This window comes from Coleofasciculus sp. (assembly GCF_046565525.1).
GTDB lineage: Bacteria > Cyanobacteriota > Cyanobacteriia > Cyanobacteriales > Coleofasciculaceae > Coleofasciculus.
Window position 1 is genome coordinate 1 of the sequence record NZ_JBKHUP010000039.1, and the last position, 57,671, is coordinate 57,671.

The following is a 57,671-nucleotide window of genomic DNA, read 5'->3' on the forward strand; positions in this document are numbered from 1 at the left end:
ACCAAAAGTTACACCGTGGACTTATACCAAGGCAGAATTACTTATGGGTAGGTTTGTCTAGGTTTTTAGAAGCGGTACGGTGATAGAAGGTCCCAACCAAGTGGCTTGTAGGTGAGAATGCCCGTTACCATCGTGCCAGGTTTGCTCATGTCCGTAGTCCCGACTGGGTGGAATCAGTTTATTTAACAGTTCCGGTAAATCCCGTTCCAATCCCGGTTCAAACTCGATTGTGCCAATGGCGGCGGTACTACCAATATTAAAGACATGAACCATTCCCGTTTCGATACCAGAGTTTTTGACAATGGTATTGACTTTATCGGTTAAGTCATGCATATCGCCATTCTTGTCGGTGGCAAGTTGAATATAGTCTTGATGAACAGCCATGATGTTGATGGGGATAACTCTTTTCCATTTAAGCAGGAGGGGTGAGGATCGTCATTGGTCATTGGTCATTGGTCATTGGTAAGCCTATGGTTGGTGTAAAAACGGTAAAAGAAAACCCGGAAAACTCAAGACTTAACGGAGTTAGACCATGTTATTAGAACTGAATCGGATCACTGTACCACCAGGACAACGGATATTGCTCTCAAATGTAAGCTGGCAGGAATTTGAGACAATTTTAGAGGATTTAGGCGAGCATCGTGCCGCTAGAGTGGCGTATGACAATGGAACCCTGGAAATCATGACCCCTTTACCTGAAAATGAAAGCGGAAAAGAACTCGTTAGTGATTTACTCAAAGCACTTCTTGAAGAATTAGATATTGAATTTTGCACCTTGGGTTCGACGACATTCAAAAATGAGGTAATGAGTAAGGGAATAGAACCTGATAATTGTTTCTATATTCAAAATGAGGCAGCCATTCGAGAAAAAGACCGCATTGACTTAACTCTAGATCCGCCTCCGGATTTAGCATTAGAGATTGATGTCACGTCTCGCACTCATCCGAGTATCTATGAAGCATTGGGAGTGCATGAATTGTGGCGGTTTGAAAAGGGAGGATTACAAATTAATCTGCTGCGAGATGGCAAGTATAGCCCGTCTAATTTTAGCCCTAATTTTCCTAAATTTTCACTCATTGAAGCAATTCCCAAATATCTTGGTCAATGTCGGCGTTTAGGCAGAAACAAAACCATGAAGGCGTTTCGGGTTTGGGTACAAGAGCAACTGTCGATATTTAATGTTTAAATTCCATTTATACTTTCTGTAGAGACGTAGCACTCTACATCTCTACATAGTTACACCTATTGATTGTCGGTTTGAATCCATAAGGTTAAACGCACAGTATCCATCAGCCATTGTGGCACTCGCCAACTTAAGAGCGATCGCTTAATTAAATCAATGACAACGGCTTCGGTGAGAGTAGAAGCCTCCTCATCCCATAATACCCGCACCACACGCCCCTTACGCACAGGAACCTCAAAGACAAGTTCACCAGAGTATCCCGGTGGTAAAATGATTTGTTGCAGGTGTTTTAGGAGTAGAGCAGCGACAGAGTTTTCTAATCCAGTAACGCTGAGGAGTTGCACTGTGGCAATAGTTTCATCCTGAACCAAGGAAGAATCGGCGGAGGTGATATTAACGTTATCCGTACAGGTAAGTAGTATTTGATCCGAGGTAGAATTACCTGCAAGACTAGAGGATGCTCCATTAGCTGTGATTGAGGGAGAAATGCCAGAATCGCCTCGCGATCGCCTGAATTTGAGTCCCAAAAAACGCAGGGGAGATTGATCAAAAATCCCTTCATAAGATACCCCTTCTGGCATTTCAACGGGTACACAGACACAGATTCCCTTACCTTGCGGATCACTTCGGACTTGTTCACTGACGGCAACAAACGCCGTATAGGGTGCTAAAATCTGATAAGTCAAAGCTGTCTGTATAATTGCCTCAACCTGTTTCTTCTTTTCACAGTGCCACATTTGATTCATCAGATCTTTGATTCGCGCCCGCCCCCACAACTGCGCGATCGCACAATTCCCTTCTGAATCAAATCTCAGGTGAAATTCCTTTTGATAACGCTTACCCCCTGTAGCTGTGCCGGTAATTGTGAGAATACCCGCCTGTTCCTGATTAATCGGAGAAATGCGCCCAAATAAAACTAAGGGTTGCTGGGTAAACAAATCTGGGGGAGTTGTCGGATAGATCATCGCTTCTCCCATTCCTTCCCACTCAACATTTATATTCGTGAGAACTGGATTATTGATGTGGCACAAGAATTCTTCGGTTACCTCCTGAGTTGATTCATCCTGACGCACAATCCGCGATGTTCCTCGCCCTAATTCAGCAATGCGATTTAAAAGAAACCGATTGGGTGAACTGCCAACCCCAAAACTATACAACCGATTTCCCGGTTTGAGATACTGTTGCACTTCTGCCAGAATTTCTGCTTCATTGCCAATATAACCATCGGTAAGTAATACAATACTGCGTAAACGTCCTTCGGGTGCGGCGGGGAAATTCAAGACAGCGCGAATTCCATTGAGTAAATATGTGCCGCCATTTGCCTGTAATTGATTGATGTAAGTAAGGGCTTTGATCCGATTTTGCGGCGTATTAGCTAAGGGTTTGGCAGACAATTGCGTCGTGATATCGGAAAAATCAATAATCGTAAACGTATCATTAGGATTCAAGCCCTGGATCAAGCGGCGCATGAGTTCCTGAGATTTGCGGAAGGGATCACCTTTTTGAGACCCTGAAGTATCAATGAGAAAAACGACATCTTTGGGTACAATTTCATGGTGGGAATAATCCAAAGCCGGAATCAAATATAAGGCAAAATGACCGCCGCGTGTATCCGATTGAGTCAGTACCGTCGCCTGAGTGCGATCGCCTGCCACTTGATAGCGTAAAATCAGATCTTTGTTGGGAATAGTGTCCTCTTCCCCTAGGAGTACGCGCACAAATGTCCCCTCATGTTCCACTCTAATCTGGTGCGAGGGAGAATTGATGTGGGAAATGGGAACCCCGGCGTCAATTTCCACCGTGATCCGAATATCATGTCCAGATCGGGTGCTAGGTGGGATAATCGTAGGCATAATCCGTGACGCATCCGCCACGCGATCGCTATCCCCACTCTCATCAATGGGAATTCCTGGACAAAAGCGGGGTGCTACCACCATCGGAAAGACAAATTCGCACTCACCGCCGCTAAATTTTAGGGTATCGGTATAGCGAATCGTTACGTCAATCCGTTCTCCGGGTTTAATATTTGCCAAGGATTGGGTAAAAATATTATCCCGTTCTTGTTCTAATAATCCTGCGGTTCGTCCTTCTTGGCGTGCTTGTTCATAAATCAGTTGTGCCTCTTCCCGTTTTTTAATCCCCCCTTTAATCACGCGATCGCCCAGTTTTATTTCCATCTCATCGACAACCGCCGCATCTGGCAAAGGGAAGATATAGATGGCTTCTAAGGGTTCCGCGAAGGAATTTTCAAAGGTTTGCGTCACCTCGACGCGGGATAAATTACCCGCCACCTTAGCCAGCACTTGCGTATGCTTCAATGGGAAAACCAAAGCATGTTCCCCAGTTTTGGTGTAAAGTCCACCTAGGGGTTTATGAGAACGGAGTGTTGTATTGATAACCATAAGCACATCCTTCACCAATGAGGGGCATCTGTAATCAATGCTACTGTTGAATTTTGGCGTTTCAGGAGCAGTTGACTCCTTATGCTAGCGTTAGCGGTTTTCGTACATCCAGGGAAAATCAACAAATATAAAGGATGAGGGGTGCGGTTTGACGCCTTCAAGGGCAGGATAGGAGCCGTTACAGCCGTTCTGAAATTCCCCGCGTGTGGTATCTTGATTGTGATAACCGCCCCGCAGCCGGACAAATTTTGTCGGGCAGTTCTTTGGAAACTGACTCGGAGTTCTATAATTTTGGGGGATTGGGATGTGCTAGGTTGCCATCTCTGATGCTTCGCAGATGGGGTGTGGGGTTGGGGTGAGTCGGACTGGAAGGTATGGACAAGGTTTTGGGTCAGGAGGGCAGTCCCGCAAAGATTACAATAAATCAATATGAAAATTAAAAAACTAGAGTATTACGATAACGAATACCAATGGAAGCTTGAACCAGTAGATTTTTTGCAGAATCTTAATCTTCTGGTCGGTGTATCTGGTGTTGGTAAGACAAGAATATTAAGATCTATAAGCAACTTGAAAAAGATAGCCAATGGTGCGTCTCTGAATGGAGTGCGCTGGAATGTTTGTTTTTTGACCAGTGATGATTTGGAATATCATTGGAGTGGAGAATTTGAGACAAAAAAAAGCACAACCCCTATTGATAGTGATTCATCGGAAGAAGAACAGTTTAAAATTATTTGTGAAACCTTAAAGCGTAATCAAGAAACTATTGTCGAAAGAACACAAGAAAAAATTATATTTCATGGAGAAAAAACCCCAAAATTATCTCCTTCTGAGAGTATTATTGAGTTACTAAAACAAGAAGATAGTATTATTCCCATCAAAGAAGAACTAGATAAAATCATACTAGCTGATTCAGGACGTAGTTTTGATAAAACAATGCTGCTACCAGTATCCATATTTAAGAAATATGAAAAATCTTCATTGCTGTCTTTAAAGGAAAGTAATTTGCCTATCCTAATTAAATTAGCTATTCTTTATAGAATACTTCCTGAAGAATTTGAAAAAATCAAGAAAACTTTCACAATAATTTTTCCCAATGTGGCAGATATAAAAATAGAATCTCTAAAAGACGAGGATATTCCTATTGCATTATCCCAGTTATTGAAGGAAGCGACTACTGTGAGCATTAAAGAAAAAGGAGTCCAAAACTGGATTAAAAATATTTCATCAGGAATGTTTAAAACTTTAATGTACATCAGCCAATTATATTTATCTCCTGATAATTGTGTTATTCTGATTGATGAATTTGAAAATAGCCTAGGTGTTAATTGTCTTGATAGCGTTACTGATCTGATTTTGAACAATCAAGGATCACAATTTATGGTTACCAGTCATCACCCTTATGTCATTAACAATATTAGTCCTGCTTATTGGAAAATAGTGACTCGTCAAGGAAGTTTGGTAACTGTAAAAAATGCAGAAGATTTTCATATTTCCGAATCTAGGCAAAAAGCTTTTATTGATTTAATTAATGTCCTTGAGGATGATGAATATTGAGAATATTAATAATGAATATTTACTTTTTAGTGGAGGGTAATAGTACAGAAAAAAAGATTTATCCCAAATGGCTTGGGTATCTTCTTCCTGAATTAATACGAGTTAAATATCATGATCAAGTTCAAAAAAATAATTATTATCTTATAAGCGGAAAAGGTTATCCTGCTATTTTACATGATGGACTTGATAATGCAATTGACAAAATCAAAGAAACAAACAATTATGATTATTTAGTTCTTTGTCTGGATGCTGATGAAGAGACAGTAAATGAAAGAGAAAATTATATTGAAAACCTTATCCAGGGGAAGAATACAGATTTAGGCGACACTAAAATTAAAATCATTATACAAAATCGCTGTATAGAGACTTGGTTATTAGGCAATAGAAAAATTTTTGATTCAAGACAACCACTAGAATCACCATTATCAGATTATGTAAACTATTATGATGTTTCTCAGTATGATCCTGAAAAAATGGGTAAGTATAATATGAGAAATCACGCCGATTTTCATTTGAAATATGTACAAAAAATTTTTGAGGCAAGAAACATATCTTATACTAAAAAATTTCCCGGTGATGCCATAAAAAGATATTATTTAGAGCAATTACAGAAAAGAGTACAAGGTGACTCGACACACCTCGAAACGTTTCACAATTTCTTGAGTTTTTGTGAAACTCTTAAAAAGAGTATGCTGACAAATAGTGATGCTCAAGAGCAAAGCTAACAAACCCAAACAGATTTTAGACTGCTCCAGCATCAAAGAAATTAACCAAAGCGCCAGTTAACTTTCCACGTCCGTATCAATTTCCACGTCGAGGGTTTCTTCATCAATCCGGACATATAAAATATTCGGCTGACAGCACACCTGGCAATCCTCAACGTAAGATTGCTGAGAGCCAGCACTAATGTCAATAAATGTGACGTTGGATTCGCCACAGTAGGCGCAAATATATTCTGCTGTGTTTTCCATTATAAATGATGACTAATGACTTATAAATAAGGGCGGGTTTTATTCCTCAGTTATTGGTAACCAGCAAGACGAAAGTGGCTAAACCCGCCCCTAACATTGACTCATGACTTATGATTACGTTCCCAGAGTTGATGGAGAATTTGGACATGAACCTCACGAGTAATCGGATAAAAATAGGTGAAAACCAAACCGCAAATTAATATCAGCGTGGGTAAAAGACCAATAATCATCCGGATGGCGAACAAAGCCGACTCCGGTTGCACAGGATTGGGTTCTCCCGCCACACTGGGAATAAACCCTGCCCAGTCGAGTATTTTCCCCACTAAAAAGAGTGCGATCGCAAAACCCATTTTCTGAAACAATACCATGAAGCCATAGAAAATTCCCTCCCGCCGTTGTCCGCTGTTGAGTTCATCGAGATCAACCACATCAGGTAACATTGACCAAGGAATCAGATAAGCTGTGGCAATGCCAAACCCAGCCAGTACAGCCAGACCATATAATAAACCAACTTGACCGGGTTGGAGGAAAAATAATCCAGATTCCGCCAAAATTAACAACGGCATCCCGATTAAATAAACCGCTTTTTTACCCACTCGTTTACTCACGAAACTCCACATAAACATCATCGTCAGTGCCGTTCCTTGCACCGCGATCGCGACTTGGGTAAAATGGTGATCAGGTAATCCCATCCAGTTAATCACAAAGTAAGGCAAAATCGCGGCAGTTATCTGTACACCTAACCAGGAGCAAAGATAAATGCCCATGACACACAAGAAGGGGCGATTGGTGAAGATATAGCCAATCTGCGATCGCCAGGATAAGGATGGAGGGACAGGCGCATTCAATGTCTCTGGTTCTTGAGCCTTGAGAACAATCTTACGAGTTCCTAAAACACTGACGTAGACGGACACAACAGCGCAAGTGGCACAAACAATTCCTAACACTAAATATTTTTGGCTAGGGTGTTCAACCATGGAAAAGATAACTTGAGCTAAGACTAATGCAAAAATCGCGCCGCCAACAGAAAATGCCGATTTAAAACTGATCAAGCTAGTGCGTTCGTGATAATCTTGAGTCAGTTCTGGGACTAGGGCAGATAGGGGCAGTAGCACTGATGTAAACGCAGCATAAAATAGCACCCCCACAATGCCGTAGTAACCTAATAAGGCTTGCTGATTCAACGTTCCATCGTTACTAAACGTTGGCACAATCCACAGCAACACAAAAAATACTCCCAAAGGAACTGCCCCACAAACAATCCATGGATATCGTCGTCCCCAAGGTGAACGGGTGTGATCACTAAGCCAGCCAATCATCGGATCATTAATCCCATCCCAGGCTTTGCTAATCAGCAGGACACTACCTGCTGTACTGGCATTAAGTCCAGCGACATTGGTAAGAAAAAATAAGAAGAAAAATGATAAAATGTTGCCGGGAATTGCTGCTGATAACTCACCTAAGCCATAGGTGAACTTGGTGGTAAAACTCAGCTTTTTCGCTTCTGGCTTCGGTAAGGCGGATGGGAGAGGGTATTCCATAGAGTCGCGATCGCACAATTAAAGTGGATAGTTGGGGTAAGCATATCAGACTCTCCATCCATCGCTGTGATCCAGGTTTACCAACGTGCTAATGGCAAAAATAGCACTGACTACGAACGGTGCGATCGCGTGAATCAATCAAGTCTGACAATTTTGGCTTCCCTGACATCCCACAGGATAAGCTGAGTTGTAGGTACTTGATCGCTTGCCAAACCAACTATACCGATTATCACGAATCTGTTCATAGCTGCGATCGCCCAGCCATTTCATTCCAGGCATTGCCCGATACGCTGAGACGAACACCTCTCCCATGGGCAACAGACGCCCAATTTCCTCCGCCGCCTCACTCCCTTGCCACCGACGTTCTGGGGACGCCCCATCGATGAGAATCATGCCCAGTTCACAGTCTTGGGGAGTAATGCCAAAGGTTTGACAGGCGGCTTCATCCTGCATGGGAATGTAGTCAAACTGCTGTCCTTGATCGAGATTTTCCAGAAGCTGCACTAACGTGACACAAAGATTGCAGTTGCCGTCGTAAATAACGTGATATCGCATAAAACAGGTTAATAGCACTAAATCTGAGTCATCTTTACTTACTATAACTATTTTTATCTATTCCTATAGGGGGATTAAAAAAATAACTGATAATGTTAAGTTGCGATTATTTAGCTATTCATTAGGTCAAACTCTCTATACTAAAGGAATAGTGTTAATTTTAAGAACTTTGGCTAGAATAAAGTCTGGAAATCAGCGCAAATATTCTAAATCAAAGGAAATCACGGTATCGTCGTCAAAATAATCAATAACCTCGTTTTCTTTACGTCTTTTGAGGGATTAAATAGAACTCTTTTGTGTTTAGTATGAAAGTAGGGTGCGAGAGTAAAACTCTCAATCACCAAGATGAAGAAACAAGGAGACTATTCTATGAATCTGATAAAGATAGACAAGTTTTACCCCAACTATAAAGAACAGATTTTCGGTGGCGATGACATTAAAGGATATGATGTCTACTCTGATCGAGAAGAGAAAATTGGTGAAGTTCAAGATGCTCTTCTTGATGAAACAGGTCGTTTCCGGTATCTAGTCATTGATACAGGATTCTGGATCTTTGGTAAAAAGGTCTTGTTACCTGTAGGTTATGCTCGGATGGATTATGATCGTCGCCGGGTTTATGTAATCGGTATGACAAAAGCGCAAGCCGAAAGCTTACCTGAATACCATGACAACATGACCATTGACTACGACTACGAAGAACGAGTCAGGAATGTCTACCGACCAATGGCTAACAATCGCTCAACAGCATCAACAGCGGCTCAAGGGAGAACCCATAACCGCGACACCTACAGCTATGATCATGAGCCTGACCTCTACGCCACTACTGACCAGGATCATAAGAATCTAAAGCTGTATGAAGAGAAACTAATTGCTAACAAACAGCGTTACAAGAGCGGTGAAGTTACCGTTGGTAAGCATGTAGAATCTGAAACAGCCCAGGTATCAGTTCCTGTAGAAAAAGAACGGGTCGTAATTGAGCGAAGCACTCCCTCAGAAGCCCGAGAAGTTCAACCAGGTACTGCTGATTTCCACGACGGTGAAGTTGCTCGTGTGGAAGTTCATGAAGAAAAAGCAGATATCAAAAAGAAAGCCTATGTGCGCGAAGAAGTTGGTATCAAGAAAGAAGTTGAGCGTGACACTGTAGATGCCAAAGAAACAGTTCGTCGCGAAGAATTAGAAGTCGATGTAGATGGCAATCCTGTTGTCAAAGGTCGTCGCTAGACTTCTGGAAAATCTTGAATCTCACCGATTTAACTAAGTAAGTTGGTGGACACGGGGGTGGGCATTGCTCACCCTGCGTTTAACAAGTTTGGCTAGGGTTACCAGAATTGAGTCGGAGTAGTCAACTATGAGCAAAAAAGAACCTACAAGTAGTTATACAAGTAAAAAAATTAAAAATTTATTAGACCAATTTAGAGAAAGGTTTACTTTCTTTACTGTCGTGAATCAAAAAGGTCAAGTATTAGGGCGGGTTGAAGATTTCTGGGTTGAAAAAAATCATCGGCTTTACATGGTGATGTCTGCTGGAGAGACAAACGCTGAATCCCCCTGTTTTCTCCTCAGTCGTCAGCAAATTCAGACAATTGACTCAGAAAATAGAAGAGTGATTGTTGATCTATCACCAGCAGAAGTTGAATACTTGCCTGTACATCATCGAAAAGTAAATCCTTCAGGGGACTTACCTGATTCGTCGGTAACAACTACAAGGGCTATGAATACTGAAAAGGCTATGGATTCGGAAGAAATATTGAATAGTGATCTCGAACAGTCTGATCAGACATCGGATCAGACATCAGAGATAGTCGAAGAAGACATGATTCGCTTACTAGAAGAACAGTTAGTCGTCAACCGTACTAAGCACAAAGTCGGCGAAGTAGTCGTTCGCAAAGAAATTGAAACCCGTCTAGTAGAAGTCCCTGTGCGACGGGAAAAATTAATTGTTGAACAAGTTGGCGAAGAAACGAAACAATTGGCAGAAATTGATTTGGGGAAGGGGCAAGTTACAGGTGTTCCCGATACTGTAGAGATGCGTCACCAGACAGCCACTACCGTCAAAGGTGAATTCGTCTCGCCTAAAGCAGCCAGTGATCTTTTAGCCGCGATCGCGCTGCAAGAGAATCACGGTTGTGTTAATGTGCATGTAGAGCTAGTAGTGGACAATCCAGAGCTTAAAGAAAGGTATCAAAACATGTTTGATCGCTGCCGTGGTAAGAAATAGAAGATCAAAATAGCTCGGATATTCTTCAATAAATAACTTTTTCTTTCCCGCCCCTTTAGTCTTTGTACTCTAAGTGACCAACTAAACCAAAATGGTCAGAGGGGAAAACAGAGGGGCAATCCGGGGAAAGGGGTGTCAATCCCAAGCGTTCAATGGATTTTGGCTGCCAACCTGGGGAATCAGAATGGAGTAAGATGCGGTCAAAGCGTACTTTTTTGTGTTTCTGTTTTTGCTGCAACCTCATTAAATTAATATCAGTATCTTCGGTATAGCCCGGTTCATCACTTCTGAGAACTGCCCACATATCTTGATAGCGAGGGTCGAGATTACGGTTCTCGTTTTCCCAGGATGAACAAAAATTAAAGTCTCCCATGAGTACAGCATGATCGGCGTGTTCTAATAGGGGAAAGATATCAGCAAGCTGTATGGCGCGGATGGAGGCAAACTTCTTTTTGCTTTCTAAATGAACCGTAGCAATATTAAAATGTTGTCCATTAATCTGCAATTGTGCACAGAGAAATTTGCGGCTCATTTGGCTGATAAGGTCACAGAAAAATAACCGATGGATGGGAAGCTTAGACAGCAAGAGAACGCCATAGGGATTTACGGTTTTCCCTGTGGTGTCGGAAAGATAGTAATTATTTCTGACCCAGTCTTGCTTTAAAATTAGTTTGAGAGAGGTTGGGGTGACCTCTTGCAACGCGATCGCGTCAGCGTCACAGTCTTGGATCAGCTTCAGTATAGCCTCATGGCGTTGTTGGCGATAATAGTCGGAAAACCAAATATTATAAGTTACCAGTGTTAGTTTACGGGTTTTAATATCATTAACACCATCGATTGATTTAGTCCAAGCTCGTTTTTCGGGATTGAACGTCTTGGGGTTGAGTTTTTGTAGGCTTAGAGGAATCTGAGGCTTAGTCATAAACTGCTTTCTATTTAATTAATTATTAGTCTAATAGTAAAGATTTCCTTTCGTCAATAAACCGTAGTTGCTGCTGATAACGGCTCAAAAAAAACCGTCCTATTTGAAGTATAAATGATAAACGAGGAACAGTTTTTTTCCTGTTCTCGCTAGTCTTGGTGTCTTCGGTTACAATGGTTGCCGTGAATCTATAGGAGAATAGTTGTTCAAAACACGACCAGACAAAAATCTGTCTGTGGATAAGGCTTGCTTTATGAAACCCCGAATCATCGTTTGTGGCTTGGGTCGCACTGGCTATCAAATTTTCTCACTATTAAAGCAACAGGGAGCATCTGTTGTCGGAATTAGCGATCGCTTAGTCCCTTGTAACTGTCAGGATCTGATTATCGGCGATTTTCGCTCAGCCGCCACCCTACTCGCCGCTGGGATTCAGGAGGCGCAAACCCTAGTCATCACGTCTAGCGATGATGCCTTGAATCTAGCCATTCTCACCCAAGCCCGAGTCCTCAATCCCCGGATTCGGATAATTAGTCGGCTATTTAACAGCAGCTTAGGCGATCGGTTAGATCAGATTCTGCCCAACCATGTCAGCCTCAGTGTCGCCGCATTAGCTGCCCCTGTGTTTGCTTTTGCCGCGATGGGGAATCAAGCGATTGGACAACTGCGATTATTTAATCAAACCTGGCCCATTCATGAAGAATATATCCATGAGTCTCATCCCTGGAACGGGCGTCGGTTGAATGAGTTGTGGGAAGATCGATCGCGGATGTTGATTTACTATCGACCCGTGAAAGGGCAGATGAATTTGGTTTCAGCCGTTGTGCAAGGGCGAACCTTACAACCGGGCGATCGCATAATCGTTGGCACTCAACCCAATATCCGCAGCCGTCGGGGTTCTTGGCTACGCCGACTGTTTAAAGTTCTCACCAACCTGCGACAGTTTCAGCACCATGGTCAACCCATTCTCGCTGGCACTTTCGCCCTACTCCTAACCATTTTTATCGCCACACTCACTTATGTTAGCGTTCAGTTGAATACCTCGATCGTTGACGCCCTTTATTTTTCCGTGGGTATGATTACTGGGGCTGGGGGAAAAGAAGAAGTGGCAGAATTTGCCCCCGACAGTATCAAAATTTTTACTGCCGTGATGATGTTAGTTGGGGCAGGTGTGATTGGGATTTGTTACGCCCTACTCAACGATTTTATTTTAGGCACTCGTTTTAGTCAATTTTTAGATGCAGCCCGTGTTCCCAGTCGCCATCATTATATTGTTTGTGGCTTGGGGGGTATTGGTATCCAGATTATTAATCAACTCCATAGTCATGGCTATGACGTGGTTGTCATTGAACCCGATACCCATAATCGATTTCTCGGTGTTGCCCGTTCCTTGGGAGTCCCCGTGATTATTGGTGATGCCAGTTTGGCGACCCATTTAAAAGCGGCTAATATCCATACAGCGGAAGCTTTATTAGCTGTAACCAGTAGCGACATGACTAATGTCGAGATTAGTTTAAGTGCCAAAGCTTTAACGCCAAATTTACCCATCGTTGTGCGAAATCATGACCCCCAATTTGCCCGAGGAGTGCAGCAAGTTTTTAATTTTGAGGTGGTACTCAGTCCCACAGAATTAGCCACACCTGCCTTTGCCGCAGCCGCTTTAGGTGGGCGTATTTTAGGGAATGGCATGACCGGAGATACCCTTTGGGTAGCGTTGGCAACAACGATTACTCTGAAGCATCCGTTCTGTGGACGCCGGGTGAAAGATTTAACCCTAGATATTGAGTTTGTTCCCCTCTATATTGAAACCAAAAATCAAAAGCTTCACGGTCGAGATTTATTGGACACAGCCTTAGCGGCAGGTGATGTTTTATACTTGACCATGCCAGCGTCACAATTAGAACAGTTGTGGCGAGTCACACCCTCTCAGTTGTTGGCGAGTTGAATCGGGGGAAGCTGGAGGGGCTCTTTTCACGACTATCTTTTCTGTTGCACAAGGGATGTGACTCAACCCGCCCCTGACTGATTACTTACGAACTCAATCCATACACCCATTTAGGAGTGCCACACCACTCGGCAAGCCCCATGGCGTCAGCGCACTAATGCTTTAGATAGAGAGATAAATAAATCAAAATCCTATTTTAGGAAGAGGAACATTCTCTCTTAGTTTTTTATTATTGGTAATAACGTCGAAATTAAGAATGCAATTATGCCAGAAAAAGACATAACATCCCACGGAAAACAAACGACAACCGCCGCCGGAGCTAGAACAACGGGTATGGAGTCTACAGATCCCAAAGCTGATGAGCAAGAGTCCAAGAAAGATCCAGCAACCATTGCGGAAGCCGAAGGTGGAAATAAACATGTAGCAGGTGATCCTAATCAAGGGACTGAATCTCGCTAATATTCTTGCCGATTGGCTAGATTTTGAGACAGCCTAACTTAAATCAACATGGTAGAGACGTAGATGGCTACGTCTCTATAATTATTGAACTTATTAAGTATCCTACTAGCGCGGCAAACCTAATTCAGTGGATTGGAATTGTAGGGGCGCACCGGCGTGCGCCCAGAAAACCCGTAAACTCTATTCCCCAATTTTAGCCTTGCCACACTACTAACTTGCCACACTACTAAGGAACTGGACAATCACCTAGGGGCTCAACAGGTAGTTGTGGTATCAAAATGATTCCATTATTTGCTGTTGTATTGGCTTTGAATGTACTCTCAGGATCGGTGTAATTAAGTACAAAGCCATTCTCGCTGGTATTATTACTCAAATCTAAACAAATAGTCGATTCAGGATCAGGATCAATAATTTCCTCTCCTGTTTGTACTAAAAAACCATTGGGATTGCCAAAAGTACCAGGATTTCCTGTAAATATATTAAATCTGACACTTGCAAAAATTTCGGACTGATCCTCCGCTAATATAAGCACACCAAAACGAGCATTATCCATTACTGTATTTCTTTCCAGTAGTAACTGGAGCGTTGAGTTATTAAGTGTATCTATAAAAATGCCATCGGGTTCGGGAAAATCGAGTTCAATACCCTGAAAGCCATTCCTGTCAATTTGATTATCAGTGATTCTCAGTCTCGATGTAGCAAATTCTTGAATGCTCACACCGATACCATGATGACCATTATTCAATATCTCATTGTTGTCAATTGTGACTCCTAACTGGGATTCTCCTAACATCAATCCAGCAATCCCGATAGTTTCATTATCAGAAATCAGGTTATTTTGGATAATGACTTCCCCTTCAGCAGTCGTAGTAGATTGTACAGTCATTCCCCGCCTCTGATTTGTAGCCAGGGTATTTTCGGCAATCGTTACCATTCCACGGGAATCATCCAAGAACGTGAAAATAATCCCATCCAACTGGTTGTTCAAAATAGTGTTATTTGTAATATTAAATGTTCCCTGGGAATTATTCCTTAGCAATATGCTAAGTCCATGAAACTGATTGTCCGATAGCGTATTATCTACAATCGTAACGGTTTCATCGGAATCTGCAAATAATCCCATAATAATCCCGTCTTCTTGATTGCCACTAATTTCATTATTGGTAATAGTGACTATTCCCTTGGAATTATCTATTAGTGCCATAGAAATTCCATCAAATTGATTGCCTGAAATTTCATTGTTGATAATTGTGACGCTTGAATTAGAATTTCTGAATACCTCAGAGACAAGTCCGGCACTGCCATTGCGTTGAATTGTATTATTATTAATATTAAAACTAACATTGACTGCATTAGCTAATCTGAAACCAATGCCGTTAAGTTGATTATCCACAAGTATATTTTCAGAAAGTGTTATTGTACTGTCCTCAGTATTAAACAGAATAATACCCATTCCATCGCCTGTCGTATTGACAATCTGATTCCTGACCAGGTTTAGGTCAACCGAACCCGCCGTGTTAAAGATAAAAAATCCACTATTTTCAGAACCACCTGTCGTATCAATACTATTATCGGTAACGGTGACATTTCCCGTAGCTTCAAATAGTACTATACCATCTTGAGTGGAATTCGCGATCGCGTTCTCCCGAATCGTTACTGTATCAATCCCTATTCCCTCAATTCCAAACGTACCCGCATTGGGAATAAAAAACCCAGATAGAGTGGTTTGATTCCCCATTGTTACCGAAGCAGCAGCGCCTGGAGAAATCGTGGGGAGTACCCCCGCATCCGATAGGGGTAATTGCACGATTCCTCGTTCTACAGTATCCAGTTGCTGAATGGGACCCGTGGATAACACCTGTACTCGATCAGGAATAGTAAACGGCGGAATCCCTGGATTCGTTCCGGGTTGTACATAAACAATATCATTGCCATCGGACATCGTTTGAGTTAACCCGTTCTCAACCGTACCAAACGGATTTTCAAAGGTACCATCTCCCCCCATTTCGCCTAAACTAACATGCTGAAATACATAGGGTTCATCAGTTTCGGGATTCGTCGCTGGTACTTCTTGGAAATCATCTTGATGATCAATCACAATCGCATTTGTTCGCTGCACCGATTCTGCCAATCGTGCTACAACTTGATCATCTTCATCCCTTAACCCTTGAGGACGACGTCCGGGGAATGTTGCACCCACTGTAAAAACTAAATTTGTGCCAAATAAATCATCATTTTGCAACGACAAACCCAGATTAAAATTATCTGAGGGACGCGCTTCCAATCTCACCCGCCATCCCCATATCTCTGAACTCTCTTGGGCATCATACCAATACAATCCCCCATACCCGCGCAGATCACCATCTGTACCAATTTGAGCAAGTTTTGCCCCAACTTCTGCATCAAAACCCGCCATAGCGGCTTCTTTATCTTGCCCCTGTTCTAAAATCAAGAAATTACGGCGAAAGAAACTATCTCGAACTCCAACATCACCGACTCCCTGGCGCCTATCTCCAATGGGTAAATACCCATTCACCCGAAAATCCCAAACATTGCCTAAACTTTCTATACCTAACCCCAGTTGGTTAAACGTATTGTGACCTGTATGGCGGTTATCATAACTCATATAACCGCCCCAAATGCGATGGGAATTGGCATTATAGGTACGATATCCCAGGGTGAGATTTCCTCCTAAATTGGCATCATCGTTATCTAGGAATAATCGCCCTTCCAGAAACGTCAGGTTCTCACCCGGACTTTGCAAAAGGGGGACAAATCCCTCTAGGCGGGTAAATCCATCAAATCCACCGCCGGAACTCGTATGTCCAATTCCCAAGCGGGGTGTAATTTTTAAGGGAGTCGCCGTTTCGGATGCCTCTGTCTGAGCTAGAATGGGTGGGCTAGAGATAGAAAGTAGAAGTACACTGATTAATCCAAGTTTTGTGTTATTCATTTAGTCTGAAGGCAGAATTGAGGAGAGATATTCCAGTGAATGTCTGTAAAAGGGACAGAGAACAGAAGAGTCCCCCAATATTTTATAGGGTTATAGTATAATTTATATACTCTGACCTGATTTTATATCATATCCGTGTAAACCGTGATCCTATCGTTCCCGGTTGTTTCTCCCACCCTCTAAACTCTTCGCCCCAACAATAAAACTCCCTCTGCGTTACTCTGCGTTACCCTCTGCGTTACTCTGCGTTTAAAAAATATAATAATGGATCGGTAAAGCAAACATTTATGGCGAAGACAGCGCAACTACAAGCATTCTAAACCCATCACCTGACGATAATGCGCCTCAAACCGCTGAACTGTTTTAGACGGGCGACTACTCATCCACTGACTTTGCTCAAATAATTCCTTCCTTAATTCATCTACGTCAATACGGGTAACCTTTCCATCCGCAACCACTCGTTCTCCATTCACCCAAACCGTATCCACCACATTTGTCGGACGTCCTAACACCAGTGTGCCAATCGGCTCAGTACGCGGTAGTAGGGATAAATTGGTTAAATCATATAATACTAAATCAGCTTTTTTGCCAATTGTCAACGAACCCAACTCATCCGCTATATTCAACCCCTTTGCCCCACCTAATGATGCCATCTTAATCGCCTGACGGGGGGTAATCCAATGGCGATACTCTAAATCCGTGGTATTGTGCAATAATGTACCAATTTTAATTGCTTCTAAGACATCCTGGGAATCATTACTCGCTGCACCATCACAGCCAAAGGTAACATTAACTCCCGCTTGACGGTATTTCAAAATTGGCGCAATCCCACTCCCCAAGCGCAAATTACTCAAGGGATTGTGAACCACCGTCGATCGCGTTTGGGCTAAAATCCCAATATCCGCATCATCTAACCAGACACAGTGCGCCAAAGACGTGCGCCGACTCAAATAGCCAATTTTTTGCAAATGTCTCACCGCACTACAGCCATATTTCTCTTGTGCTAGTTGCTGCTGTGCTTTTGTTTCCAACAGATGGGCGTGACGACATAAATTATCGCGATCGCTTAATTCAATGCAACCCTCAAACAGTTCATCTGAACAGAGTTGTATCCCCGTTGGCGCAACGAGAATATTGATTCCTGATTCAGGATGATGAAATCGCTGCACCACCTCCTGCATAAATGCCAGGATTTCCTCGGTTGAGTGATGATAATGATCATGTTCCCGTTTTACCTCCCCATCGGGAATCCCTTGCGACAGTGATTCATCTTGAATCAACGGACCAATAAATGCCCGAATCCCAATGTCTTGATACGCCCGAACCGCCGCCGCAACGGTTTCAATTTCTTTCCCTGGAATTAATACCAAATGATCAACAACCGTTGTCCCGCCAGACAGTAATGTTTCCACGGCTGTCCCCAACGCACTTAAATAAACCTGTTCCGGTTCTAACGGCGTAAACTCATAAAGTTGGGCAAGCCACAGTTCTAAAGGTAAGGGCGGAATCATACCCCGTTGCCACATCTCTGAGGAGTGAGTGTGGGCATTAATGAAACCGGGTAAAAGTAGTTTATTTTCGCCATCGACTGTATTATTGCTTTCCCCAGAATTAACAGAGGAATGAGGCACAATCGTGGCAATGCAATCTGCCTCAATTTGCACATCGACAGTTGTATAGTCCGGATCAATAGGGATTAAAACGTTTCCAATAGTAAAACTCACGGATAAAACTTGATAAATCAGTACTTTGTTCGTAGTAGGCACGAAGCGTGCCAGAAGCGAAGACAGCGCTTACTACACACTCTAAAGTCAGTGCCATTCACTTTAAGGGTGTGTCCCCTGGCGAAGCGCGATCGCATCAGTCATGCCTGAACGATAGCACCGTTCTATTCTGGCTTATGTCTGGTCAGCCGCGCAATCCTGAGTACAATTATTGACATGTCTATTATTACTGCCATGAATCAACCGTTACGGACATTAGGTGTAGCCCCGAATGCTTGGGGAGTGAATGATGCGATCGCGGATTTGACTCGCCCCTCCCTAACCCCTCACCCCATTACCCTCACCACAGAAACCAAAAGCCTGCGCCTGGATTTAGTCAAATCTGCCATCCTTGTCATCGACATGCAAAATGACTTCTGTCATCCCGATGGATGGTTAGCCCATATTGGCGTAGACGTAACCCCCGCCCGAACCCCAATTGAACCCCTGACAACCTTGCTTCCCCAGTTACGAGATATTAATGTCCCTGTGATTTGGGTGAACTGGGGAAACCGTCCCGATTTACTCAATATTAGTGCTGGATCGCGCCATGTTTACAACCCCACAGGCGCAGGAATTGGACTCGGCGATCCTCTGCCCAAAAATGGGGCAAAAGTGTTAATAAAAGATAGTTGGGCAGCAGCAATTGTGGATGAATTAGACCACAAACCCGAAGATGTTTACATTGATAAATATCGTATGAGTGGCTTCTGGGACACTCCCTTAGACAGCATTTTACGCAATATGGGCAAAACTACACTTTTCTTTGCGGGTGTCAATATTGACCAATGCGTCATGGCAACATTACAGGATGCCAACTTTCTGGGGTATGATTGTGTTCTGCTCAAAGATTGTGCGGCAACAACGTCTCCTGATTACTGTTTTAAAGCCACAATTTACAATGTTAATCAATGTTTTGGTTTTACCAGCGATTCCCAATTACTTCTGAAAGCCTTAAAAGCTTAATAAAAAGGCGGAGGGGCAGAGGAGACAAGGAAAATGGGGAAAGTTAGCAGCTATCAAAGGTTTGCATCAAAAACGAATGACGAATGACCAATGACGAATAACCAATTTTAGGAGAAACTACCCATGGAATCTCGTTGTATGATTCCCGTCATTAAATCCCCCAAGGACTACCAATCCTATCGCATCAGTCCCCAAGATAGTAACCGTTTAGCCATTATCTTCGACCCCGCGATCGCGGATGCATCATTGACCGTTTGTGTGGAGATTTTTGAGGAAGGTGGCAAAACTCCTCCCAATCGCCATCAAATTGCTGTAGAAATGTTTTTTATCCTCAAAGGGGAAGGAATTGCCCGTTGTGATGGCAAAAATGTGCCATTTCGGGCAGGAGATAGTTTATTAGTCCCACCAACGGGTATTCATGAAATTATAAATACAGGTTGTGGTCGTTTATATGCGTTATGCTTCATGGTTCCCAATGAGGATTTTGTCGAACTTATTCGCAGCGGTACACCTGTAGATTTGGATGAGGAAGATTTTCGTGTCTTGGGACGTACTGATGTGGTGGTTCCCTGTTAGGAAATAGGGAATATGAGGGAGATGAGAAAGATGGGGTGTAGGGGCGGGTTTTACAGATAACATTTAACGACATACTGATAACTTGACTAAACCCGCCCTTCTAGGGGAGATGGGGGAGAGGATTACCAATCAACAATCAACAATTAAAGGACTTGCCCAATATACGGAATGACCCGAATGTAATACAATCAGACCCATGCCAGACAAAACGCGCTGATGAACCTTGTCCACAATGGTGTCTTGTACTTGATCATGGGCAATGTGTCCCCACCAAATTAAAACATCTGTTTGGTTGAGGATGGCATCGGTTAATCCATGATTGGGTTGGTCTAATGTAGCGGTTTGAACTGTTAATCCTGAGGAACGCAAGTGTTGCGCGATCGCGTGATGAATGCCATCAGGATAAATCTTAGCAACGTCAGGTTGTTTTTTTTCAACTTGATACTCATTCCAAACCGTAACGCGAGGATTGGGTGTCATACATATAAATCATTCATTTATGTTTCAATTATGCCAATAAGCAATGATATAAGACATAAGACATAAGACATAAAACAATGACAAAAATTCGTAAACAAACAGCATCAATGTTAACCCGCGATGGAATTCGTCTAGATGCTGATATTTACTATCCCGATACAGAGACAGACTTACCCGTACTACTGATGCGACAACCCTATGGAAGAGCGATCGCGTCTACTGTAGTCTATGCCCATCCCTCTTGGTATGCCGCCCAGGGGTATATTGTGGTGATTCAGGATGTGCGGGGACGGGGGACCTCAGGGGGAGAGTTTCGCCTATTTGTCCATGAGGTTGCTGATGGAATTGATACCGTTAATTGGGTATCACAGTTACCGGGTAGCAATGGACAAGTGGGCATGTATGGCTTTTCCTATCAGGGGATGACTCAACTTTATGCCGCATCGGCACATCTGCCCGGATTAAAAACTATTTGTCCGGCAATGATGGCGTATGATTTATATGCAGATTGGGCGTATGAAAATGGGGCATTTTGTTTACACACCAATTTGGGATGGGCGGTACAGTTAGCCGCAGAAACTGCCCGATTAAAAAATGATGCTATTGCCTATCAAATTCTCTATGCGGCATCTCGAAATTTGCCCTTTTATGACCTATCTCCCCGATTTACCGAGAGTTTAAATAAGTATGCACCAAATTCCTTTTATTCTGAATGGCGAAACCATCCTGAACCCGGAGACTATTGGCAAAAACTCTCACCGAAACTAGACGGTGTGGACTTGCCGATGCTGCATATTGGTGGCTGGTTTGATCCGTATCTTCGGGGTAATCTGCGCCTCTATAAACAAATGGTAAGCCAGAGTCATTTTCCCCAGCATCTGATCATTGGACCTTGGGCACACCTGCCTTGGGGACGGAAAGTGGGGGCAAGAGATTATGGGGCAAATGCGCTAAGTTTTGTGGATACGTTACAAGTCCGTTGGTTTGACCAGTTTCTCAAGGGAATTGATACCGGATTGTTGAATAAACCGCCTGTCTATTTATTTGAAATGGGCAGTAATCAATGGCGTTATTTTGATACGTGGTTACAAAATAATCAGAAATCCTATTGTCTCGCCAGTACAGGTTTAGCCAGTGTGCGAGACGATTCAGGGACTCTCATCCCCCAATTGGAATCTTTTGACGAATTGCCCCTTCTATCTGCTGTAACTGATGTATTCGTTCATGATCCGTGGCGTCCCGTTCCGGCGTTGGGAGGTCATGGGGCAATTCCGGCTGGGTCCTTTGATCGTTGTGCTATTGATAGTCGTACCGATGTTTTAACCTATACTTCAGCGCCGTTTACTGAAGATTTATGTCTAATGGGGGATGTAGCAGTAGAGGTTTTTTGCTATGCAGATAAACCGACTTTTGATCTCTGTGTCGTGTTATCTGAAGTGCTTCCGAATGGGATCGTTTATAATTTCACTCAGGGGTATGCGACTGTAAGTCTGGGTCAAGAGATAACACCTGTTAGAATCGAACTTCAGCCGACTTGTATGAAAATTGCCAAAGGAAATGCATTACGTCTAAGTCTAAGCGCCGCTTGTTTTCCCGCCTATCCAGTGAATCCGGGAACAGGTATATGCCCCGGGGAAATTCCCATGATGGATGCTCAGATCATTACAGTCTCAGTGAATTGTGGTGGAAACTTGACATCGAAAGTTTTATTGCCAATAGCTTAAATTTACTTTATAGAATTTAGCTGGATTGATTTGACAAAGAAAGGGCTGAAATAACCGAGCAGAAAGGATTTTAACATCCAACATCTAAAACTGGATTCACGGCTTCCTTCTTTTAAGCTTGAGAGATCATAAACACTCCAAAAATCCCGACTGATATTATACCGCATTAAATCAGAAGCGTGAGCAATAGTTTTGGATAAGGGTAGGCTCAAAATCGGATGGTAAAGATTATTGGGGACTATGTACAATGATAAAAGTTATCGATTTTTTTACTTTTTTGGTTTACTCTAATATCTATCAGACGAGAGCTGTCAAAAAGTCAAAACCCTGGTATCAAACCCGCACTCCTGTCGTTCTTGCGCTAGTAGTCCTGATGAATTTCCGATAAGGTCTGGAGATCAAATCAGTAGCCCCAGAGCGAAGGACTGAATTTATAATCGACAACGAGCATCCAACCTTATCGTGGCGAATTAACTGCTGACGACGAAAAGCGCTCGCCAAGCTCAGTAGCTAGCACTCAATGTCTAGCAGGGATGTGATACAAGGAAACTAGACACCTGTAAGAAGCATCGAGAAATTTCCCGGCTTCCCTATACTATCTCCAATTTGTTGAGAATCCTAGTCAACTGCTGATAGATGATGAAAATACCTCCTCCCAGGAGGTGTCAATTGATCCACCACTCCCACAATCTAAACCCAGTCCCGAATTTTGACGTTTGACCCATGATGAAAAAGCCACCCTTTTTTAAAATGCTCGCCAGAGACAGTAATCAGCAACTATCGGCACAGTTCCACAAATCTTGGCGTCCTCGTCATTTTCTGGTCTGGGTGGTAGTGGGTGTAACAACGGTGGCGATTGGTGCAGTAGCGACAGTCAGCTATTTGGGAGTGCGCCAGCTCATCTTGGAAAACATCAAGCAAAACGCGCTCAATTCCGTGCAAGCAGAAGCCAGTCAAATCGACCGATGGCTAGCCACCCTGAAGGCTGAAATCAGAACTATTGCCAATACCCCCACGGTACGTTCGATGGACTGGTTGCAGATTAAACCGTACTTGCAGATGGAAGTAACGCAAAGTCGGAATTTTACAGCATTTGCCATAACCGATGGCGATGGGAATTTTCAAACGACTGATAACGGTCAAGGGAATGTTAAAGATCGTAAACACTTCCAAAAAGCGATAGATGGACAAGTTAACGTCTCAGATCCGCTGCTTAGTCGGACAACCCAATTACCGGTGATTATCGTTGCTGCACCCATCAAAGCCATGCCACCTCAGCCGCCTCGACCGATTGGGGTAGTAACGGGCGCTATCGATATTGACCGGGTGGCTGAAGTTGTAGAAAGCATCTCCTATGGCAAGAAAAGCTATGCCTTTGCCTTAAACTCTCAGGGAGTGCCTATTGTCCATCCAGACCAAGAGACAATCGGAACACTCGACCAGCCAACTCCCAGTTTTATAGCATCCCCAGAACCTAATCTAGCCGCGATCGCTCGCCAGATGGTAGACAGAAAGCAAGAAATTCAAATGGCAAACCTGGCGGGGGAATCCGTCTATGTGGCTTATGTTCCGCTTCAAGAGGCTGATTGGTCAATTGCCTTAGTCATGAACGATGAAGAAATAGAGGGCGCTCTGTGGTCACTAAATTTGCTGGCGATTGTCATGGTCACTCTATTAGTCGTTGCCATTTTTTTCGTCAGACGACAGGTGAAACTCTTTGAGGAAACCCGGGCTAAAGCAGCCAAAGAAGCGCTGCTTAACCGCTTGACCAATCGCATCCATTCGTCCCTCGACTTAGACCAAACCTTACCCGCCACTCTAGAAGAACTGACGGCGCTGCTCGGTTTAGAGCGAGTTATTTTGGGTTGGTTGCTAGACGAACAGACGTTGACGATTGCCTACGAATACACCCAGGGCAGTTTGTCTGGCAATGGCAGACAGCTAACGATGAATCCTCCAGGTAAGTTGGGGACTCAATTACGACAGGGTGAGACGGTAGAATTAACCCTTTCCACCATTAGCGATGAATCCGATGATTCTGATGTAGGCACACAAGAGGATAATCATCTCTCCACCCATCCTCCTATCCCTGTGACTTCCCCTCAAACCTATACCCTGCAAAAAGGTCACTATTTAGTCGTTCCCATCCATCCTCAAACCGGTGCAAGAGGTTATTTAATCTGTATCCACCCCACAGCTTGGTCTAATAGTTCCAGCGACATCGAACTATTAGAAGCGATTTCTAAACAAATTGCCAGTGCTTGCACCCAGTCTCATCTGTACGCTAAAACCCAAGACCAAATCCAACTCCTAGACAGCACCTTAAACTCATTAGACCGAGAGCGCCGACAACTGCAACAAGTCATTGCCAGTGCGCCCATGGCAATGGCGATGTTTGACAGAGAAATGCGCTATATGGCTCATTCCCAAAAGTGGCTCATGGTGCAAGGGATTGAGGAGCAGTCCATCATTGGTTGCAGCCACTACGAAGTGATCCCAGACATACCGGAACAGTGGAAACAGATTTATCAACGGGCGCTTAAAGGACAAGTCATTACTAACCCAGAAGATATCTGGGAACGTAGCGATGGTTCTATCGTTTATATGCGCTGGGCAATTAACCCCTGGTATACTCCTGATGGTCAGGTTGGTGGGATTGTCATTGCCGCCGACCCAATTAACGAGTTAGTCGAAGCCAGAGAAGCGGCACTGGAAGCGGCACGGTTTAAGTCAAAGTTTCTGGCAAACATGAGTCATGAAATTCGTACCCCCATGAATGGCGTCTTGGGTATGGTGGGACTCCTGTTACAGACTCAACTCACGCCCCGACAGCGAGACTATGCCCAAACCATTCGCCGTAGTGCTGACCATTTACTGACAATCATCAACGATATCCTGGATTTCTCCAAACTAGAAGCTGGAGAAATGGAACTCGAAACCATTGAGTTTGACTTGGATGGCTGTATCGAATCGGTTATTGATGTGCTAGCCACTCAAGCCGAAGCTAAACACCTAGAACTGGCAACCTTAGTTGACCGCCAAGTCCCCCGAAAACTCAAAGGTGATCCGGCTAGACTACGGCAGGTTTTGTTAAATCTGACCAACAATGCCCTCAAATTTACACCCCAAGGGGAAGTGGTTATCCATGTCACCTTAGAAATTGCTACCTCCAAAAATGCCACGCTCCACTTTGAGGTGTCGGATACGGGAGTCGGCATTTCCCCTGAAGGGCAAGAAAAACTATTCCAATCCTTTTCCCAAGTCGATAGTTCCACCACCCGTCAATATGGTGGGACAGGCTTAGGACTAGCTATCTGCAAACAGTTGGTAGACTTGATGGGCGGCGAAATTGGCGTCAAAAGTAAGCTGGGTAAGGGTTCCACGTTCTGGTTTACGGCAAAATTTGATAAACAAGCACTCTCGGAACCCCCCAGCACTCCCTTTGCCCTCACTCATCTGAAACTGTTAGTCGTTTCCGAAAGTCGCACCACCCGCCAATCGGTGCGTTACTTAGTTAATACCTGGGGAATGGGGATTGATGAAGCCAACACAGCCGAACTGTCTCTAGATGCCCTGCGCCAAGCCGCTGCCGTTAACCAGCCTTATGATGTTGTGATCTGTGATTGGCAACTTCCCCAAGTCGAGGATGGGTCGCTCATTCAAACCATTCGCTCTGACCCAGGGTTGAGCCAAACGAAAGCCGTCGTTATGACCCCGATGAATCAACGGGATCAAGTCGAAGAATTATTGTCTGTGGGAGCGGCTAGTTATTTGCTCAAGCCGGTGAGAGCCTCACGGCTATTTGATAGTTTAATGGCGGCTGTAGCGCCCGAAATGATGAAAGAACAGCAGAAGGAAGAATTAGCCCAAAATACAGCGACTGGAGACTTAACTCACAGACGACCGGCGACTCCTCTGAATATCCTCTTAGCTGAAGATCACCCCATCAATCAACAAGTTATTATCAATCAGTTACAAATTTTGGGTTATGATGCCGACTGTGCTGCCAACGGTCAAATCGTCCTGGAATTAGTCGAGGAAAAATCCTATGATGTCATTCTCATGGACTGTCAGATGCCTATTATGGATGGCTACGCTGCTACAACCAAATTGATTGAGCGCTACGGTCGTCATCATCCAGTTATTATTGCTCTAACTGCTCATGCGTTTCCCGAAGACCGAGAACGATGCTCGGCAGTCGGTATGGATGACTATATTAGTAAACCCGTCGATGAGCAACTGTTGAGCGAAAGGTTAGAGTATTGGGCAACCCAGATTAACAAAAATCGTGACGGACAGGGAGATCAGAAGATGGAGAAACACACAGACACAGAAGACAAGGGAAATGGGGAGTTAACTCAAAACTATGTCATCGAGGATCGCGAAGGATTAGTCAGCGCCAGTTCTGAACAAATGTTATCGTCAACAGCGAAACGAAATGGGCTAAACTCTTCCCTACTTGCCTCAAACTCAACACTCAACACTCAACACTCAACACTTCCCCAATCCCCAATTAACTGGGAACACCTTGATCGTGTCACCCTCGGTAAAAAATCGGCTCAAGAACGACTATTGCAAGCTTTTATCGAACATGCTGAAGCAGATCTAAAGGATATCCAAACCGGAGTTACCGCCGAAGATTATGAACAAATCTATGCAAAAGCCCATCGGCTGAGAGGATCGAGTGCCAATTTAGGTATGGAGGCGATCGCAGAATTAGCCGCCCAAGTCGAAAACCTTGGACGTGCGGGTTCTCTAGCCGCTATCAAAGAAAATGTTGGCGAGTTAGAACGACAACTGGCTGCGGTTTGCGAATATATCCGCAATATGGATGAATTATGAATCACCTATTCCCTGTTCCTTGTTAAGAGTTCCCTAAAACATGACAAATGACAAATGACAAGTAACCATGGCAAAAATCCTCGCCGTTGATGATGATATAACGGTACAAATCATTCTCCAAGAGTTGTTAGAAAGTGAAGGTCATGAAGTGCTGCTGGCGGAAGATGGAGAAGCTGCACTCCTAAAAACCAAAGAACTTCAACCTGACTTAATCATCTGTGATTGGATGATGCCCAAACTCGATGGCTTAGAAGTTTGCCGTCGGATCAAGGCAGATCCGCAATTAGCAACCATCTTTCTGATTCTACTTACCATACGCGAACACGTCGCCGATCGCGTCCAAGGTTTAGATTCGGGGGCGGATGATTTTCTCTCGAAACCCATTGAACCTAGTGAATTGCAAGCCCGGGTTCGTTCGGGACTGCGGCTGAGTCAATTAAACAAACAATTCTCACAAGCCCTCCACGAACTCAAGCAAACTCAATCTCAATTAGTTCAGAGTGAAAAAATGTCCAGTTTGGGTCGGATGGTTGCTGGAATTGCTCATGAAATTAATAACCCAGTCACATTTATTCATGGCAACTTATCCCATATTGAATATTATACCCAAGACTTGTTGGAGCTAGTGGAATTTTATCAACAGGAGTATCCAAATCCTAGCCCTCGTCTACAAAACAAAATAACCGATGTGAATCTTGACTTTTTGAGCCAAGACTTTCCCAAAATATTGGGTTCGATGAAAATTGGCACTGAACGCCTGCGAGAACTGGTGCTATCGTTGCGAAAGTTTTCCCGAATCGATGAAGCTGAACGCAAATCGGTCGATATTCATGAAGGAATAGAAAGCGCTCTTTTTCTGGTACAATATCGGTTATTAAACTCAGCCGGACAGCCGTGGATTCAAATTATCAAAGAATACGGCAATCTGCCCCTGTTTGAATGCTATCCAGGACAACTTAATCAAGTTTTTCTTCACATTATTAATAATGCTATTGAGGCATTAGAAAGGGATAAAGAAAAAGCTAAAGTTAACGGTTATTCCCTTAAAAATATCCCAATTATTAAAATTCAAACAACTCTTCAAGATAACTATCAAGTCATTATTCATATTATCGATAATGGAGTGGGTATAACGGAAGTTGTAAAACCTCGAATATTTGATCCATTTTTTACCACAAAACCTGTCGGTAAAGGCAGAGGATTAGGACTATCCATTGCTCACCAAATTGTAGTGAGTCAACATGGCGGTGAGTTGGACTGTGTTTCTCAACCGAATGTCGGAACTCAGATGACGATTAAACTTCCTTTTCAAAAATGCTTGTTGGGTTAAGATTACCCTTAAAAAATATAATTTGTTGTTTTTATAATTACTGTAAATCAACGTCTCTACTTCTTATCCTAAATCCGGGTTCCCCACCCCCGTTATAATTCAGTTATTTTTAAGGGGACGCAAGGGCAAGTGTAGCAGCGATTTTAATCGCTGTGGCAAAAGGGAGTAACAAAGGCGGATTTTGTATTATTCGAGGTAGTCCACACCTGAAAGTGGATGAAGCATCTGAAAAACACGGAGACAGGATAAAATCAAACATTACCGCATCGTTGGTTTTTCCATGCTTAATCTTAAAGATGCCCTTTTCGCCTTCATCTTGGTTGCACTTCTAATTCTAGTCGGGCGGTTGATTCACCAAAAAGTCCGCTGGATACAGAAACTCTACATTCCCGAATCAATTGTCGCCGGTGTGGTGGCGCTGTTGTTGGGACCTCAAGTGCTGGGTGCGATCGCAGGTTCAACTTCACCCCTGGCAAATGGCTTATTCCCCGAATCCATTCGGGATGTGTGGTCACAGTCTCCGGGGGTGTTCATCAATATTGTCTTCGCCGCTTTGTTTCTGGGTGAATCGATTCCTAATCCACGGGACATCTGGAATAAAGCCGCACCCCAAGTGGTATTTGGTCAAAGTCTGGCGTGGGGGCAATATGTAGTGGGTATTTTACTAACAATGCTGATCCTCATTCCCTTCTTTGATATTGATCCGACGGCGGCGGCTTTAATTGAAATTGCCTTTGAAGGGGGACATGGTACAGCCGCTGGGATGGCGGGAACGTTTCAAGAATTGGGTTTTCCAGATGGCGCTGACTTAGCTGTAGGATTAGCAACCGTGGGGATTGTGTCGGGGATTGTGACGGGAACAGTACTTGCCAATTGGGGGAGACGTAAAGGCTATGTTCAAGGCGTTCAGCAAAACGTGGCTGAACCCGACTGGTTTGAGGATTACACCCACAGTGAAACCCCGCAAATTCGGAGGGCGCGATCGCGATTGATGCGGAATATGTTGGTTGATCCGCTGTCGCTGAACTTCGGCTTTGTCGGATTAGCGATCGCGATTGGTTGGCTGATTCTTAATGGATTAATTTGGATCGAGTCTTTGACATGGGGGAGGGGGGGATTTGAAATGATGACCTATGTCCCCCTATTTCCCATGGCGCTGGTTGGCGGGATTATTGTGCAGTTGTTGATGGAACGGTTGGGACTCCATCCGCTGATTATTCGACCCCTAATGAATAATATTGCTGGGGTAGCCTTAGATATCGTCATCGTTACCGCCTTAGCAACAATTTCTCTAACTGTAATCGGAGCCAACCTTGGTTCTTTTATTATTCTGAGTATCGCTGGGATAGCTTGGAACATTTTTGCCTTCCTTTATCTCGCCCCTCGCGTGATTCCCTCCTACTGGTTTGAACGGGGTCTGGGTGATTTGGGACAATCCATGGGAGTCACCGCAACAGGTATTTTATTGTTGCGAATGGTTGACCCCGACAATCGATCGGGTGCCTTTGAAAGTTTTGCTTACAAACAGTTGTTTTTTGAACCCATTGTTGGCGGCGGATTATTCACCGCAGCCGCACCCAGTCTTATTGCTAAATTCGGTCTAGTTTCCATGTTGTTTCTCACGGGCGGAATTCTCATCGCTTGGCTGATTTTTGGATTTCTCGCCTTTGGCAAAAGTGCCAGACGAGCTAGAAAAGCGGAAAAGGGGATGAAGTAGGGACAGGCGTTAATTATTAATCGGTCACTGCTCACGGGTCACTGATTTTCCCTTTCTTGGCTTTGTACTCTAGAATGAGCATATCGACGAATCAGGAGGTATAGCAACCGCCAAGGATGTTAGGATACATAAGATTCTCCGGAGACGTTCCACGCCTTACGTCTCCAGATAGTTTGTTTGTGCTTGCTCGATGTGTCTACTGCTATATCTGGTTGCCTTTTCATCCCCGGATTCCGGTCATTGACCTAGATAAGTGTCCGCGAACCAGGAAATCCAAAAAGCGATTTTTGGAATCCCCAACTAATACGAAGTATTTTGGGGAGGATGTCAATTGTCTCTTACACTTGCAAGATCCATGCTGACACATCACCGCTTGCCGGTTTGTCTTTCGGTTGTATCGACTGATCTGCCGATTTGGTTCACTATCGAAACAGCGGCTACACTGTATCAAAAAGAACGCGATCGCTTTCATTTGCTCTTGAGAGAACCCCCACTCCCCGGAGGGGAATCGCTACACCCACCTCAAACTGATCCCACTAATGGGGTCAAGGGAACTCTGCACCGACTTTTGTGGCTAGAAATTTCCCCCTATCGGGTGATTATGACAATGCAGGCAAATGGTAACTTGAGTTATCGTCACCGTTGGGAGCGAGGGGTGTATGGTATCAGTCGTTATTGGCTTCAGGGAACCTCGAAGAAAAACCATCAGTCTTTGCAACTGCGAAACTATACCCGGATGCTGAAACTAGAGGGACACCCCTTACCCCAACATTTGGAACTTGACTATGAACTTTGGTCTGGCAAGGTTCAACTGGGTCACTACCTTCTCCGGCTACAGATTCATCATTAGATAAGATTGGGGATTAGATGGCAAAAAGGGGATACTCAAGGCGGATTTGGTATGATATCATTTCCGGTCAAACTGGTAACTTGTAACCTTTGGAATCGCATATCTGATTCCACCTTTGGCTCCCGTAACATCCCCCTGGTAACGAGGGATAATATGAATACTTGTGTGCCTCATCTTTTGTCCCGCCTCTTTATTCACGTTGATTCCCACATTAAACCCATCCGGATGAAATTGATCCTTTAAAAATTCTTGCACTTTGTTTACCATAAACCAGCAGGCAGATTGTTCTTTAAAGTCCAGATCAAAATAATTGGCGACATGACGTTTAGGAATAATCAAGACATGACCAATGCTAGCTGGATAACCATCAAACATGGCATAAGCCGTTGCTGACTCGGTGAGTATCCGGAGATTTTTCCGAGGGTTGCAAAAGAGGCACTTATTTTCAGAATGTCTTTGATGGTTATAATGAACGTACTCGTAAATTTCGCAATACTCGTCTAGGTGAAGGGATTGGAAGGGCAGTTTAACTATGCACTGATACGTCGGCTTTTTATGAATATAATGTTCTCGAAACCCTTCTTTTTTTAGATCCCGCCTCACGGCATAATAAGCTTTTCCGCCCGGTTTTAACAAATGTGAAACGTTCATGAGAACAGTTGCTTGTTCTTCAGCAAACAGAACATTTAAAACATAAAAGCATAGGATGGTATCAAATTTATGATTGGGGTATTCTGGGAAATAGTAAGGGTCATACCCAGTGATGTCAAAGCCTTTTTGCTGTAAAAGTTTAACATCATTGCCAAAGCCACAACCAAAGTCTAGAATTTTACCGTGAAGCCGATTTGTTTCGAGGAGAAGCTGTCCAGGGAATGATAGATAAACTCTGTCTTTGGCGGTGAGATGACTGAATTGATTGGTTTGCTTTTTCATAGGAGAGGGGACAACAAAAAAAGCCTGCTAACCCCGATGCAGCATGAGCGGTGGTCAAGAGATTAATCCGCGATCGCGTTCACCAAGACTTCCGCTAACGTCATCTCCGCCATGTCATCTAGGGTAATCGTGTCAGCAATATCAAACTTAGCACCCGCCCCTTCTAGTTCGTCATCCAGAATCTGGAGAAATCGCTTCGCTGTGGGATCATTCCCAACTTGCATCAGCGAAATTCCCAATTCCTCATCTCGATCCATTTGACGCGATGCTTCAATAATCACCCGCATCACGGCTTTACGATCATCGGGTTCGCCATCAGTAACCACTAAAATCGTTTCCCCATCGGGTTTTGCTTCTCCTGCGGCTTTGCGCTGAAAATAGTTATCCGTGGCATCTTTGAGGACAGAGGCTAAGTCAGTACGCCCCATCGGTTCATTTTCTTGAAAAATTTGAGTCACTTTATCTGAGGTAACATTATCGTAGCGTCTAAAGCGACTGGAAAACAGGTAAACAGTGATACCATTAGCATCTAACTGTTCACATTTTCGGGCAACAGCTAAGGTTGATTCCTGAACCGTTTCCCAACGGCTTTTTCCACCGGGTTGATCCGGTGTGGACATGCTACCGCTTTTGTCGATAATTAAGGTGTAATCTCGATCTGGCATAATAAAAATCTATAAAAGGAACAGGGAACAAGGAAAATTAATTTGTAGGGGCGGGTTTGACTGATCACGTTATTAATTAAACTAATAACTGGAGTAAACCCACCCTGCTTGAGGATTAATCCTGAATGGCATTCAGCAAGATTTCGGGTAACGTCATATCCGCCATATCATCGAGGGTAACGGTGTCAACGATATCGAATTTAGCACCCGCCCCTTGCAATTCATCATCAAGGAGCTTGAGAAATCGCGTTGCTGTGGAATCATTGCCCACTTGAATCATGGAAATGGCTAATTCTTCATCCCGATCCATTTGACGCGACGCTTCCACAATTACTCGCATCACAGCTTTGCGATCGTCGGGTTCTCCATCGGTAATTACTAAAATGGTTTCCCCTTGAGGTTTAGTTTGTCCCGCCGTTTTGCGCTGAAAGTAGTTATTAATAGCATCCTGAAGTACACTAGCCAAGTCAGTCCGCCCCATAGGGTCATTTTCTTGGAAGATTTGCGCTACTTTGTCTGAGGTAACGCCATCGTAGCGTTTAAACCGACTGGAAAAGAGGTAAATGGTGATACCATCGGGGTCAAACTGTTCACATTTTCTGGCAAGGGCGAGAGTGGACTCTTGGGCAGTATACCAACGGGTTTGTCCACCGGGTTGGTCGGGCGTTGACATGCTGCCACTTTTGTCGATGATTAGGGTGTAGTCGCGGTTTTCCATAACTGAATCTGCCATAACACTAATTTCACGGATTTATTACAGAGATTGGGGTGGGGGTGTTAGATGTTGGTCACACTGATTTCACGGATTTATTACAGAGATTGGGGTGGGGGTGTTAGATGTTGGTCACACTGATGACACGCTCGGTTTTGGTATTGAACATTTAGTTTACCTCTATGCGTACCTGAGGTTGTACGCCTCTAGGTTGAATGTCACCTCCTTAGGGTTGGTGGGCAATGCCCACCCTACGGTATATCCTAACTTTTCACCAGAAGTCTAGAAACCTGAGTAGAGACGCGATGCCAGAAGCGTCTGGGCGGGTTTAGTCACCTTTCTTGTGCAACCGAAAAGTTAGTAGTGAAACCCGCCCCTACAAGTTAAATGATTCTACCTTCCCCCACGGGGATTAAAGGATTAGGATCACTTCCAACCAGCTCGATCCATTAATTTAACGGCTTCTGGGTTTTTTTCTCCATAAGTGACGACATCTAACTCCGATTCCTTGAACTCACCAAAGCTAGAGACAACGGAATTGGCTTCCATCTCCGTCACGATAGGATACTCATTCCCTTGATTGGCAAAGATTTCTTGGGCTTCTGGCGTAACCAGATACTCTAAAAACTTAACCGCATTGTCTTTGTTCGGCGCATTGATAACGACACCGCCGCCGCTGATGTTGATATGAGTCCCATCGGCGGTTTGATTGGGGAAGAACACGCCCACTTTTTCGGCTACTTCTTGATCTTCAGCCGCATCAGACTGTTTGAGACGGGCAACATAGTAATGGTTGACTATTGCTACATCACATTGACCCGCTGCTACGGCTTGAATTTGGGAGGTGTCATTCCCTTCGGGGGGACGGGCAAAATTAGCCACTAAGCCTTTTACCCAGTTTTCTGTCTCTTGTTCTCCTTTGCTTTCGATCTTAGAGGCGACTAAGGATTGGTTGTAGATATTTTCGGAACTGCGGATGCAAACCCGTCCTTTCCATTCGGGTTCGGCTAAAGCCTTGTATGTGGAGAGTTCCTCTGGCTGAACATTTTCTTGGTTATAGACGATGATTCGCGCCCGTTTGGATAACCCAAACCACTGTCCTTGGGAATCGCGTAGATTGGCGGGAATTGCTGATTCTAGCGTTTCTGAGGAAACTGGTTGCAACAATCCATCCTCTTGCGCCCGCCACAGGCGTCCCACGTCAACGGTAATTAATACGTCAGCCGGACTGTTTGCCCCTTCACTCTTAATCCGTTCAATTAACTCATCGGCGTCCCCTTCAATCAGGTTCACCTTGATCCCCGTTTCTTCGGTGAAGTTCTCGTAGAGAGCATCATCGGTGTCATAGTGACGGGCGGAATAGAGGTTAATTTCACCCGCATCGGCTGTATTACCCGTCGCACCATCAGTATTTGCCGTATTAGCTTGTTCGTTGGGACTTGAACAGCCCGCCACGACGAATAGGGCGAGTCCAGAGCAGAGTCCAATTATACTACGTCTAGTAATTTTCATTAGTGACCAGTTTTGCCGTGATTTGAGTTGAGTACCAGTGAAGTGCGATCCGTTATTGGTGATCCGTTACCACCAGAGATGAATATCCTAGCCCGTCTGGGATTTGGCGAAGTTGCCAAGGGTTCACTCAGGTTGACCACGCTGCACTGGAGTGGATAGATGATTATTGTACCTGTTAATGCAAGTAATTCTTAATTGAGGAGTAATTATCCTGGCAATTGGCATGAAAGCCATGTATAGACATGCTTTTGAAGTGTTTCCCAGCCGATGTGTTGGGGCGGGTTTGACCGACCGGGCGATATCATTTAAAGGCTGCCTGTTAGTTGTTTCATCCCAATCAACCCTTAAGTTTCATCCCAATCAACCCTTAATATGATATGGCATACAGTGACTTTAGCCTAGACAAAGTCGTGAAAACCTTTGAGTTAACTATTTGTGATCAAATCAAAATGTTTTCATCTATACCGGAACTAGAATGCAGCAATTATCTACTAGAGACTCTAGATTATAACGTACCGTTAGCTCTAGCTAGTAATACCGAAAAATCCCGCTCAGAGATGATTATTGCTCCCATTCATTAATGTCTAATCGTTTCTGCTGTTCCTCTGTTGTTTCAACCTGAACCAATTTGATTGACTGAACGTATTGATAGTGAGGACAATCCATTGCCAGACGATCGCGCCTATTGGTTAGCTTGGTCACAAGTCCCTCGTGTGGGACCGGTGTTGCTGCAACGCCTACAGCAGCATTTTGACACCTTGGCAGAGGCTTGGGCGTCTCCAGCGAGGGAGTTGGGTAGGGTAGAAGGGTTTGGGCTGCGGTTAATCGAAGCAGTAGAGGAGACGCGATCGCACCTCAACCCCGAAGAGTTTCTGGAACAGCACTGTGTCAAAAATCCCTATTTCTGGACACCTGCTGATCCCGATTACCCCCGCTTATTGCTAGAGATTCCTAGTCCGCCGCCAGTATTGTACTACCACGGACAGGTTGATCGGCAGGAAAATCAGGGGATGAAGCCGATGGTTGCGATCGTCGGAACTCGCGAACCAACCGATTATGGCAAGCGTTGGACAAAGAAAATTAGTGCCGCGCTGGCAAAAAAAGGCTTTACTGTAGTATCTGGAATGGCAGCCGGGATAGATACCGAAGCCCACAAGGGATGTTTAGAGGCTGGTGGGAGGACGGTAGCCGTTTTTGGTACAGGAATTGATGTGATTTATCCGCCTAGGAATAAATTACTGTACGAGACTATTTTAGAACAGGGATTGGTATTAAGTGAATATCCGGCAGGAACCAAGCCGAATCGCCCTCATTTTCCCCAACGCAATCGAATTATCGCCGGCTTGAGTCGGGCGGTTTTGGTGATGGAAGCCCCGACGAAATCAGGGGCGTTGATTACAGCGTATCAAGCGAATGAGTTTTGTCGCGATGTGTATGCGTTACCGGGTTCGTTGGATAATCCTAATGCTGTGGGATGTTTGGGATTATTGAGTCGGGGGGCAAATGTGATTTTGAGTGAGGGGCATTTGTTGGAAATGTTGGGGGCGATACCGGAATTAGATACCGGGAAACAGTTGTCTTTATTTGAGCCAGAACCTGTTAAAATGACGCCGAAGTTAGCGCCAGAGTTGGCAAAGGTGTTTCAGGTTTTGGGGATTGAACCGACGCCCTTAGATGTGATTGTCCAGGAAACAGGGATGACAGTGGCGGAGGTTTCTAGTGTTTTGTTGCAGTTGGAATTAGAGGGGTTAGTGTCGCAGTTACCGGGGATGTTATATCGGCGAAATTGAATCATTATTTTATCGTAGGGGCGCACAGACGTGCATCCGTGTCAACTTAACCTACAAAAAGAAAGCAATACCTTGAGCTGACCCCTCCCTAACCCTCCCCTTGGCAAGGGGAGGAAACATTTCCCCCCTTAGCAAGGGGGGATTAAGGGGGGTTAACATTAAGGTCACGAGATTCAAACTCTGACAGGGAAAAACTTTTCAGCTTAAGTTGACACCAATGACAGACGTGCGCCCAGTTTTGGATTTATAGCAACCGCCAAGACAGTTAGGACACATCGGATTCGTAGAGACGTTCCGGTGGAACGTCTCCAGAGAGTGTGTTTGTCCTAATCGATGTGTCTACTGCTATAACTTAGGATAAATGGTACTGACTGGCATGCTGGTGGGCAATGCCCACCCTACAGATACCAAAGTAAGTCTCCGGCTACAAATACATTCGGGTCATCTTTAAATAGAGCATCACAGCCGCCTTGGATTTTGGTAATCCATTGATATTGAAGGGTGCTGTCTGCTATCGGTTTACCATCACTAGAGGGATAAATGATTTCTTCTTTGGCGAGTGTCATAGTATTAAAGCCTAAGTTGAATTTACTTAGTCATAAGTTGTTGTGTTGTCGTTGATGGATATTGATTAAATTGTATCAAAATTTGCCTCTCTAATAAGATTATCCTGTAGGGGCGACCCGCTTGCATAAATTGACAATTGTATCTATTCAATTTGAACGGGTCGCCCTTTGTTTTCAGGGGAATTATAAACATCTGAGTCGGGGCGGGTTTAGTCACATCTGGGTGCAACCAAAAAGATAGTTGTGAAACCCGCCCCTACACATTTAACACGAATGTCGCTGAATTAAGTTCGTAGTAGGCACTTTAGTGCCAGAAGCGCTAAAGCGCTGACTACAAACTCTAAAGTCAGTGCAATTTAAGTTAACACTAACGTTGTTTAGATTGGATTGTGCAAACAAAATTTATGTTTAAAATTATATCATATATCGCTTTTTTTGTTATCGAATTGTGCCAATTTATTCTGAGCAAATTCCCTAACTTTTTCATCAGGATCATTTTCGGCTCTGTCGCGCAGCAAGGGTAGAGTCTGGGGATTATCAGGATATTGTTTGATAATGATTTCAAGTGCTAATTGCCGAGGATTGTTTTGCCAGTCCTTCTCTCGCACAAAGGGATCATTCAGAGCGCGATCGCGTAATAATTCAAATAGCCATGGCTCATCTTTCCAGCCTTTGGCTAATTCTTCCACTGCTGCAAGTCGCACACGCCAATCGTCATCAGATTGGGCTTTTTGTTTGAGAATCGGTAAGGTGTCTGGGTCATCTTTCCAGCCTTTGGCTAATTCTTGCACCGCTGCACGTCGCACAGCCTCATCGTTATCAGATTGGGCTTTTTGTTTGAGAATCGGTAAGGTGTCTGGGTCATTTTTCCAGCCTTTGGCTAATTCTTTTACCGCTGCATATCGCACATCCCACTGATCATCAGATTGAGCTTTTTGTTTCAGCCAAGGCAAGGTATCTGGGCCATTTTTCCAGCCTTTGGCTAATTCTTGCACCGCTGCATGTCGCACATCATGATGGCGATCAGATCGGGCTTTTTGTTTGAGAATCGGTAAGGTATTTGGGTCATCTTTCCAGCCTTTAGCTAATTCTTGCACCGCTGCTTGTCGCACAGTCGAATCATCATCAGATTGGGCTTTTTGTTTCAGCCAAGGTAAGGTGTCTGGAGAATCATGCCAGGTTGTCGCAATTGCCGCAACCGCTTGAATACGAATTTCTCGAACTAAAATGAATTCCCTCATAGAAGATGGTTCGTAATAATAATGTAAGTCGTACTGGGTTAACCCTTTTAACTGGTTCAGTAATTGAGTTGCTGTCGATGCAATTACCGAACGATTCCGCACCTCAGAAAGGCAATCCGCCGCTAGAAACACATTAATAAACCTCGCCGCTTCCCCCGACTGATTCCTCAAATAATCTATAATCTCCCCAGCTAACCTTGGTTCAATCATCCCCACAATCAACCGTAACACTTCATGCCAAGACTCATCCTGCCAATGCTTGCCAAAAACCTCGGTTTTCAACTCCTCCAGAGAAATTGTTCGTTCTTTCTCAAACTGCCAAACATATTCCCAGGCGCAGAAATATTCTAAAAACGTCCGATGCACAAAGGCATAATAATCCGCCCCCATGAAACATAATATAAAATTACGTTCCCGCAGTTGCTTTATCATCACCCGCGCCACCGCCCTAGGATTGTTGATATCTAAGGTTTTCAGATAATCTGTCAAAATCTGCTCTAACTCATCCGCCGCAATCAGATTACCCGCCAACCCTTTCTCCGCCCCTTGCATCTGATAAGCAACCCGACGCAACATCGCCTGTTTATCTTTATAATCAATGGTTTGAATCTCTAACTGTTGATGTTCGACTAACGCCCGTTCTACATCCCATTGATACAGCAATACCTGCGAGGCTTGGTTATATAATTCGGGTCTATCTCTGGGTAATTCTCGATTGCGATTTAATATTGCCATCATGGTTAGCAATAAGGGATTCTCAGCGAGTTTGCGAATCGCTTTTGAGGTATCAATTGACCGTTGTAGTCGTTCCTGCGTCCTCTGTTTTTCTGCTTTATCGGTAAAGGTTAAATCATGCCAACGGGTAATAAAATCTTGAATCTGATCTGCCTCCAAATCTTGCAACATAAAATGATCAAACTGAGCATCTCTTAAGCGCTGTGGTTTATAGCCAATCACGCGAGAGGTGACAATTACTCGCACATCAGGATAATCATTAGTGAAGCGATGAATATCAGTAATCACATCCTCCCGTTTGCCCGGATCAAATACCTCATCCAAGCCATCAAACATGACCAAAGCATTTCCGGCTTTTAACTGTTCCACCAGTTGATGCTGATTCAGATGACAGACAATCCCACTGCTATCATGGAAGAATTCCAGGAAATTCTTACATTGTCCCGCATCGCGATTTCGCATATAGGTGCGTAATTCAATCAGCAGGGGAATCGGCTGGAAACTGGCATCATTGGGTGTAGAATTTGCCCAATCTAATGCCAAATATTGCAATAAGGTGGATTTGCCTGAACCCGGATCACCGAGAATCACCAGATATCGATAGTTATCTTTATCGTTAATAATTTCATTGATGGGGCGGATTGGCTGTTGAGAATAAACCTGTTTATATTCGGTTAACTCTTCGATGGATATATCTGTGTCGAGTTGATTACTCTCTCGCAGTCGCCGTTGATGTTCTTTGGGCAGTTCATAGACTTGGGGTAATACCTGATGAACTTGTCGCACATTTTGCGGAATGAAGATTTGCCAGAGTTTCAGTTGGTTATAGGCGCAGCCTGTTGTCTCTAAACTGGATAGATTTAAGTTGCTGTAGCGTTCCCGTAATCCCTCTTGATATTTGGGTAAATTAAAATCCGGAGGAATTCCAGCAATTTCTCGAACTTTTTCTTCTATGGATTCCTGAATCTCTAATTCTAACAGTTCCTTTAATTTTGGCGAATTTCGGACAAGGCGTTTCACTTCCTTGACATATTTCTTGGCAACCCCATCCCAGTTAAACCCAGTCGGCATATCGGGTGAATAGCGCTGTACCCAGATTATCCTTAATTGATTAGCGTCTATGACTCGACAATCTTTTTCAAAGACTTTTCCCAATAGCGGTTTTACTTCGTCATCTCGGATAAACCGCCCGATTTCGACTTGATAGGTGTCGCGGATTTCTGCTCCGGTTAACTCACATTCAAATAATAGTTCGTCTTCGATGAGTTTCAAGAATTGGGCTAAGGCTTCCAGTAAGGCTTTTTTGAGGATATCCGGTGAGGCTAACAGTACCCCCTCTCTGAGGCAGTCTTTGAAGAAATCGTTAACGTACTCTTCCAGCTTTTCCTGCTGTAGTTTCAGCCAAATCTCTTTGAGTTCTAAGTTTTTAACGATTAAAGCGCCGACACTACTCAAAGCTGTCCCCGGTTCCACCATGATGCAATTCCTACAGGAAACTCATTTTTACCATTTTAGGCAAGAATACTTTTGTCGGTTGGGTTGAGGTAAGTAGGCTGAGACTTCTCGTACTCGCCTAGGAGAACTTGAAGGGTAGAGTAACCTAACTTTAATGGTACTGAAAATTTGCATTTTTGGCTCGCCGAAACTCTTGATATAGCGTAGGGTGGGCATTGCCCACCAACATACCAGTCAGTGCCATTCAACCTAACTTCAGTATCAGAAGGCACTCAGGTTGGGGGTATCTGATTGTCCCTTGTTAACGGGCGGGTAATTTCCGCTGCGCTGCACAGGGGTTAGCCTGTTGGGTAACAAGCGTCAACCCAACCTACTGGCTACTGGCGTGGCTTGAGGTGTAAGTGGGGTGTAGTGACGTGGCACACCTAAGCAAGATGAATTAACCCCACGCCCGGAAAACCTATAAAATCAGGGGCTCGCATCCCCTACTACGAACATAGACGTCATCCTGATACTATTTCTCGTAATACATTATCCATAAATGTATGACAAGTGTATGTCATTTTTGTATGACAATTTGCTGAATTGTCACTGAATAAGTCAGGGTTTCATATAGAGCTTGGTTGGCTTAAAGATAAAATTTTAATTCTGCAAATAGAAAATTAATTAACTTGAATACTGTTTTTTATTTATTGCCCATAAATTATAAACAATTGATAAATTTGTTGCCGAAAATACATCCAGTGCAATAGCATAGGAATGATGTCGAAAACAGTCTGATAGGATAAAAAAGCTGGGTGTCTCTAGTGGTCTGGGTTAAACGCTCCTATAGAATGTATATCAATCAAAGCCAATACCTCGTCAGGTTATTTGGCTTCAATCTTGCTCAAACCCAGCATTTGTGAACAGGCTGATTTTCCATTCTAAATTCAGCCAAAAACGATGATAGGCTCTCGTCCTACAGATTGGCTAAACCAGGGTTATCTATGATTATGAGCAAACTTAAATTCAACTGAACTAAACAGCAAGTATCCTGCGATGACCTACACCTTGACAGACTTACGATTTTGCAGCATACGTTTGGCTTATCCTTTAGGAAAAATGCCCTGAGTAAATTTACCGATAAAGGCGTAATCAATTCCATCCCTGTGCTAAGAATCTCCTCTAATCTGGCAAAACAGAGGACTAGGGGAGTTTCCCAGGAAATGAATGGACTGTATTTTCTCTCCTCCCATCTCCAGCAGGGAGACGGGATTGTTCAACAGAATCTAGAGTGGTAGGTAACCAGCCATGTTGGCAAAATTTCTCAAAAATTTATCCAACCAGAAAAAACTTCAGAATCAAATTCTATTGCTGCTGTTTTTAAGCAGTCTTATTCCAGTCTCGATTGTGGGACTTTATGGAATATTTTCGTCCACTACCGCCCTATCCGAATTATCGGAAACTCAACTCGAGAATAAAGTTGCTGACGACGCCGAAAATATTGGCGCTGTCTTAGAGGGGATTAATGAGGATGTGTTGTTCCTAAGTGAAATTCCCGCAATTCAAGGAATTATCCGAGCGGAAACGGGTGGTGGAACGGATTCGCAAAGCAATCAATCGGCTGATGCTTGGGTAGAACAAGCCGAGACTATTTTTGCGAGTCTAATGGAAGCGAAGTCTGACTATATGCAGCTTCGGTTTCTTGACGAAAACGGTCAGGAAGTGGTAAGAGTTGATTCCGATGGGACGACGACAACAGTTATCCCGAAATCTGAGTTGCAAAATAAAGGCGATCGCGACTATTTTACGGAAGCGATAAAACTCGCTCCAGGTGAGGTTTATGTCTCCCCGGTGAACCTGAACCAGGAACGGGGACAAATCGAAACACCGTTTAAACCTGTGATTCGCTACGCCACACCTGTTGTTAACTCAGCCGGGGAAAAACAGGGGATTGTGATTGCTAATGTCTTTGCCAATCAGTTCCTCCAATTTATCGAAGATGCCAATTTAAGTAGGGGAGAACAGGCGTTACTGATTAATGCAGAGGGCTACTATCTTTCCCATCCCGACGATGATAAAGAGTGGGGATTTGATCGGGATATTGATGAAACATTGGCAAAGGATTATCCTGAGCAAATTGTTGAGCAAATTCTCCAAGGTGAACAGGGATTGATTGGTACAGGAAGTAATGAACTAATCAGCTATGCAAAAGTTGATCCAGCGCCGAATCAACCTGGCTTTTTAGTGGCTATCCGTACCGTTCCTAAAAGCACGATTTTTGCGTCTGTAAATGCCTTTAAACTGGTGGCGACACTGATCATTTTAATCTCCCTCGCCGCCGTGCTACCTGTAGGTGTTTTCCGGACACGCCAACTGGCGGATTTAATCAAACACATTGTGACTCGGATCTCCACCGCTAGCCAAGAAATCTTTTCCACTTTAGAAGAACAAGAACGGGTGGCGAGTCAGCAAGCGGCTTCGGTGAATGAAACCACCACCACCATGGATGAGCTAGAAGCCTCCTCCCGACAATCCGCCGAGCAAGCCAAGGCTGCTGTAGCCGCCGCTCAGAAAGCCCTGGAACTGACTCAGGGAGGAACACAAGCGGTAGGTGAAACCCTCGAAGGGATGTACATTCTGGAAAATAAAGTCGGCGCGATCGCACAACAGATTGTTCGTCTTTCTGAACAGGCGAATCAAATTGGTAGTATTTCTCAGTTGGTGTCTGAATTAGCTAACAAAACTAATATGTTAGCGCTCAATTCTTCAGTAGAAGCCGTGCGTGCGGGAGAACATGGTAAAGGCTTCTCTGTGGTTGCTAATGAAATTCGCAAATTAGCCGATCAAAGTCAACAATCTGCAGATAAAATTAGTCTTCTGGTTTCAGAAATTCAAAGTGCGATAAACTCAACCGTAATGGTGACTGATGAAGGCACAAAAACCGTCGCATCCGGTGTACAAATTGCCCAAAAAACCAATGACGCCTTTACTGGTGTAGCCGATGCGGTTGACAAAGTGGTGTTAAACAATCAACAAATATCCCTGAACTTGAAACAGCAAGTCGATGCGATTCAACAAGTCGTTGAGGCAATGGAAACCATTAATAAGGGAGCCAAAGAAACCGCCACGGGTATTAATCAAACCAAGATAGGTACTCAGCAACTGAACGAAACCTCTCTGGAATTGCAACAGATGGTTTAAATGTGCGGGGATGTTTCAGACGTACCATGCTACGTCTGAAACATTCAGTCAGGGCGGGTTTAGTTACATGTGAGGGTAAGAAAGGATAATAGTAAAACCCGCCCCGACAAACTAGATCTCTGTTCCCTAACTAAGGACAAATGACAAATGACAATGATAGACGACAATGATAGACGATGAAGAACTGCGAAATTTGTATAAAACGGCGGGCAAAGAACGTCTAGAGAAACTCGCTGTCGGTTTGCAACATCTACAAAAAAACCAAGACAATGAGACAACTTTAGAACAGTTGCTGCGAGACGTTCACAGCCTAAAAGGAGACTCCAAAAGTTTAGGCGTTGAGGCTGTAGAAACCCTTGCCGATCGCCTGGAATGGACTCTGGGACGAATTAAACGCCAAAAGCTGGTTTTTTCGCCCTCTGTGAGTCAAGTTCTTGAACACGGATTAGATGCAATTCGTCTTTTCGTCGCCGAAGCTGTCACCGGTCAACCTAGTGGTGTAAATTTAGCTGAGATACTGGATCAATTTCAACAAATGGCTGTTGAGCCAGTAGAAAAAGCCGTAGGTAGAGACGTGAAGGTGGAACGTCTAGAGGGAGAGGAAATGAGCGCAAGTACAGACATTCCGGTGGAACCTCTATCATTTGAATTAGCCGAAAGCTATATCGATGATGATGAATTACGACAAGTGTATCAACTTGCTAGTGGTGAACGGTTACAAAGCCTAGAGGCTGGATTACATCATTTGACACAACATCCAGAAGATGAATCTATCTGGGAACAATTGCGCCGGGAAGCCCATACTATTAAGGGTGATTCTCGTAGTGTTGGCGTGGAAACCGTGGAAATTTTGGCTCATCCCCTCGAAGAAATTATCGAGAGCCTCAAATCCCAACCCACCGCGTTTACCCCCCAAGTTAGCCAAACCTTACATCAAGGATTAGATGCTATTAGCAAATTAGTCCAAGAAGCCGTAACCGGTCAACCCAGTCTAGTGGATACCACTCAGGTGCTAGAACAATTTATGCTGGTGCTGGAAAATTGCCAACAATCGGCTGTGGCTTCTCCGGTTCAGGAGGATACTCCTAGAGAAGAATGTCTATCCTCTGAATTAGCAGAAATAGCAGAAAGCTATATCGACGATGATGAATTACGACAGGTGTATCAACTCACCAGTGATGAACGGTTGCAAAGCCTAGAAACTGGGTTACGTGATTTAGCAGAAAATCCAGAAGACGAAGCCATCTGGGAGAAATTGCGGCGAGAAGTTCATAGTCTCAAAGGCGATTCTCGTAGCGTTGGTGTGGAAACCGTGGAAATTTTGGCTCATCCCCTGGAAGAAATTATCGAGAGCCTCAAATCCCAACCCACGGCTTTTACCCCCCAAGTTAGCCAAACCTTACATCAAGGATTAGATGCTATTAGCAAGTTAGTTCAAGAAGCGGTAACGGGTCAACCGAGTGTGGTGGATACGACTCAGGTGTTGGAACAATTAATTATTGTACTCGAACATTGCCAACAATCGGCTGTGGCTTCTCCGGTTCAAGAGGAAGCAGGGTTTGTCGAGGCGGGTTTTACTAATAACGTTCACTTCACTCAACCCACCCCACCTCAACCCTCTCCTACCCCTCAACTCGCCCCTAGCTTTATCGAAGATCAAGAACTACGAGAGGTGTATCAACTCTCTAGTACCGAACGGTTGCAGATTTTGGAAGCTGGGTTACTGTATTTAGAAAAAGATCCTGATGATGAAGCTACCTTAGATCAATTATTGCGGGAAGCCCATAGTCTCAAAGGGGATTCTCGTAGCGTTGGCGTCGAATCGGTAGAAACCCTAACCCATCATATCGAAGAAATTTTTGATCGCATCAAATCTAAACAGCTTGGTTTTACTGTCAAAGTCAGTGAAAGCCTCTATGATGCATTAGAGGCAATCAGTCGCTTAGTTGATGAAGCGGTAACGGGTCAACTCCAGGGAGTCGATACGGCGCAAGTGCTGAACCAATTAATCGTCGCAACTGAAGCGTCAGCACAATTACCTCCTGTGGTAACTGTCTCCAAATCAGCGACTCCGCCCATTTCTCCCCCGGCTTCCCTGAAGATTGTGGGTTTACCTGATGTCCAATCCTCCCCATCGGAGCGCCCCCTCAGCGCTACGTTGATTGAAGATGAGGAACTGCGGGACGTTTATAAACTCGCCAGCTTTGAACGTTTACAGAAACTAGAAACGGGATTACTGCAATTAGAAAAGTATCCTGATAATCAAACCATTTTAGACGAATTACTGCGAGAAGCCCATAGTTTAAAAGGAGACTCCAGAAGCGCAGGCGTTGAACCCGTTGAAGCCTTAATTCACCACGTTGAAGAGATTTTAGGGGGGATTAAACTCAAGCCAACAATTTTAACCCCAGATATTAGCGATCGCTTGTATCAAGGATTGGATGCAATGGGTAAACTGGTACAGGAAGCGGTGACGGGTCAACCAACAGGTGTAAATACTGTGGAGGTTCTCAATCAGTTACTAGCGGTTTCTCCCCCTAGCTTACCTGATGCTGTACCGATTCCTATTAAACCCCTTCCCCCTCAACCCTCGATATCCAAAACCCCAGGAATCAGTGACGCCTACCGTATCGATACAATTCGCGTTCCCACTCGTGAGTTGGATACTTTAATGGCGCAAGCTGAGGAACTGAATGTAACTAAACTTCGCATTGCATACACAGCATCAGAAGTTGAGGAACTGGTGACACTTTGGCAAGAATGGAAAGCCTTTTCTCGTCAAGCCCGATTCGGTGAGGGGATAGCCAATGAAATTAACCCATTCCAAGAACGCTTAGACCAAAAGATTAACGCCTTGCGAACCGCTACCCAGGATAATACCACCAACCTGGATTTAATTGCTGAGGATTTACGGGAGAGAATTCAAACCCTACGACGATTACCCCTGTCTACCATTTTCCAGTTGTTTCCGCGTATGGTGCGGGATTTAGCCCGAAAACAGGCTAAACAGGTAGAGTTAGTGATTGAAGGGGGAGACACGATGGCGGATAAAAATATTCTGGAGGATATTAAAGATTCTTTAACCCATCTGATTCGCAACGCGATCGATCATGGGGTGGAAACACCTGAGGAACGCGAGAAAATGGGTAAACCTCCAGTGGCAAAAATTTGGCTCCGGGGTAATTTAATTGGTAATATGATTGTCATCGAAGTCGCCGATGATGGGCGCGGACTTGACTTAGAACAAATTAAGCAGACGGCGATTAAACGCAAACTTTACCAACCCGATGAGCTGGAACGGATGAATTCTAGCCAAATTTATGAACTCATTTTTGCCCCAGGATTCTCCACGCGAACCTTTATTACCGAAATTTCCGGTAGGGGGATTGGCTTGGATGTGGTACGGACAAATATTGAACGACTCAAAGGCGCGATCGCGATCGAATCGACTCCAAATCAAGGAAGTAGGTTCCGTATCCAGCTTCGCACAACTTTGGCAACGGTTAATGCGTTATTTGTTGAGGTTCAGGGAATTATCCAAGCCCTCCCCATTGAATTTGTCCAAACCAGTTTACTCCTTTCTCCTGATGAAATAGAAACCATTGATGGGCGCGAGAGTTTAAAATGGATGGATCAAACGGTTCCTGTCGCCAATCTCGCCGATGTATTGGAACTGTCAAACTCCCCAAGCTACGCCCTTACCGCCAAAAAGGAAACGCCGATTTCTGAGTTGCGATCGTGTATTCTGCTCAAGGTTGGAGAGGAACTCTCTGGGTTTTTAGTGGATCGCCTTTTGGATACCCAAGAAATCCCCCTCAAACCTCAAAGTTTGTTATTAAAGCGGGTGCGAAATGTTTTGGGTGCAACTATTCTCCCCACGGGGGATGTTTGTATGATTCTCAATCCTGCTGATTTAATTAAATCGCTGCAAAAACAAAGTCTCTCAACGGTTTCTGTTCAAGCCAAGACGGTTCTGCAAGCTAAACCCACGATTCTCTTAGTCGAAGATTCCCTCGCGGTTCGTACTCAAGAAAAACGACTTTTAGAACGAGCGGGATATGAAGTAGTGATTGCTGTCGATGGATTAGAAGGTTATACAAAACTCAGAAGCCGTCATTTTGATGCGGTGGTTTCTGATGTAGAAATGCCTCATTTAGATGGGTTATCGCTAACGGCAAAAATTCGCCAGCATCCAGACTATCAAGACTTACCGATTATTTTGGTAACCACTTTGGATTCAGAAGCAGATCAACAACGGGGTGCCCAAGCAGGAGCGGATGCTTACATTATTAAAGGTAAGTTTAATCAAGCATTTCTTTTAGAAACCTTAAGCCGACTGGTTTAATTGAGTTAGGTTTGTACGTAGTTGGCACTTTAGTGCCATAATCCCTAAAGCGATTACTACAAAAATCTAGGATATAAACGAATAAAAAATGAACAATGACGATTAAAGTTTTATTAGTTGAAGACTCCAAAATATCTTTAGTGATTCTCAGACGAATTCTGAATGAATTCCCCCAAATGGAGGTAGTCGGAGAAGCGCCAAATGGGTTAGAAGCGTTGAGGCTAATTCCTAAAGTTCAACCCGATGTGATTTGTACGGATCTGCACATGCCTCAGATGGATGGGTTGGAATTCACCACTGAAGTGATGAGTCACTATCCTAAACCGATTCTAGTCTTAAGTGTTTCAGTACAGCATGAAGATACCCATCATATCTTTGATGTTCTCGAAGCAGGGGCTGTCGATATTTGTCCCAAACCGATTGCTGGATTAACCATGGGTAATCAGGCATTTAATCGAGAATTAATTAATAAAATTATTGTCCTGTCTGGCGTTAGAGTATTCAAGAAAAAACCCAAGCCTTTAGTTAAACCTAAGCCGATAAATCTGCAAGATCTGACGTTTGCTCCAGCAACATCCTATCCGAAACCTAAAATAATTGCCATTGGCACATCAACGGGTGGACCTCCGGCGTTGCAGGAAATCCTTTCTCAACTTCCAGCTAATTTTTCCGTTCCCATAATTTGTGTTCAGCACATTTGTCAAGGTTTTTTACAGGGGTTAATCGATTGGTTATCTGCTACTTGCAAGTTACCGATCAAAATTGCCCAATCTGGATATAAACCTCAACCAGGAATCATTTATTTTCCTCCAGAGCAACATCATTTAGAGTTAAATAATCAGGGTGATTTTGTTTGCTCAGATAAACCTGCTTTAGACGGGCATCGTCCATCAGTAACGGTAACATTTGAGTCTGTCGCCAAAGTATACGGCAAGAAAAGTACAGCAATATTATTAACAGGAATGGGTAGAGATGGAGCAAAAGGAATGTTGGCAATTGCCCAAGCTGGCGGGTTAACCATTGCTCAAGATGAAGCCACGTCAATCATCTTCGGGATGCCGAAAGAAGCCATTGATTTAGGGGCGGCTAGGGAAGTCTTACCCTTGGGCGCGATCGCGCCGATGTTGCTGGAACTTTTACAAAAACAGTCGATTGTACAGTAAACCGATTAGGTCATGAATGTGTCAACACCAAATGAGTTAAGTCCTAAAATCAAACAAGCCTTTATTCGCTTAATTGCTCACCATACTGGTTTAGTTATTAGAGAGCGAGATCAAGCCGCCTTACAAGAGAAAATATTTTCTAGAATGAAGGACATTAAACTAACATTTCCTGAAGATTATTACCTGTTGCTGAATTGTCCAACTTGGGAAGCTGAGCAAGAGTGGAAAAAATTGGTTGTTTTGCTGACTAATCTGGAAAGTTACTTTTTTCGAGATAAAGAACAGTGTAATTTGCTCAGAACTAAAATTTTGCCTGAACTGATCCAGCGTCATCAGGCAGATAAAACCTTACGTATTTGTAGTGCGGGATGTTCAACGGGAGAAGAACCCTATTCCCTGGCGATTCTGCTGAATGAATTAATTCCTGATATCAAAACCTGGAATTTAAGAATTTTTGGTATAGACATTAATCAAGATGCCTTAGAAAAAGCAAAACAAGGAAATTACAGAGCTTGGTCATTGCGAAGTATTGAGCCGCAGATTAAACAGAATTATTTTAAGTTTATTGACAATCACTACCAAGTTGAACCCAAAATTAAACCCTTAGTCAAATGGCAACAGATCAATTTAGTTAAAGATCCTCTGCCGCAACCTCACTTAGATTTACACGATTTTGACTTAATTATTTGTCGAAATGTCTTTATTTACTTTGAATCTTCCGCCATTGCCCAAGTTTTGGATAAGTTTTACCATGCGCTCCAACCCTTAGGATATCTGATTACTGGTCATTCTGAACTGTATGGTCAAGTTTTAAAGCAGTTTCAAACCAACGTTTTTCCCGAATCCCTGGTTTATCAACGTCAGACTGCGAGTTTAGTTTATACGCCTGTGGGTGATGTCCCTAGCCCACTCACTTGGGATACGGAAGACGATTATACCTTAGCCTTTCATCCGGAAACACTTGAAGATGACCTAAAAAAAAATACGATTAAAATGCAGCATGTGGCATTGAATCTGCTCAAGCAGTTACCGCCAGATACTCACTTGCAAAAACTGGGTAATTTAACGGCATCTGAACTGATTGAACAAGTCGAATCCTCATTAAATATTATTGATCAAGATTCTCTATGAAAGACAATTCCTATTTTATCTTTGGTTTAAATAATCGGCTGTATGGGATCAGCACAGCTTACGTGGAAGAAGTCTTTCCGCTCCCAGAATTTGTATCCATTCCAGAAGCTCCGCGTAAAATGATTGGCGTGGTTAATTTGCGTGGAGAAATGATACCCGTTACCGATTTTAATCAGAGTTTAGGCTTACAATCATCGGACTACCGTTTAACTGACAGTGTTATCGTTTTAAGACGAGAAAAAAACAAAATTGGAATTATTGTCAATCAGGTTTGTGAAGTCCTGACGATAGCCCAAGATGAAATTACAACTGAACTTGCTCCGAATCAAACTGTTACGGAAAACGGCGTTATTGGTGGACTCACACGCTACGCTGGTGATATCCTTATTTTAAGTGATCCTGAAAATTGGTTAAGCTCGATAGACAGCCACACATTTAACGTAGTCGAGAACTATCTCACCCAAGAAACTCCATCGAGTCAATTGAGTGAAGAAATCCTCGCCAAACCAGCCGTATTTGCCCCGAATGCGACGCCAGAAGAACGAGAAATTTTCCGAGAACGAGCCGATAATCTAAAGCTTCCATTCGAGAGCCAAGATTTAACCCTTGTAAAATCGTTAACGATTATTGTCTTAAATCATCAGTTATTCGGGATTGATTTAGGATTCGTGCGGGAGTTTACCGATATCCAACAAGTGACTCCCATTCCTTGTTGTCCCCCTCATATTGTGGGAAACATGAATCTGCGCGGGGAAATCGTCACCTTAGTGGATATTCGCCCGGTGTTGAATTTGCCCTTAGCGGCGATAACTCCAAGTTCTAAAGCGCTGATTGTGGAGGTTGAGGAGATTTTGGCGGGTGTGATTGTGGAAGATGTGCGTGAATCGATGTTCCTGCTGAATCCGCTCCAGATCATCGCCGTGACACCTGATACAACTAGTATAAATCATGAATATTTGCAAGGAGAAGCGGTCTATGCTGAAAAAATAATGAGCATTCTGGACTTAGGGAAACTTTTCTTGAATGGTGGCTTAATGGTTGAGCAAGGGATTTAAGTGGAGCAGATAAGCCGAAACATCTAGCGCTGATTATAGGAAAATAGAACTGTAGCCCATCCTTTCCCATTTAACCTTGAGTCAATCACCATCCTCTGCCCCTAAACCCAGCCGAAACCACCAGGACTACTATATTCACCGCGCTCGTGCGAGTTTGCGGCACACCTTGTCTTGGTACAACAACCTGCATCACCGCCGCCCACATCCGGATGTGGAACTGCAAGCAGCATTACAAAATGAACTGGAGGTATTGCAGTTTAGCTTGGACAAACTTGACCAAAGTGTGATTCGCATTGCCACCTTTGGTTTAGTCAGTCGCGGTAAATCCGCTGTCGTCAATGCTTTGCTGGGTCAAAAAATCTTACAAACGGGTCCCTTGCATGGGGTAACGCAGTGGCCCAAGTCGGTACATTGGACGCCCGGTGGTGAGGGGAAAGTGCAGGTGGAGTTAATTGATACGCCGGGATTGGATGAGGTTCAGGGAGAAGCACGGGCGCAGATGGCGCGACAGGTGGCTTCCCAGGCGGATTTAATTTTATTTGTGGTGGCTGGGGATATTACCCGCACGGAGTATCAGGCATTGTCTGAACTGCGTCAAGCCCAAAAGCCTCTGATTCTCGTATTTAACAAAATTGATTTGTATCCAGAACAAGATACAGACGCGATTTACCAGCAACTGCAAGAACTAGGTACAGGCAATCCCCGCGATCGCCGCTTACAAAAGATGTTATCACCCGAGGAGATCGTCAGGGTAGCCGCAGAACCGTCACCCATACAAGTGCGGGTAGAATTGCCGGATGGAAACGTCAGTTATGAATGGGAAACCCTACCGCCCCAGGTGGATGAGTTGAAGCAAGCTATTTTAAAGATACTCAATCGCGAAGGGCGATCGCTGTTGGCACTCAATGCCCTGTTTCAAGCCCGAACTGCTCAAGTTAACATTGCCCAGAAAACTGTTGCACAACGTAAAACGGAAGCCGAAGATTTAATCTGGCGTTTTGCTAAGTATAAAGCCCTGGCAGTGGCGCTCAATCCTATTGGTGTCTTGGATATTTTAGGTGGAACTGTAGCGGACTTGGCACTGATTCGTTCCTTATCCCGACTCTACGGTTTACCGATGACGAGTTATGAAGCAGGAAAACTATGGCGCAAAATATTAATCAGTTCCGGGGGCTTACTTTTGGGTGAACTGGGAAGTAGTGCGCTGTTGGGAATGGGCAAAAGTGCCTCGGCTGTTGTCAGTACAGTAGATAGTATTGGCGGAATCACGGCTTATGCTGGAGTTGCTGTTACTCAAGCTGGGATTGCCGGGTATGGGGCATACACGGTTGGTCATGCGGCGCAAGTCTATTTGGAACAAGGCTGCACTTGGGGACCTTTGGGTGCGAGTCGTGTAATTCAAGATATTCTCAATCAAGTTGAACCGGATATGATTCTCTATCGCCTGCGACAGGAACTGGGTCAACACTTATCTTAGTGCAAGAAGGCTTAGCCTACTGGCATGGCACAGCTAAAATGGTGGAATAGGTTGTAGGTTGGGAAAACGCAAGGAAACCCAACAAAATCTAGGGCTTTAGCCCTTACTACGAACCTAATGATGTATTTTCTTGAGCGCGGCTGTGCATTGTCTGTTGCAAGTGTTCATCTTTCTCGCGCTGCTGGGTTGCTGATTCCCGCGTTTGCTGTTGAGTCGGGCTATCCGCAGAGGGAGCTTCAACCTCTTCTTCTGCACGGTTGAGCATGTTTTGTTTCAATTGCTCGTCGGCGAGACGCTCTTGAGTGGCAAGTTTCCGGGCTTCGTTTTGGGTATTCATAATTCTATTCTCCAAATTCTTTACACTGCAATGGTTGTCGGAGTTTTTCCCTTGTTCAGATCAGCTCTTGCGTCTGATCCGACGAAAGCATCCGAGCCTATTGTCTTTGGTATCAAGATTTCCGCCTCCAGATCGTCCCCCAAAAGGGGGAAGTTGTGGTGATGTGATCATAAATGACAAATTTAAACAATTTTAATTTGGCTCTTCCCCTATTCCCAGATGTTCCACGCCTTACGTCTCTACTTTCCTATTCTCTATTTCCGATAAATAAGGATTTCTGGGGGGAGATAATCTGAATCCCATGACGGGCAAATTTACTCACCCAAAACCCTAAATCTGGACACCGAATCGCTGACTGAACTTGTTGTAAAATTTCTTGGGCTTGTTCCTGGGACTGACAAAGGGCAAATACCGTAGGTCCTGAACCGGACATCATTGTGCCTAATGCACCGCTATTTTCAAAGGCTTGCCGCAGTTGCAAGACTTGGGGATAGTTAGGTAGCACAACTTTTTCTAAATCATTGTATAGCAGTTGACCAATTTTTGATCCATTTTTATTTATAATACCTTGAACCATAGAACCTGAATGTACGCGAGTCGGGGTATTTAAAGGTTCAGTTGCTATTGATTTGGATGCTCGATCAGAACGCCCATAAGAGTTGCCAAACTCAGACCGATAGGTTTGATAAGCCCAAGCTGTGGAAACAGCTAAGTTCTGATGCTTGGCTAACACCACATAGAAAGAATCCAGACTGGGTAAGGGATCAAGTTCTTCGCCTCGCCCCGTTGCGATCGCGGTTCCCCCAGCTAGACAAAATGGCACGTCTGAACCCAGTTTCGCGGCTAACTCTTGTAATTCTGGCTGCGTAAGTCCAAGTTGCCAGAGCATATCCAATCCTACCAAAACGGCGGCGGCATTCGTAGACCCTCCTGCTAATCCAGCCGCGACGGGAATATTCTTTTGGATGGAGATTTCCACACCGCCAAACTGCGCCCAGCAATCGGGAAACTCTTGACTCATCAATTCCACCGCCCGATAAGCCAGATTGGTTTTATCCAGGGGAACTTGCGGGTGATCGCAGTGAACTTGAATGGTTTGCGTACCAATAGCGCGGATGTTAACTTGATCAGCGAGTTCAATGCTTTGCAGGATCATCGCCAGTTCATGATACCCATCGGCGCGATCGCCTAGTATTTCCAGATACAGATTAATTTTGGCAGGGGCGATTAGGGAATAGGAACGCATGGGGGAATTATGAGTTATGAATTATGAATTATAAATTACTATCGAATGAGTCACTCGTGCAGGGCGGGTTTAGTCCCGTTATCGGACATCGACAGAACGCGATCGCGAAAACCCGCCCCGACAACCCTTATCCCCCGACTTCCCCTACTGTCACGTTTAAGCGATTGGCTAAAGCAACCCATTGAGTAACGCTCAAGTCTTCAGCACGCGCTTGGGGATGACTATCTAATTGTTCCAGTAATTGGTTAATTTTATCGCGATCGCATACAGATTTGAGGTTATTTCGCAACATTTTCCGTTTACTGGCAAAACCCAGCTTGACTAAGGTTTCTAGCTTTTGGGGATTATCGGCTGAGGGTTCTACAATTCGGGGATGCAAGCAGACTACGGCTGAGTCAACTTTGGGCGGTGGGGAAAAGGCTTTGGCTGGGACATCACAGATCCATTCACACTCTGCCAGATATTGCACCCGCACCGATAACGCGCCAAATTCCTTGCCACCTGGTTTAGCGCATAATCGTTGCGCCACTTCTTTTTGCACCAATAGTACAATTAACTCAAAGGCGGGAGCAACGGGTTTGGCGATGGTTCCCAAGAGCGTTTGCAAAATCGGTCCTGTGATGTTGTAGGGAATATTGGCAACGACTTTATTCGGATAATGGAAATGAGGAAAGGCGGCGAGATGTTCGGCTAAGTTAAGGGAGAGAATATCCCCTTGTAAGAGTAAGAAATTTTCCTTTTGACCTAACTTTTTTGCCAAAAGTTGGCACAAATCCCGGTCAATCTCAACAGCCACCAATGACTCCACCTCCGCCAGGAGTCGCCGTGTCAGCACACCCGTCCCCGGACCAATCTCCAGCAGGCGATCGCGTGGCTGCAAGTCTGCTGCTGTAATGATTTGATTTAGGGCTTTTTCACTACGCAGCCAATGTTGCGCGAATTGTTTACGGGCTTTGGGTTTCATTACTCAATTATTTTATATTTTAAGATAAGCTAGGGCGGGTTCAAGTTTCTCAGTTGTTGGTAACAAGCTAGATTGAGTCCCTAAACCTGCCCCTACAGTGACTAAAGGGAGCCTGCTGATGACAGACGTGCCATGGCATGTCTCTACTTATTTATTACTTGTTAAAAAATTCTTCAGCACCTGTTGGTTTTCCGCGATGTAATCTCGGGAAAACATGGTAAGATTGGCAATATTTCCCGGACTGGCGTTGTCGATTTCAAAACTCATAATATCGGGTTGTAGGCGCAGGTAGCGCTGAATGTCTGGATTACCTGAGTCCTGAGAAGTCATGATCTGCCGGGTAATATAATCGTGAATATCAGAAGACGCATCAAATAATACGTCAATTAGGCGTCCTTGCCATCCCCATTGTGCCAATCCCCAGCCGCGTGTCTCCTTCCAGGGAAATGGACGGTCAGAATTGCCAGTGCCAATTGAGAGTACAGAAATATCTTGAATTGAATAATTTAATCGTAGCGCTTCTGCCAGAGCTGCCGCCGCCGGATTGTTGGCGCCAACGCCACCATCGATTACAGAATATTCTCGACTCGATGTTTGTAAAAGGTGAGCCGGAAAATAGGTTGGTGCAGATGAGGAACAGACGCAGGCTTCCCATAAAGGAATATTAAAAAAATCTTGGTCTTCACGCCAACTTTTAAACACAATGGGTTTTCGCCCGATTGTATCGTAGGCAATAATCATCAGTTGGAGGGGGTTCTCAATATCCGATAGTTTTGTTGATCCAAACTCTTCTTGCAACACTTTAATTAAGCCGTCGTCTGAGTAGAGCGGTGCTGAAAGACCGTATTGAAACACTAATCCCAACCGCTGGGGGGAAAAGCGACCTTGATAGGGAAAAATTCTTGCCCCCTTCTCTCGATATAGCCTAATAATCTCCTCGCTTTTGCGTCCAATGGCGATAGCTGAGGCGAGGATTGAACCAGTAGATGTTCCGGCAATCAAATCGAAATATTGGTTTAAAGGTTGGTTGAGAACTCGTTCAACTTCTGCTAAGATGACGGCTGAGATAATGCCGCGAATGCCACCACCATCTAAGCTTAAAATTCGGTAGGTCATTTTTAAATGTCTCCCAAAATCTAGTTGTACTGTAACTTATATTACACTTTTAACCGAAACAACTAGGTAGCCATCAAGAGGGAAAGGGGACAAAAGGATGGACTTGGTATTTTTTTACTTCACATTTATAATTTATGTCGCTAAAATTATTTTGATTTGGGATTTAAGGGAACCATTCTATCCCGATTGACCCTTTACTGGATGCTGCTGATGTCAGACCTTTATGTCTCTTGGTCAGAATACCATAAAAAAATTGAACTCCTAGCCGTCAAGATTTATCAAGCCAACTGGGAGTTTAACCAAATTGTCTGCATTGCTAAAGGAGGACTGCGGGTTGGGGATATCCTCTGCCGAATTTACAACAAACCCTTAGCGATTCTTTCAGCATCGTCTTATGGGGGTTCCCAAAACCGTGTCCGAGGTGAAATCACCTTTTCCCACCATCTGACGATGATAACGGAAACATTAGGGAATCGTGTGCTACTTGTGGATGATTTAGTGGATTCTGGCGTTAGCCTGCGGGAATCGATGCATTGGCTAGAGGAACGGTATGGGAATGAATTAGAGATTCGCACGGCGGTTCTGTGGTACAAAGCTCACTCCCTGATCACTCCTGATTATTATGTAGACTATTTATCCGCCAATCCCTGGATTCATCAACCCTTTGAACCTTATGAAAATATAAGTCCAAATGAGTTAGCCGCAAGCTATTTGCTCAAGGAAGCGTGAAGTACCCCAACTTGCTTCGCTGGAGTTGGGGCTTCCAACTAGCAAACAAGGACGGTTTTATTCGTCTTAGGGATTCCCCTTTTCCCCCGCCGATGCCTCTACTTTGACTCGCTATCCATCCCTACCCTAAAGACGGATAGGGAACTGGAGCGAAAACTGTTAAGCATTTTTACTCATTAGGTCGCACTGATTTTGAAACCTTACGTCTAAAGAAAGAGGTTTACAGGAGGCAAATCTGATTATGGTGAAGTGATTAAGATTTATCACCACACAACTATTATGTCAGACCCACAAACAACGAATCCCATCTCCCAGGCAAAAGAAAAGGTGGCTGAGGCAATTCCTACCCCAGCATCACCCCAGCAGAT

The 57,671-nt window shown here is 44.2% G+C and carries 42 protein-coding genes and 3 pseudogenes (1 of these 45 running past the window's edge); 26 read left to right on the forward strand and 19 right to left on the reverse strand.

Annotated elements, in window-relative coordinates; genetic code table 11:
• Nucleotides 1–69: 69 nt before the first annotated feature.
• Nucleotides 70–384, reverse strand: a pseudogene (locus ACLGGO_RS15435) (YjbQ family protein); the annotation flags it as partial.
• 148 nt (nucleotides 385–532) lie between these two features.
• Between ACLGGO_RS15435 and ACLGGO_RS15440 the strand changes: the two are divergent.
• Nucleotides 533–1,186, forward strand: a complete 654-nt coding sequence (locus ACLGGO_RS15440; RefSeq protein WP_446419961.1) for a Uma2 family endonuclease — start codon at nucleotides 533–535, stop codon at nucleotides 1,184–1,186.
• A 56-nt stretch (nucleotides 1,187–1,242) separates the two neighbouring features.
• Here the strand turns inward: ACLGGO_RS15440 and ACLGGO_RS15445 are convergent, their stop codons facing one another.
• Nucleotides 1,243–3,585 (reverse strand): VIT domain-containing protein, encoded by a 2,343-nt coding sequence (locus tag ACLGGO_RS15445; protein WP_446419962.1) that lies wholly within the window; start codon nucleotides 3,583–3,585, stop codon nucleotides 1,243–1,245.
• A gap of 429 nt (nucleotides 3,586–4,014) precedes the next feature.
• Here ACLGGO_RS15445 and ACLGGO_RS15450 point away from each other — a divergent pair, with 429 nt between their 5' ends.
• Both ACLGGO_RS15450 and ACLGGO_RS15455 read left to right on the forward strand, forming a co-directional pair.
• Nucleotides 4,015–5,139, forward strand: coding sequence for an AAA family ATPase (locus ACLGGO_RS15450; protein WP_446419963.1), 1,125 nt, complete (start codon nucleotides 4,015–4,017; stop codon nucleotides 5,137–5,139).
• An 11-nt stretch (nucleotides 5,140–5,150) separates the two neighbouring features.
• On the forward strand, nucleotides 5,151–5,864 hold the full coding sequence (locus ACLGGO_RS15455; RefSeq protein WP_446419964.1) for a hypothetical protein: 714 nt from the start codon (nucleotides 5,151–5,153) through the stop codon (nucleotides 5,862–5,864).
• A 57-nt stretch (nucleotides 5,865–5,921) separates the two neighbouring features.
• Here ACLGGO_RS15455 and ACLGGO_RS15460 read toward each other — a convergent pair whose 3' ends face one another.
• From ACLGGO_RS15460 to ACLGGO_RS15470, 3 genes are all read right to left on the reverse strand, one after another.
• On the reverse strand, nucleotides 5,922–6,110 hold the full coding sequence (locus tag ACLGGO_RS15460; protein WP_446419965.1) for a CPXCG motif-containing cysteine-rich protein: 189 nt from the start codon (nucleotides 6,108–6,110) through the stop codon (nucleotides 5,922–5,924).
• Between the two features lie 101 nt (nucleotides 6,111–6,211).
• A complete protein-coding gene (locus ACLGGO_RS15465; RefSeq protein ID WP_446419966.1) occupies nucleotides 6,212–7,651 on the reverse strand; it encodes an MFS transporter in 1,440 nt (479 codons plus the stop codon).
• A 138-nt stretch (nucleotides 7,652–7,789) separates the two neighbouring features.
• Nucleotides 7,790–8,206, reverse strand: a complete 417-nt coding sequence (locus tag ACLGGO_RS15470; RefSeq protein ID WP_446419967.1) for a thiol-disulfide oxidoreductase DCC family protein — start codon at nucleotides 8,204–8,206, stop codon at nucleotides 7,790–7,792.
• A 369-nt stretch (nucleotides 8,207–8,575) separates the two neighbouring features.
• On the opposite strand from ACLGGO_RS15470, the gene ACLGGO_RS15475 reads away from it, so the two are divergent.
• Nucleotides 8,576–9,427 carry a DUF2382 domain-containing protein gene (locus ACLGGO_RS15475; protein ID WP_446419968.1) on the forward strand — a complete coding sequence of 284 codons (852 nt, stop codon included), beginning with the start codon at nucleotides 8,576–8,578 and terminating at the stop codon, nucleotides 9,425–9,427.
• A 127-nt stretch (nucleotides 9,428–9,554) separates the two neighbouring features.
• Complete coding sequence (locus tag ACLGGO_RS15480; RefSeq protein ID WP_446419969.1) at nucleotides 9,555–10,424, forward strand: DUF2382 domain-containing protein; 870 nt, start codon at nucleotides 9,555–9,557, stop codon at nucleotides 10,422–10,424.
• A gap of 55 nt (nucleotides 10,425–10,479) precedes the next feature.
• Here ACLGGO_RS15480 and ACLGGO_RS15485 read toward each other — a convergent pair whose 3' ends face one another.
• Complete coding sequence (locus ACLGGO_RS15485) at nucleotides 10,480–11,346, reverse strand: endonuclease/exonuclease/phosphatase family protein (RefSeq protein WP_446419970.1); 867 nt, start codon at nucleotides 11,344–11,346, stop codon at nucleotides 10,480–10,482.
• Between the two features lie 253 nt (nucleotides 11,347–11,599).
• Here ACLGGO_RS15485 and ACLGGO_RS15490 point away from each other — a divergent pair, with 253 nt between their 5' ends.
• Together ACLGGO_RS15490 and ACLGGO_RS15495 are read left to right on the forward strand one after the other, a co-directional pair.
• Complete coding sequence (locus ACLGGO_RS15490; RefSeq protein WP_446338557.1) at nucleotides 11,600–13,288, forward strand: potassium channel family protein; 1,689 nt, start codon at nucleotides 11,600–11,602, stop codon at nucleotides 13,286–13,288.
• A gap of 264 nt (nucleotides 13,289–13,552) precedes the next feature.
• The gene (locus ACLGGO_RS15495) at nucleotides 13,553–13,747 is read left to right on the forward strand and encodes a hypothetical protein (RefSeq protein ID WP_446338556.1); all 195 of its coding nucleotides are present in this window, start codon (nucleotides 13,553–13,555) and stop codon (nucleotides 13,745–13,747) included.
• Between the two features lie 226 nt (nucleotides 13,748–13,973).
• Here ACLGGO_RS15495 and ACLGGO_RS15500 read toward each other — a convergent pair whose 3' ends face one another.
• Both ACLGGO_RS15500 and ACLGGO_RS15505 read right to left on the reverse strand, forming a co-directional pair.
• Complete coding sequence (locus ACLGGO_RS15500; RefSeq protein WP_446419971.1) at nucleotides 13,974–16,700, reverse strand: right-handed parallel beta-helix repeat-containing protein; 2,727 nt, start codon at nucleotides 16,698–16,700, stop codon at nucleotides 13,974–13,976.
• Between the two features lie 305 nt (nucleotides 16,701–17,005).
• Complete coding sequence (locus ACLGGO_RS15505) at nucleotides 17,006–18,424, reverse strand: amidohydrolase (protein WP_446338554.1); 1,419 nt, start codon at nucleotides 18,422–18,424, stop codon at nucleotides 17,006–17,008.
• Between the two features lie 234 nt (nucleotides 18,425–18,658).
• Here ACLGGO_RS15505 and ACLGGO_RS15510 point away from each other — a divergent pair, with 234 nt between their 5' ends.
• Nucleotides 18,659–19,429, forward strand: a complete 771-nt coding sequence (locus ACLGGO_RS15510; protein WP_446338569.1) for a cysteine hydrolase family protein — start codon at nucleotides 18,659–18,661, stop codon at nucleotides 19,427–19,429.
• A gap of 123 nt (nucleotides 19,430–19,552) precedes the next feature.
• Nucleotides 19,553–20,005 carry a cupin domain-containing protein gene (locus ACLGGO_RS15515; RefSeq protein ID WP_446338553.1) on the forward strand — a complete coding sequence of 151 codons (453 nt, stop codon included), beginning with the start codon at nucleotides 19,553–19,555 and terminating at the stop codon, nucleotides 20,003–20,005.
• 168 nt (nucleotides 20,006–20,173) lie between these two features.
• Here the strand turns inward: ACLGGO_RS15515 and ACLGGO_RS15520 are convergent.
• Nucleotides 20,174–20,485: pseudogene (locus ACLGGO_RS15520) on the reverse strand (ThuA domain-containing protein); the annotation flags it as partial.
• A gap of 77 nt (nucleotides 20,486–20,562) precedes the next feature.
• On the opposite strand from ACLGGO_RS15520, the gene ACLGGO_RS15525 reads away from it, so the two are divergent.
• The 5 genes from ACLGGO_RS15525 (at nucleotide 20,563) to ACLGGO_RS15545 (ending at nucleotide 30,948) form a co-directional block, all read left to right on the forward strand.
• Nucleotides 20,563–22,209: a CocE/NonD family hydrolase gene (locus ACLGGO_RS15525; RefSeq protein ID WP_446419972.1), complete on the forward strand. Its 1,647-nt coding sequence runs from the start codon at nucleotides 20,563–20,565 to the stop codon at nucleotides 22,207–22,209.
• A 723-nt stretch (nucleotides 22,210–22,932) separates the two neighbouring features.
• The gene (locus ACLGGO_RS15530; protein ID WP_446419973.1) at nucleotides 22,933–27,051 is read left to right on the forward strand and encodes a response regulator; all 4,119 of its coding nucleotides are present in this window, start codon (nucleotides 22,933–22,935) and stop codon (nucleotides 27,049–27,051) included.
• A 67-nt stretch (nucleotides 27,052–27,118) separates the two neighbouring features.
• On the forward strand, nucleotides 27,119–28,381 hold the full coding sequence (locus ACLGGO_RS15535; protein ID WP_446419974.1) for a sensor histidine kinase: 1,263 nt from the start codon (nucleotides 27,119–27,121) through the stop codon (nucleotides 28,379–28,381).
• 280 nt (nucleotides 28,382–28,661) lie between these two features.
• On the forward strand, nucleotides 28,662–30,098 hold the full coding sequence (locus ACLGGO_RS15540; protein ID WP_446334003.1) for a sodium/glutamate symporter: 1,437 nt from the start codon (nucleotides 28,662–28,664) through the stop codon (nucleotides 30,096–30,098).
• Between the two features lie 355 nt (nucleotides 30,099–30,453).
• A complete protein-coding gene (locus tag ACLGGO_RS15545; RefSeq protein WP_446334002.1) occupies nucleotides 30,454–30,948 on the forward strand; it encodes a hypothetical protein in 495 nt (164 codons plus the stop codon).
• 57 nt (nucleotides 30,949–31,005) lie between these two features.
• Here the strand turns inward: ACLGGO_RS15545 and ACLGGO_RS15550 are convergent, their stop codons facing one another.
• The 4 genes from ACLGGO_RS15550 to ACLGGO_RS15565 form a co-directional block, all read right to left on the reverse strand.
• Nucleotides 31,006–31,881: a bifunctional class I SAM-dependent methyltransferase/HIT family protein gene (locus ACLGGO_RS15550; protein ID WP_446419975.1), complete on the reverse strand. Its 876-nt coding sequence runs from the start codon at nucleotides 31,879–31,881 to the stop codon at nucleotides 31,006–31,008.
• Between the two features lie 62 nt (nucleotides 31,882–31,943).
• Nucleotides 31,944–32,546: a vWA domain-containing protein gene (locus ACLGGO_RS15555; protein ID WP_446334000.1), complete on the reverse strand. Its 603-nt coding sequence runs from the start codon at nucleotides 32,544–32,546 to the stop codon at nucleotides 31,944–31,946.
• Between the two features lie 115 nt (nucleotides 32,547–32,661).
• Entirely contained in the window at nucleotides 32,662–33,264 is a 603-nt protein-coding gene (locus tag ACLGGO_RS15560) for a vWA domain-containing protein (RefSeq protein WP_446334006.1), read from the reverse strand.
• Between the two features lie 420 nt (nucleotides 33,265–33,684).
• Nucleotides 33,685–34,770 carry a Fe(3+) ABC transporter substrate-binding protein gene (locus ACLGGO_RS15565; RefSeq protein WP_446419976.1) on the reverse strand — a complete coding sequence of 362 codons (1,086 nt, stop codon included), beginning with the start codon at nucleotides 34,768–34,770 and terminating at the stop codon, nucleotides 33,685–33,687.
• Between the two features lie 27 nt (nucleotides 34,771–34,797).
• Here ACLGGO_RS15565 and ACLGGO_RS15570 point away from each other — a divergent pair, with 27 nt between their 5' ends.
• From ACLGGO_RS15570 to dprA, 3 genes are all read left to right on the forward strand, one after another.
• Nucleotides 34,798–34,929 carry a hypothetical protein gene (locus ACLGGO_RS15570; RefSeq protein WP_446333998.1) on the forward strand — a complete coding sequence of 44 codons (132 nt, stop codon included), beginning with the start codon at nucleotides 34,798–34,800 and terminating at the stop codon, nucleotides 34,927–34,929.
• A 218-nt stretch (nucleotides 34,930–35,147) separates the two neighbouring features.
• A complete protein-coding gene (locus ACLGGO_RS15575) occupies nucleotides 35,148–35,351 on the forward strand; it encodes a hypothetical protein (RefSeq protein WP_446333997.1) in 204 nt (67 codons plus the stop codon).
• An 84-nt stretch (nucleotides 35,352–35,435) separates the two neighbouring features.
• Nucleotides 35,436–36,560, forward strand: a complete 1,125-nt coding sequence (gene dprA, locus ACLGGO_RS15580; protein ID WP_446419996.1) for a DNA-processing protein DprA — start codon at nucleotides 35,436–35,438, stop codon at nucleotides 36,558–36,560.
• Nucleotides 36,561–36,964: 404 nt separating this feature from the next.
• Here the strand turns inward: dprA and ACLGGO_RS15585 are convergent.
• Both ACLGGO_RS15585 and ACLGGO_RS15590 read right to left on the reverse strand, forming a co-directional pair.
• Nucleotides 36,965–37,126 (reverse strand): annotated as a pseudogene (locus tag ACLGGO_RS15585) (Uma2 family endonuclease); the annotation flags it as partial.
• A gap of 419 nt (nucleotides 37,127–37,545) precedes the next feature.
• Nucleotides 37,546–40,578 carry an NACHT domain-containing protein gene (locus ACLGGO_RS15590; RefSeq protein ID WP_446419977.1) on the reverse strand — a complete coding sequence of 1,011 codons (3,033 nt, stop codon included), beginning with the start codon at nucleotides 40,576–40,578 and terminating at the stop codon, nucleotides 37,546–37,548.
• A 1,046-nt stretch (nucleotides 40,579–41,624) separates the two neighbouring features.
• Here ACLGGO_RS15590 and ACLGGO_RS15595 point away from each other — a divergent pair.
• The 7 genes from ACLGGO_RS15595 (at nucleotide 41,625) to ACLGGO_RS15625 (ending at nucleotide 52,911) form a co-directional block, all read left to right on the forward strand.
• Nucleotides 41,625–41,837 (forward strand): hypothetical protein, encoded by a 213-nt coding sequence (locus ACLGGO_RS15595; protein ID WP_446419978.1) that lies wholly within the window; start codon nucleotides 41,625–41,627, stop codon nucleotides 41,835–41,837.
• 10 nt (nucleotides 41,838–41,847) lie between these two features.
• Nucleotides 41,848–43,740 (forward strand): methyl-accepting chemotaxis protein, encoded by a 1,893-nt coding sequence (locus tag ACLGGO_RS15600; protein WP_446419979.1) that lies wholly within the window; start codon nucleotides 41,848–41,850, stop codon nucleotides 43,738–43,740.
• A 166-nt stretch (nucleotides 43,741–43,906) separates the two neighbouring features.
• The gene (locus tag ACLGGO_RS15605; RefSeq protein WP_446419980.1) at nucleotides 43,907–48,085 is read left to right on the forward strand and encodes an Hpt domain-containing protein; all 4,179 of its coding nucleotides are present in this window, start codon (nucleotides 43,907–43,909) and stop codon (nucleotides 48,083–48,085) included.
• Nucleotides 48,086–48,180: 95 nt separating this feature from the next.
• Nucleotides 48,181–49,248, forward strand: coding sequence for a chemotaxis-specific protein-glutamate methyltransferase CheB (cheB, locus tag ACLGGO_RS15610; protein WP_446419981.1), 1,068 nt, complete (start codon nucleotides 48,181–48,183; stop codon nucleotides 49,246–49,248).
• Nucleotides 49,249–49,260: 12 nt separating this feature from the next.
• Nucleotides 49,261–50,379, forward strand: coding sequence for a CheR family methyltransferase (locus tag ACLGGO_RS15615; protein ID WP_446419982.1), 1,119 nt, complete (start codon nucleotides 49,261–49,263; stop codon nucleotides 50,377–50,379).
• Entirely contained in the window at nucleotides 50,376–51,434 is a 1,059-nt protein-coding gene (locus ACLGGO_RS15620) for a chemotaxis protein CheW (RefSeq protein WP_446419983.1), read from the forward strand. Before ACLGGO_RS15615 ends, ACLGGO_RS15620 begins: the two co-directional genes overlap by 4 nt.
• Nucleotides 51,435–51,510: 76 nt before the next feature.
• Complete coding sequence (locus ACLGGO_RS15625) at nucleotides 51,511–52,911, forward strand: GTP-binding protein (RefSeq protein ID WP_446419984.1); 1,401 nt, start codon at nucleotides 51,511–51,513, stop codon at nucleotides 52,909–52,911.
• Nucleotides 52,912–53,017: 106 nt separating this feature from the next.
• Here the strand turns inward: ACLGGO_RS15625 and ACLGGO_RS15630 are convergent, their stop codons facing one another.
• The 4 genes from ACLGGO_RS15630 to ACLGGO_RS15645 form a co-directional block, all read right to left on the reverse strand.
• Entirely contained in the window at nucleotides 53,018–53,248 is a 231-nt protein-coding gene (locus tag ACLGGO_RS15630; protein WP_446419985.1) for a hypothetical protein, read from the reverse strand.
• A gap of 247 nt (nucleotides 53,249–53,495) precedes the next feature.
• Nucleotides 53,496–54,494: a 4-(cytidine 5'-diphospho)-2-C-methyl-D-erythritol kinase gene (ispE, locus tag ACLGGO_RS15635; protein ID WP_446419986.1), complete on the reverse strand. Its 999-nt coding sequence runs from the start codon at nucleotides 54,492–54,494 to the stop codon at nucleotides 53,496–53,498.
• 127 nt (nucleotides 54,495–54,621) lie between these two features.
• Nucleotides 54,622–55,458, reverse strand: a complete 837-nt coding sequence (rsmA, locus tag ACLGGO_RS15640) for a 16S rRNA (adenine(1518)-N(6)/adenine(1519)-N(6))-dimethyltransferase RsmA (RefSeq protein ID WP_446419987.1) — start codon at nucleotides 55,456–55,458, stop codon at nucleotides 54,622–54,624.
• A gap of 147 nt (nucleotides 55,459–55,605) precedes the next feature.
• On the reverse strand, nucleotides 55,606–56,574 hold the full coding sequence (locus ACLGGO_RS15645; RefSeq protein ID WP_446419988.1) for a CBASS cGAMP-activated phospholipase: 969 nt from the start codon (nucleotides 56,572–56,574) through the stop codon (nucleotides 55,606–55,608).
• A 210-nt stretch (nucleotides 56,575–56,784) separates the two neighbouring features.
• On the opposite strand from ACLGGO_RS15645, the gene ACLGGO_RS15650 reads away from it, so the two are divergent.
• The gene (locus ACLGGO_RS15650; RefSeq protein WP_446333985.1) at nucleotides 56,785–57,303 is read left to right on the forward strand and encodes a phosphoribosyltransferase; all 519 of its coding nucleotides are present in this window, start codon (nucleotides 56,785–56,787) and stop codon (nucleotides 57,301–57,303) included.
• 279 nt (nucleotides 57,304–57,582) lie between these two features.
• Nucleotides 57,583–57,671, forward strand: partial view of a rhodanese-like domain-containing protein gene (locus ACLGGO_RS15655; RefSeq protein WP_446333984.1) — the 5' portion only. Its footprint extends 349 nt past the window's final position; 89 of the gene's 438 nt are visible here — the first part of the coding sequence; it begins with the start codon at nucleotides 57,583–57,585; its stop codon lies off the right edge, out of view.

Excerpts from the sequence above, each read along its gene's own strand:
- ACLGGO_RS15440 (WP_446419961.1), top strand. The coding sequence starts at position 533 with ATGTTATTAGAACTGAATCGGATCACTGTACCACCAGGACAACGGATA.
- ACLGGO_RS15445 (WP_446419962.1), bottom strand. The coding sequence starts at position 3,585 with ATGGTTATCAATACAACACTCCGTTCTCATAAACCCCTAGGTGGACTT.
- ACLGGO_RS15450 (WP_446419963.1), top strand. The coding sequence starts at position 4,015 with ATGAAAATTAAAAAACTAGAGTATTACGATAACGAATACCAATGGAAG.
- ACLGGO_RS15455 (WP_446419964.1), top strand. The coding sequence starts at position 5,151 with ATGAATATTTACTTTTTAGTGGAGGGTAATAGTACAGAAAAAAAGATT.
- ACLGGO_RS15460 (WP_446419965.1), bottom strand. The coding sequence starts at position 6,110 with ATGGAAAACACAGCAGAATATATTTGCGCCTACTGTGGCGAATCCAAC.
- ACLGGO_RS15465 (WP_446419966.1), bottom strand. The coding sequence starts at position 7,651 with ATGGAATACCCTCTCCCATCCGCCTTACCGAAGCCAGAAGCGAAAAAG.
- ACLGGO_RS15470 (WP_446419967.1), bottom strand. The coding sequence starts at position 8,206 with ATGCGATATCACGTTATTTACGACGGCAACTGCAATCTTTGTGTCACG.
- ACLGGO_RS15475 (WP_446419968.1), top strand. The coding sequence starts at position 8,576 with ATGAATCTGATAAAGATAGACAAGTTTTACCCCAACTATAAAGAACAG.
- ACLGGO_RS15480 (WP_446419969.1), top strand. The coding sequence starts at position 9,555 with ATGAGCAAAAAAGAACCTACAAGTAGTTATACAAGTAAAAAAATTAAA.
- ACLGGO_RS15485 (WP_446419970.1), bottom strand. The coding sequence starts at position 11,346 with ATGACTAAGCCTCAGATTCCTCTAAGCCTACAAAAACTCAACCCCAAG.
- ACLGGO_RS15490 (WP_446338557.1), top strand. The coding sequence starts at position 11,600 with ATGAAACCCCGAATCATCGTTTGTGGCTTGGGTCGCACTGGCTATCAA.
- ACLGGO_RS15495 (WP_446338556.1), top strand. The coding sequence starts at position 13,553 with ATGCCAGAAAAAGACATAACATCCCACGGAAAACAAACGACAACCGCC.
- ACLGGO_RS15500 (WP_446419971.1), bottom strand. The coding sequence starts at position 16,700 with ATGAATAACACAAAACTTGGATTAATCAGTGTACTTCTACTTTCTATC.
- ACLGGO_RS15510 (WP_446338569.1), top strand. The coding sequence starts at position 18,659 with ATGAATCAACCGTTACGGACATTAGGTGTAGCCCCGAATGCTTGGGGA.
- ACLGGO_RS15515 (WP_446338553.1), top strand. The coding sequence starts at position 19,553 with ATGGAATCTCGTTGTATGATTCCCGTCATTAAATCCCCCAAGGACTAC.
- ACLGGO_RS15525 (WP_446419972.1), top strand. The coding sequence starts at position 20,563 with ATGACAAAAATTCGTAAACAAACAGCATCAATGTTAACCCGCGATGGA.
- ACLGGO_RS15530 (WP_446419973.1), top strand. The coding sequence starts at position 22,933 with ATGATGAAAAAGCCACCCTTTTTTAAAATGCTCGCCAGAGACAGTAAT.
- ACLGGO_RS15535 (WP_446419974.1), top strand. The coding sequence starts at position 27,119 with ATGGCAAAAATCCTCGCCGTTGATGATGATATAACGGTACAAATCATT.
- ACLGGO_RS15540 (WP_446334003.1), top strand. The coding sequence starts at position 28,662 with ATGCTTAATCTTAAAGATGCCCTTTTCGCCTTCATCTTGGTTGCACTT.
- ACLGGO_RS15545 (WP_446334002.1), top strand. The coding sequence starts at position 30,454 with ATGCTGACACATCACCGCTTGCCGGTTTGTCTTTCGGTTGTATCGACT.
- ACLGGO_RS15550 (WP_446419975.1), bottom strand. The coding sequence starts at position 31,881 with ATGAAAAAGCAAACCAATCAATTCAGTCATCTCACCGCCAAAGACAGA.
- ACLGGO_RS15555 (WP_446334000.1), bottom strand. The coding sequence starts at position 32,546 with ATGCCAGATCGAGATTACACCTTAATTATCGACAAAAGCGGTAGCATG.
- ACLGGO_RS15560 (WP_446334006.1), bottom strand. The coding sequence starts at position 33,264 with ATGGAAAACCGCGACTACACCCTAATCATCGACAAAAGTGGCAGCATG.
- ACLGGO_RS15565 (WP_446419976.1), bottom strand. The coding sequence starts at position 34,770 with ATGAAAATTACTAGACGTAGTATAATTGGACTCTGCTCTGGACTCGCC.
- ACLGGO_RS15575 (WP_446333997.1), top strand. The coding sequence starts at position 35,148 with ATGGCATACAGTGACTTTAGCCTAGACAAAGTCGTGAAAACCTTTGAG.
- ACLGGO_RS15590 (WP_446419977.1), bottom strand. The coding sequence starts at position 40,578 with ATGGTGGAACCGGGGACAGCTTTGAGTAGTGTCGGCGCTTTAATCGTT.
- ACLGGO_RS15600 (WP_446419979.1), top strand. The coding sequence starts at position 41,848 with ATGTTGGCAAAATTTCTCAAAAATTTATCCAACCAGAAAAAACTTCAG.
- ACLGGO_RS15605 (WP_446419980.1), top strand. The coding sequence starts at position 43,907 with ATGATAGACGATGAAGAACTGCGAAATTTGTATAAAACGGCGGGCAAA.
- cheB (WP_446419981.1), top strand. The coding sequence starts at position 48,181 with ATGACGATTAAAGTTTTATTAGTTGAAGACTCCAAAATATCTTTAGTG.
- ACLGGO_RS15615 (WP_446419982.1), top strand. The coding sequence starts at position 49,261 with ATGAATGTGTCAACACCAAATGAGTTAAGTCCTAAAATCAAACAAGCC.
- ACLGGO_RS15620 (WP_446419983.1), top strand. The coding sequence starts at position 50,376 with ATGAAAGACAATTCCTATTTTATCTTTGGTTTAAATAATCGGCTGTAT.
- ACLGGO_RS15630 (WP_446419985.1), bottom strand. The coding sequence starts at position 53,248 with ATGAATACCCAAAACGAAGCCCGGAAACTTGCCACTCAAGAGCGTCTC.
- ispE (WP_446419986.1), bottom strand. The coding sequence starts at position 54,494 with ATGCGTTCCTATTCCCTAATCGCCCCTGCCAAAATTAATCTGTATCTG.
- rsmA (WP_446419987.1), bottom strand. The coding sequence starts at position 55,458 with ATGAAACCCAAAGCCCGTAAACAATTCGCGCAACATTGGCTGCGTAGT.
- ACLGGO_RS15645 (WP_446419988.1), bottom strand. The coding sequence starts at position 56,574 with ATGACCTACCGAATTTTAAGCTTAGATGGTGGTGGCATTCGCGGCATT.
- ACLGGO_RS15650 (WP_446333985.1), top strand. The coding sequence starts at position 56,785 with ATGTCAGACCTTTATGTCTCTTGGTCAGAATACCATAAAAAAATTGAA.